The organism is Phocaeicola plebeius DSM 17135 (assembly GCF_000187895.1).
Classification (GTDB): Bacteria; Bacteroidota; Bacteroidia; order Bacteroidales; family Bacteroidaceae; genus Phocaeicola; species Phocaeicola plebeius.
Window position 1 is genome coordinate 1 of record NZ_DS990131.1, and the last position, 57,671, is coordinate 57,671.

Annotated in this window: 42 protein-coding genes and 1 rRNA gene (1 of these 43 running past the window's edge); 11 read left to right on the forward strand and 32 right to left on the reverse strand. The window is 43.3% G+C overall.

What is annotated here, in order from left to right; all coding sequences use genetic code 11:
- The 8 genes from BACPLE_RS11260 to BACPLE_RS11295 all read right to left on the reverse strand — a co-directional run.
- A 16S ribosomal RNA gene (locus BACPLE_RS11260) occupies positions 1-911 on the reverse strand; the annotation flags it as partial.
- A 1,086-nt stretch (positions 912-1,997) separates the two neighbouring features.
- Positions 1,998-2,525 (reverse strand): lipid-binding protein, encoded by a 528-nt coding sequence (locus BACPLE_RS11265; protein ID WP_007561978.1) that lies wholly within the window; start codon positions 2,523-2,525, stop codon positions 1,998-2,000.
- A gap of 30 nt (positions 2,526-2,555) precedes the next feature.
- Positions 2,556-4,106 (reverse strand): SusD/RagB family nutrient-binding outer membrane lipoprotein, encoded by a 1,551-nt coding sequence (locus tag BACPLE_RS11270; RefSeq protein WP_007561980.1) that lies wholly within the window; start codon positions 4,104-4,106, stop codon positions 2,556-2,558.
- Between the two features lie 20 nt (positions 4,107-4,126).
- Positions 4,127-7,282: a SusC/RagA family TonB-linked outer membrane protein gene (locus BACPLE_RS11275; protein WP_007561982.1), complete on the reverse strand. Its 3,156-nt coding sequence runs from the start codon at positions 7,280-7,282 to the stop codon at positions 4,127-4,129.
- 419 nt (positions 7,283-7,701) lie between these two features.
- The gene (locus BACPLE_RS11280; protein WP_007561984.1) at positions 7,702-8,970 is read right to left on the reverse strand and encodes an adenylosuccinate synthase; all 1,269 of its coding nucleotides are present in this window, start codon (positions 8,968-8,970) and stop codon (positions 7,702-7,704) included.
- Positions 8,971-8,999: 29 nt separating this feature from the next.
- The gene (locus tag BACPLE_RS11285) at positions 9,000-9,458 is read right to left on the reverse strand and encodes a Fur family transcriptional regulator (RefSeq protein WP_007561986.1); all 459 of its coding nucleotides are present in this window, start codon (positions 9,456-9,458) and stop codon (positions 9,000-9,002) included.
- 53 nt (positions 9,459-9,511) lie between these two features.
- Positions 9,512-10,180: a DNA alkylation repair protein gene (locus BACPLE_RS11290; protein WP_007561988.1), complete on the reverse strand. Its 669-nt coding sequence runs from the start codon at positions 10,178-10,180 to the stop codon at positions 9,512-9,514.
- Positions 10,181-10,182: 2 nt separating this feature from the next.
- Entirely contained in the window at positions 10,183-12,150 is a 1,968-nt protein-coding gene (locus BACPLE_RS11295) for a dipeptidyl-peptidase 3 family protein (RefSeq protein WP_007561990.1), read from the reverse strand.
- A gap of 187 nt (positions 12,151-12,337) precedes the next feature.
- On the opposite strand from BACPLE_RS11295, the gene recQ reads away from it, so the two are divergent.
- Positions 12,338-14,161, forward strand: coding sequence for a DNA helicase RecQ (gene recQ / locus BACPLE_RS11300; RefSeq protein ID WP_040313043.1), 1,824 nt, complete (start codon positions 12,338-12,340; stop codon positions 14,159-14,161).
- Here recQ and BACPLE_RS11305 read toward each other — a convergent pair.
- From BACPLE_RS11305 to BACPLE_RS11330, 6 genes are all read right to left on the reverse strand, one after another.
- Positions 14,158-15,822, reverse strand: coding sequence for a M64 family metallopeptidase (locus BACPLE_RS11305; RefSeq protein WP_007561994.1), 1,665 nt, complete (start codon positions 15,820-15,822; stop codon positions 14,158-14,160). The two genes, recQ and BACPLE_RS11305, sit on opposite strands and share 4 nt — an antisense overlap.
- Before the next feature lie 152 nt (positions 15,823-15,974).
- Positions 15,975-17,210: a sodium ion-translocating decarboxylase subunit beta gene (locus tag BACPLE_RS11310; protein ID WP_007561996.1), complete on the reverse strand. Its 1,236-nt coding sequence runs from the start codon at positions 17,208-17,210 to the stop codon at positions 15,975-15,977.
- On the reverse strand, positions 17,210-19,069 hold the full coding sequence (locus tag BACPLE_RS11315) for a biotin/lipoyl-containing protein (RefSeq protein ID WP_007561997.1): 1,860 nt from the start codon (positions 19,067-19,069) through the stop codon (positions 17,210-17,212). Before BACPLE_RS11315 ends, BACPLE_RS11310 begins: the two co-directional genes overlap by 1 nt.
- Before the next feature lie 29 nt (positions 19,070-19,098).
- Positions 19,099-19,356 (reverse strand): OadG family protein, encoded by a 258-nt coding sequence (locus BACPLE_RS11320; protein WP_007561999.1) that lies wholly within the window; start codon positions 19,354-19,356, stop codon positions 19,099-19,101.
- Positions 19,357-19,500: 144 nt separating this feature from the next.
- A complete protein-coding gene (locus tag BACPLE_RS11325) occupies positions 19,501-20,004 on the reverse strand; it encodes a nitroreductase family protein (RefSeq protein WP_040313080.1) in 504 nt (167 codons plus the stop codon).
- 11 nt (positions 20,005-20,015) lie between these two features.
- Positions 20,016-20,678 carry a DUF2490 domain-containing protein gene (locus tag BACPLE_RS11330; RefSeq protein WP_007562004.1) on the reverse strand — a complete coding sequence of 221 codons (663 nt, stop codon included), beginning with the start codon at positions 20,676-20,678 and terminating at the stop codon, positions 20,016-20,018.
- 268 nt (positions 20,679-20,946) lie between these two features.
- Between BACPLE_RS11330 and BACPLE_RS11335 the strand changes: the two genes are divergently transcribed.
- Positions 20,947-22,584 carry a M64 family metallopeptidase gene (locus BACPLE_RS11335; RefSeq protein ID WP_007562008.1) on the forward strand — a complete coding sequence of 546 codons (1,638 nt, stop codon included), beginning with the start codon at positions 20,947-20,949 and terminating at the stop codon, positions 22,582-22,584.
- A 297-nt stretch (positions 22,585-22,881) separates the two neighbouring features.
- On the opposite strand, the gene BACPLE_RS11340 is transcribed toward BACPLE_RS11335, so the two are convergent.
- Complete coding sequence (locus tag BACPLE_RS11340; protein ID WP_007562010.1) at positions 22,882-24,561, reverse strand: putative transporter; 1,680 nt, start codon at positions 24,559-24,561, stop codon at positions 22,882-22,884.
- Positions 24,562-24,852: 291 nt separating this feature from the next.
- On the opposite strand from BACPLE_RS11340, the gene mutA reads away from it, so the two are divergent.
- The 3 genes from mutA to BACPLE_RS11355 all read left to right on the forward strand — a co-directional run bounded on the left by mutA (position 24,853) and on the right by BACPLE_RS11355 (position 29,782).
- Entirely contained in the window at positions 24,853-26,763 is a 1,911-nt protein-coding gene (gene mutA / locus BACPLE_RS11345) for a methylmalonyl-CoA mutase small subunit (RefSeq protein WP_007562011.1), read from the forward strand.
- A gap of 8 nt (positions 26,764-26,771) precedes the next feature.
- Positions 26,772-28,925 carry a methylmalonyl-CoA mutase gene (gene scpA, locus BACPLE_RS11350; RefSeq protein WP_007562014.1) on the forward strand — a complete coding sequence of 718 codons (2,154 nt, stop codon included), beginning with the start codon at positions 26,772-26,774 and terminating at the stop codon, positions 28,923-28,925.
- 188 nt (positions 28,926-29,113) lie between these two features.
- Complete coding sequence (locus tag BACPLE_RS11355; RefSeq protein ID WP_148374577.1) at positions 29,114-29,782, forward strand: porin family protein; 669 nt, start codon at positions 29,114-29,116, stop codon at positions 29,780-29,782.
- Between the two features lie 93 nt (positions 29,783-29,875).
- Here the strand turns inward: BACPLE_RS11355 and BACPLE_RS11360 are convergent, their stop codons facing one another.
- The 4 genes from BACPLE_RS11360 to BACPLE_RS11375 all read right to left on the reverse strand — a co-directional run bounded on the left by BACPLE_RS11360 (position 29,876) and on the right by BACPLE_RS11375 (position 34,446).
- A complete protein-coding gene (locus BACPLE_RS11360; protein ID WP_007562017.1) occupies positions 29,876-31,129 on the reverse strand; it encodes an ABC transporter permease in 1,254 nt (417 codons plus the stop codon).
- A gap of 18 nt (positions 31,130-31,147) precedes the next feature.
- Positions 31,148-32,065: an ABC transporter ATP-binding protein gene (locus BACPLE_RS11365; protein WP_007562019.1), complete on the reverse strand. Its 918-nt coding sequence runs from the start codon at positions 32,063-32,065 to the stop codon at positions 31,148-31,150.
- A 353-nt stretch (positions 32,066-32,418) separates the two neighbouring features.
- Entirely contained in the window at positions 32,419-33,705 is a 1,287-nt protein-coding gene (locus tag BACPLE_RS11370) for an NCS2 family permease (protein WP_081458128.1), read from the reverse strand.
- 36 nt (positions 33,706-33,741) lie between these two features.
- Positions 33,742-34,446 carry a nucleoside-specific channel-forming Tsx family protein gene (locus BACPLE_RS11375; protein WP_007562024.1) on the reverse strand — a complete coding sequence of 235 codons (705 nt, stop codon included), beginning with the start codon at positions 34,444-34,446 and terminating at the stop codon, positions 33,742-33,744.
- Positions 34,447-34,561: 115 nt separating this feature from the next.
- Between BACPLE_RS11375 and BACPLE_RS11380 the strand changes: the two genes are divergently transcribed.
- Positions 34,562-36,652 carry an alpha-L-fucosidase gene (locus BACPLE_RS11380; RefSeq protein ID WP_007562027.1) on the forward strand — a complete coding sequence of 697 codons (2,091 nt, stop codon included), beginning with the start codon at positions 34,562-34,564 and terminating at the stop codon, positions 36,650-36,652.
- A gap of 13 nt (positions 36,653-36,665) precedes the next feature.
- Here BACPLE_RS11380 and metF read toward each other — a convergent pair whose 3' ends face one another.
- Together metF and BACPLE_RS11390 are read right to left on the reverse strand one after the other, a co-directional pair.
- Positions 36,666-37,619, reverse strand: a complete 954-nt coding sequence (metF, locus tag BACPLE_RS11385; protein WP_007562029.1) for a methylenetetrahydrofolate reductase [NAD(P)H] — start codon at positions 37,617-37,619, stop codon at positions 36,666-36,668.
- A 175-nt stretch (positions 37,620-37,794) separates the two neighbouring features.
- Positions 37,795-38,259: an Lrp/AsnC family transcriptional regulator gene (locus BACPLE_RS11390; protein ID WP_007562030.1), complete on the reverse strand. Its 465-nt coding sequence runs from the start codon at positions 38,257-38,259 to the stop codon at positions 37,795-37,797.
- A 169-nt stretch (positions 38,260-38,428) separates the two neighbouring features.
- Between BACPLE_RS11390 and BACPLE_RS11395 the strand changes: the two genes are divergently transcribed.
- Complete coding sequence (locus BACPLE_RS11395; protein ID WP_007562033.1) at positions 38,429-39,715, forward strand: O-acetylhomoserine aminocarboxypropyltransferase/cysteine synthase family protein; 1,287 nt, start codon at positions 38,429-38,431, stop codon at positions 39,713-39,715.
- Between the two features lie 73 nt (positions 39,716-39,788).
- Here the strand turns inward: BACPLE_RS11395 and BACPLE_RS11400 are convergent, their stop codons facing one another.
- Positions 39,789-40,199 carry a PaaI family thioesterase gene (locus tag BACPLE_RS11400; protein ID WP_007562035.1) on the reverse strand — a complete coding sequence of 137 codons (411 nt, stop codon included), beginning with the start codon at positions 40,197-40,199 and terminating at the stop codon, positions 39,789-39,791.
- A gap of 5 nt (positions 40,200-40,204) precedes the next feature.
- On the reverse strand, positions 40,205-41,257 hold the full coding sequence (locus BACPLE_RS11405; RefSeq protein ID WP_007562037.1) for a DUF2027 domain-containing protein: 1,053 nt from the start codon (positions 41,255-41,257) through the stop codon (positions 40,205-40,207).
- A 151-nt stretch (positions 41,258-41,408) separates the two neighbouring features.
- Between BACPLE_RS11405 and BACPLE_RS11410 the strand changes: the two genes are divergently transcribed.
- Entirely contained in the window at positions 41,409-42,626 is a 1,218-nt protein-coding gene (locus BACPLE_RS11410; protein WP_040313045.1) for an S-adenosylmethionine:tRNA ribosyltransferase-isomerase, read from the forward strand.
- Between the two features lie 18 nt (positions 42,627-42,644).
- On the forward strand, positions 42,645-43,148 hold the full coding sequence (locus tag BACPLE_RS11415; RefSeq protein WP_007562041.1) for an NUDIX hydrolase: 504 nt from the start codon (positions 42,645-42,647) through the stop codon (positions 43,146-43,148).
- A gap of 189 nt (positions 43,149-43,337) precedes the next feature.
- Here BACPLE_RS11415 and BACPLE_RS11420 read toward each other — a convergent pair whose 3' ends face one another.
- The 3 genes from BACPLE_RS11420 to BACPLE_RS11430 form a co-directional block, all read right to left on the reverse strand.
- On the reverse strand, positions 43,338-43,805 hold the full coding sequence (locus BACPLE_RS11420; RefSeq protein ID WP_007562043.1) for a nucleoside deaminase: 468 nt from the start codon (positions 43,803-43,805) through the stop codon (positions 43,338-43,340).
- A gap of 180 nt (positions 43,806-43,985) precedes the next feature.
- Positions 43,986-45,623: a chaperonin GroEL gene (groL, locus tag BACPLE_RS11425; protein WP_007562045.1), complete on the reverse strand. Its 1,638-nt coding sequence runs from the start codon at positions 45,621-45,623 to the stop codon at positions 43,986-43,988.
- A 42-nt stretch (positions 45,624-45,665) separates the two neighbouring features.
- Entirely contained in the window at positions 45,666-45,938 is a 273-nt protein-coding gene (locus tag BACPLE_RS11430) for a co-chaperone GroES (RefSeq protein ID WP_007562047.1), read from the reverse strand.
- 230 nt (positions 45,939-46,168) lie between these two features.
- Here BACPLE_RS11430 and BACPLE_RS11435 point away from each other — a divergent pair, with 230 nt between their 5' ends.
- Positions 46,169-48,313 carry a polysaccharide lyase 8 family protein gene (locus BACPLE_RS11435; protein ID WP_040313047.1) on the forward strand — a complete coding sequence of 715 codons (2,145 nt, stop codon included), beginning with the start codon at positions 46,169-46,171 and terminating at the stop codon, positions 48,311-48,313.
- A 66-nt stretch (positions 48,314-48,379) separates the two neighbouring features.
- Here the strand turns inward: BACPLE_RS11435 and BACPLE_RS11440 are convergent, their stop codons facing one another.
- The 4 genes from BACPLE_RS11440 to BACPLE_RS11455 all read right to left on the reverse strand — a co-directional run bounded on the left by BACPLE_RS11440 (position 48,380) and on the right by BACPLE_RS11455 (position 53,732).
- On the reverse strand, positions 48,380-49,789 hold the full coding sequence (locus BACPLE_RS11440) for a DNA recombination protein RmuC (RefSeq protein WP_007562050.1): 1,410 nt from the start codon (positions 49,787-49,789) through the stop codon (positions 48,380-48,382).
- Positions 49,790-49,918: 129 nt separating this feature from the next.
- The gene (gene hisS / locus BACPLE_RS11445; protein ID WP_007562052.1) at positions 49,919-51,283 is read right to left on the reverse strand and encodes a histidine--tRNA ligase; all 1,365 of its coding nucleotides are present in this window, start codon (positions 51,281-51,283) and stop codon (positions 49,919-49,921) included.
- Between the two features lie 82 nt (positions 51,284-51,365).
- The gene (locus BACPLE_RS11450; protein WP_007562054.1) at positions 51,366-52,043 is read right to left on the reverse strand and encodes a zinc metallopeptidase; all 678 of its coding nucleotides are present in this window, start codon (positions 52,041-52,043) and stop codon (positions 51,366-51,368) included.
- Positions 52,044-52,103: 60 nt separating this feature from the next.
- Entirely contained in the window at positions 52,104-53,732 is a 1,629-nt protein-coding gene (locus BACPLE_RS11455) for an alpha-galactosidase (RefSeq protein ID WP_007562056.1), read from the reverse strand.
- A gap of 96 nt (positions 53,733-53,828) precedes the next feature.
- On the opposite strand from BACPLE_RS11455, the gene BACPLE_RS11460 reads away from it, so the two are divergent.
- Positions 53,829-55,988 (forward strand): DNA topoisomerase 3, encoded by a 2,160-nt coding sequence (locus BACPLE_RS11460; protein WP_040313084.1) that lies wholly within the window; start codon positions 53,829-53,831, stop codon positions 55,986-55,988.
- Between the two features lie 92 nt (positions 55,989-56,080).
- Here BACPLE_RS11460 and BACPLE_RS11465 read toward each other — a convergent pair whose 3' ends face one another.
- Positions 56,081-57,232 (reverse strand): acyltransferase family protein, encoded by a 1,152-nt coding sequence (locus tag BACPLE_RS11465; RefSeq protein ID WP_007562060.1) that lies wholly within the window; start codon positions 57,230-57,232, stop codon positions 56,081-56,083.
- 91 nt (positions 57,233-57,323) lie between these two features.
- Positions 57,324-57,671: the 3' portion of a Crp/Fnr family transcriptional regulator gene (locus BACPLE_RS11470; RefSeq protein ID WP_007562062.1), read on the reverse strand. The gene runs 219 nt beyond the window's last position; only the last 348 of its 567 coding nucleotides appear in the window; its start codon lies beyond the right edge, outside the window; the stop codon is at positions 57,324-57,326.

Sequence of the window (57,671 nt, forward strand, 5' to 3'; positions counted from 1 at the left end):
TCAATTCCTTGAGTTCACCGTTGCCGGCGTACTCCCCAGCTGGATACTTAAACGCTTCGTTAAGCGCTGACTGTATTCGCACAGCGAGTATCATCGTTTACTGTGTGGACTACAGGTATCTAATCCTGTTTGATAGCCCACACTTTCGAGCATGAACGTCAGTTACGGCTTAGTGTGCTGCCTTCGCAATCGGAGTTCTTCGTGATATCTAAGCATTTCACCGCTACACCACGAATTCCGCACACCTCAACCGCACTCAAGGACGCCAGTATCAACTGCAATTTTAAGGTTGAGCCCCAAACTTTCACAGCTGACTTAACGACCCGTCTGCGCTCCCTTTAAACCCAATAAATCCGGATAACGCTCGCATCCTCCGTATTACCGCGGCTGCTGGCACGGAGTTAGCCGATGCTTATTCATAAGGTACATACAAGCTCCCACACGTGGGAGGTTTTATTCCCTTATAAAAGAAGTTTACAATCCGTAGGACCTTCATCCTTCACGCTACTTGGCTGGTTCAGACTCTCGTCCATTGACCAATATTCCTCACTGCTGCCTCCCGTAGGAGTTTGGACCGTGTCTCAGTTCCAATGTGGGGGACCTTCCTCTCAGAACCCCTATCCATCGTAGGCTAGGTGGGCCGTTACCCCGCCTACTACCTAATGGAACGCATCCCCATCGTACACCGATAAATCTTTAATGATGCTATCATGCAATCTCATCATACCATCAGGTATTAATCTTTCTTTCGAAAGGCTATCCCTGAGTGTACGGAAGGTTGGATACGCGTTACTCACCCGTGCGCCGGTCGCCGGCAATTGAAGCAAGCTTCAATCCCGCTGCCCCTCGACTTGCATGTGTTAAGCCTGTAGCTAGCGTTCATCCTGAGCCAGGATCAAACTCTTCATTGTAAAATATTTTTACTACCCTTTCGGGTATGTTTTATCTCTGTTCAGGAAACCGATTTTTTTCATTTTCCTTGTTTCCAAGGGTTATTGACGGTTGTCTTCCGTTCATCCCATATATACATTATATAAAGGACTACTTCTTGTACTACATCCTAGTCTGTTTATCTAAAGTCTTTCAAAGAACTATCTTTTCTCAAGCTCCCGTTTCAGCGGGAAAGCGTTTGCAAAGGTAAGGCGTTTTTTCGTAACCTCCAAATTTTTTCGAAAGTTTTTTTGAAAAAATTTTTCAGAAGGTTTTCAGAAGGCGTGCGGCTTATCCTTTCTCGCTCCCTTGCACATCCGCAAGGTAAGATACTCGGTGCAGCATCCGGCACTCTCTTCCATAGCCTCAGCTTTACTCAGTCTGTCATCTTCAGCGGCTCTCCCTCTCGAAAGCGGTTGCAAAGGTACAGACTTTTTCCATTTCTGCAACTCTTATGGCACACTTTTTTGAAATATTTTTTCAGGGTTTTATCTAACTCGCTGATTTACTTTATGCTATAAAGCATGTTTTTTACTTATGAGAGAAATTGTGTGTAAAATTCATTACATTATATAATTCGTGCGTGCGTGTATGCGTGCGCGTGTAAGGAGAAACGGACTATTCTAATGGTAAGGTAGGATTTCTGACACATATTCAGCCTTAAAAAACACAAGTACGTTCCGGAAAGAACGTAAGTGCATTTGAATTGAAACGCAAGTGTATTCTGATCAAAACGTAAAGGAGTTTGAAAGCAAACGCAAGCGCGTTTTTAGAAACAAAAAAATACAAGGAATTCCATACGGAAAAGGGCATAAAAAAAGGAGTTCCGCTGAACTCCAACCTTTGTTAACCTTAAATCTAATACTATGAAAAACACAGTACAAAAGTATTTATTTTATTTGAAACAGCAAAACGTAAGGCCTAAAAAGAATGCTTTACAACATACATTAACCACCAGGGCGAAATATTCAAAGCAGTTAACAGAATTCATAAAATAAAAAAAGAGGCCGCTCATCACTGAGAAGCCCCTTCAAAATGCAAATTAAAAGAGAGACATTAAAACATCCTTAATCCTCTGTCCATCCGGTATAACGATACCCTTCAACGGTATAAGTAACACCTGGATCAACTGTGGTAGTATAAGTGAATGATATTTTATCACATACTGTCCCAGAAGGAGCCGTAGCTCCATTTAACTCTAACTTACCATCGGTCAGCGTAAAAGTTTCATCTGAAGAAGCTACATTCCCTGCCAGATTCATAATGTCCGTACCAGAAAAAGACAATTCAGGTACATTGCATGAAATCTTACCATTGATAAAATAGCTTTTTGCCGCATCGCCAGGAGTATTAGCTGAATTATATGCCCCAATACGAATCCAACATTTATCCGTATCATAATCACTTGTATTGGCTAAAAAGCAATCCACGTGTTCAGCCACAACTGCTCCATTTCTCGATACAGATACCGTATACTGTCCTCCTAATGGATGAATCGGTGTATACTCAATATCATAACTCAAATCTTCCGAATTACAAGCTGTCAAAATCCACAAACAAGACAGCAACATATAGATATATCTTAACTTTTTCATAAAACAATTCTAATCAAAAACATTAATCATTTACTTTCCTCTCTCTACCTGCCACCACATTGGTTCTTCCAAATTCTTCGTTACAGGTGCATTAGGATTATACTGTGAAGAACGTGAAGGTATCAATAAGCGACGAGGAAAATCAGTTGGCTGTAAAACGGAAGACCCCGGTGCCACCAATGTTCCCAATTCATAACCTGGGGTAAGTTCACGCTGCAAAGCCACATCTGAAACACGCACGGTAGCTGCACTACTAATAGCCGGAATACCTGTACGGTTGCGGTCAAATACACCGTCCAGTGCGTTAGCATGTGCATAAGAAATCCATTTCTGCGTCATAATACATTTCATCATCGTTTCTTCAGAAGTTTCATCAAATGCATAAGCTCCACCTGCTGCAATAAACTCTTCTCCTTTACCTGCTGTAGATTCCCAACGGTCAAAAGCAGCCTTTACTCCATTATCGTATTTCTCTTTCGCAGCAGAGGCATTTCCCAAACGTGCATAAGCCTCAGCCTCCAAGAAAAAGATTTCAGCCTTATTCATTAAATATACAGGATCATCATAAGCCTGAGTATATGCAGACGATTCAACCAAAGCTATCGTACTGGTCTGAGGCTTACTTCCGCAAGGAAGCCCTTCATATATATCTGAATTCTCACCTTCGCCATTCGAAGCCGCAGTCACTTCATAAAGATTAGCAATACGCGGGTCATCATAATGCAACAAGTATTCAACCAAAGTATGGCAAGCACGAATATTAACCTTTGTATTTAACTGACGAATATTATATTCATACAAAGGATTTCCCTTATCTGTGGCATCTTCAAATTTTGTAAAAGCACAATCGTCTTCTAAAAAATCGTTTTCATCCAACAAAGCTTGTATAGCCTGCTTATTTGCATCAAAATCACGTACCAGAACTTTCAGCTTCAAGTTTTTGGCAAATTTTCTCCACTTCTCTATATCACCCTCCAAAAACATATCATAAGTATCAATGTATGAACTTGATTTCTCTGCTGCCTGAGGGCATTTATCTATAGCTTCTTGAAGCAATGACAAGATTCCCGGATAAACGACTGTACGTCCATCATCATAATGAGGATAAGGATATTTTTCCTGGTCCAAAGCTTCTGTAAAAGGTATATCCTCATACAAATCAGCCAACATGTGATAATTATAGGCTGTCAACACCTTAGCAATCACCCAATAATCCCATGCTTCTTCTTGCTCAGCCATGGAAAGCACGTCTTTCAAATCAGGCAACGTATTGGTGTATGCATTCGTAAAGAAGCCATTATACGATGTAACAGTTAAACTATAATTACACAATGTGTTATACTGGTTAGTTGTATTTCCTTGTGTAGTAAACTGCAACCACATATTTCCCATCAAATCACCGTAAAGTCCCAGCTGAGAAATAGTAGAAGCACAAGCAGACGGCAGCAATGCCGACATAGTAGTAGTAACCGGGTAGTTAGGATTATCGTTCACATCAAGGTAATCTTTACAAGACGTCAACGAAGTGCCAGCTATCAGTAAGGCAAATAAACTGGAATATAATAATTTATATCTTTTCATAAAACAATATTCTTTAATGATTAAAATACGACTTTCACATTCACACCAATATTACGTGTAGAGCTTGTACCGGTAGTTTCACCGAATTCAGACAACAAGTCATTACCCAAGTTAGACACTTCAGGGTCCACATAATTATTTTCCTTCGGAGTGAACAGAAGCAAATTACGTCCTACTAAAGCCAGAGAAACCTGCTGGAACGGTGTCTTTGCCAACATGGATTTCGGAAACGAATATGAAAGTGAAACTTCACGCAGTCTGAAATAATCTTTAGGAATAATAAAGTGACGACGTACTTCCGGACTATAGGAATAATTTCCTAATGCATTATACATTTCATCTGCACGAACAGGAATATTATTTTCCACATATTGGCCATTTACCACTTTTACAGAATGCGGATAAATAAACGAATTACGTTCATTAAATACCGTTTGTGTAGAGTTTCCGTTGAAGTGAGAGATATATGAAGTATTTGACAACATATATCCACCTTTTCTCCAATCAGCAGATGCACTAAGCGTAAATCCCTTCCACTTCAATGTGGTATTAAATCCCATATTAAACTTAGCTTCTGAACTACCTACATATTCATACTCTGTATTACTGTCAGAAAGATAACCGTTATTGTTCACGATATTATAACCATAATAAGGGCTATTTTCATCCATCACTTTATTTGCTGCCGGAATACGGAACATACCTACCGGCTCACCTACCTTCAATACATAGTACACGCCACGCCAGTTTGTATAAGAATATTCATCTGTTCCTTCCCACAACTCTTTGACTTCACTCATGTTTTTTGTGAATGTAAAGCCTAAATCCCATGTCCAGTCCTTAGTACGTACCGGTGTCAAGTTCACCATTAATTCCACACCCTGATTCTGAATCTTACCAATATTTTTCGTTTCATACGAATAGGCTGTTTCCGGAGCCAATGAAGCAGAAATAATCTGATCTTTTGTCATACGATTATAGTAAGAAGCATCCACTGTTAACCGGTTTCCAAAAAAACTTCCAGAAAGTCCAAACTCATATTCAGTTGTCATCTCCGGTTTCAGACTGCTACTCGGCAAAGTATTATTCGAAGTCATACCCATCACACCTCCGATAGGCATAGAAGTATAATAGCCATTAATATCCTTAAAATTAGCAATCTGATACCAAGACGTAGTCTTATACACATTTGCATCATTACCTGTTTGTCCAAGAGCTGCACGCACTTTCAAAAAGTCTACCTGATGTTCTTTTAAAGAAGGCAACATTTCCGTAATCAAGAATGAAACATTGGCACCTCCATAGAAAAAACTGTTATTTCCAGCCGGAAGAGTAGAAGACCAGTCATTACGCCCTGACAAATTCAAAAACATCATGTCCTTGTATCCCAATTCAGCTTGTGCAAACGCACCAATCAGACGGCGCAATTCTTTATATGTCACAGAAACAGCCGAAGAAGATGTATTGTACAAGCTATACCAGTCAGCAACAGCCAAACCATCTACATATCCTCCACTATATCCATACGAACGCTGGTTCAAGTTCCATCCGGCTACTGCATTAATAGAAAAATCACGAATCTTATAATCAGCGTTCAATAAAGCAGTAGCATCTATCTGACTACGGTTATAACGATATTCAGAATAATAACCTAATGACTCCGTAGCTCCACCAAGCTGACTGTAAGAGCCATTAGAGAAAGTAGTTTTAGGCTCCTGTGAGTTTGTACGGTTGTTAGAGAAGTCACCACCCAAACGTCCTGTCGCCTTCAAGCCTTTCATGATTTCATAGCTCATTTCAACACGGCCATATACACGGTCATCCTGATAGTTACTTCTATAATTGTCAATCATGTAATATGGATTGGTTGCATAGAAGGTATAATAGTTATCCAAATTATAACGCTCATCGTTATAATCCTTCATCTGACTATAATCCACATCTACAGCATGCTGCAACAGTTCCATATACATATCATTACTACGACTGATATCCTTACGTACATAGTTCATGGTCATATCCAATGAGAACTTATTGATATTCATATAACCACGCAATGAAAATGTATTTCTGGAGAATTGGTCACCATTATTAGGCAAGATACCATTTGAGGACAGATTTCCGTATGAAGCTACCACTCCCACTTTATCATTACCATAACGGATGCTTACGTTATTATTCTTTTCAAAACCTGTCTGATAAAAGTTTCTCAAATTATGTTCTACGTAAGAAAATGGTTTTGTCATGGGAGTTTCCAACTGGTCTGATCCCCATTCATGTATGGTACCATCCAAGCGAGGTCCCCACGAACCGTTTTCACTTCTATTCCAGCTTCCCCATCCTTGTCCAAACAAATCCTGAGTCTGCATTACACGCAATACTTTTGAAGCTGTAAAAGAGCCATCGTATGTCACGGTTAACTTTTCTACCCCAGCTTTTTTCGTTGTAATCATAACTACTCCATTCGCTGCACGAGAACCGTACAATGCCGTAGCAGAAGCTCCCTTCAAAATAGTTACAGATTCTACATCTTCTGAATTAATGTCATTGGCAGCATTACCAAAGTCTGTAGTAGAGCTGTCGTCTGTAGGACTTCCACGGAAAGTTGAGTTATCAATAGGTACTCCATCTACAATGTACAATGGAGAGTTATTATTCAATGAAGATATACCACGAATCAACACTTTCTGAGAAGTACCCGTGTTTCCTGCAGATGAAATTTGCACACCTGCTACTTTTCCACTTAAACCTCCCATTACAGAACCAGATTTACCCGCATCTATATCTTCCGACTTCATTGTAGTCGCTGCATATCCTAAGGTTTTCTCACTACGCTTCATACCCAATGCCGTAACTACAACTTCGTCCAATACCTCTGCATCACTTTTCAGAACTACATGCATAGGCGTGTTTTTTATCGCCACCTCCTTGCTTTTCATTCCCACAAATGAAACAATCAAGGTCTTACTGTCAGCTTTCACCCCTGAAATCATAAAATTACCATCCACATCCGTAATGGTTCCTTGGGTAGTACCCTTTACCAATACTGAAGCCCCGACAATGGGCAATCCGTCTTCTTCGGAAGTTACCACACCTTTTACAGTTACTCCTTGCGACCATGCTACACCTGTCCATACAAACAGCAGGGCCAGCATCAATGTTAGTTTTCTTTTCATAAATCCCTCCTTTGATTAAACATAAAAATAAATCTCATTCAGTTGATAATACTTCATAAATACATATTAAAACCTATTAACAACATCGCAAAGATATATATTTCTTCAAATAAACAACAAAATATCACCGAAAAATAGAATCAAAAATCAAAAAGACATAATATAATCGAATATCAATTCATTTTTAATTCATAATATTAAAGAAATATGAAACATTCAATCAGGAATAAAAATCAAACCGTAAGAAAAATACGACAAATAAATTTAAATAATCCACAAACAAACACATACAAAGAACAAACAGAATGATTAATCCAACAAGAATAGTATGAAAGAATTGTCAAATCAAAATTTAACAGAATGAAAATAAAAAAGCCGCCCCAAAGGGACGGCTTTCAAAATATTATGTCAACAAAAAATTAGTCGATATAGCGTTCAATTGTCTGTGCACGGTCAGGACCTACAGACACAATCTTTATCGGAGTACCCAATTGTTCTTCCAAGAATGTGATATATGCATTGAATTCTTCCGGGAATTCATCTTCACTCGTCATCTTCGTCATATCTGTTTTCCAACCTGGAAGTTCAGCATATACAGGTTCTACCCCTTCTGTAATATCATACGGGAAATAGTCAATTTCTTCTCCGTTTACTTTATATGCAACACAAGCCTTGATTGTATCAAATCCATCCAGCACGTCGCTCTTCATCAGAATCAACTGAGTTACTCCATTAACCATAATCGCATAACGCAAAGCAACCAAGTCAACCCATCCACAACGGCGTTCACGTCCTGTTACCGCTCCATACTCATGACCTAAATCACGAATAGTCTTGCCTGTTTCATCAAAAAGTTCTGTAGGGAACGGACCTGAACCTACACGTGTGCAATATGCTTTCATAATACCGTACACTTCACCAATCTTGTTAGGGCCTAATCCCAATCCTGTGCAAGCACCCGCGCAAATAGTGTTAGATGAAGTCACAAAAGGATAAGAACCGAAATCCACATCAAGCATAGTTCCCTGAGCACCTTCGCAAAGTACTGACTTACCTTCATTCAGCAAACGATTGATTTCATGCTCGCTGTCTACCAAATGGAACTGACGGAGATATTCGATACCTTCCATCCATTGCTTTTCCAGTTCAGTAATGTCATATTCATAATTAAGGCTCTTAAGAATAGCCTCATGACGAGCTTTGGCAGCTGCATATTTTTCTTCAAAGTTATGCAGAATATCGCCTACACGCAATCCATTACGGCTCACCTTGTCCGTATAAGTCGGGCCAATACCTTTTCCGGTGGTTCCTACTTTCGAATCTCCCTTGGCTGCTTCGTATGCTGCATCCAAAATACGATGAGTAGGAAGAATCAGATGAGCTTTCTTAGAGATGTGCAAACGTTCTTTCAACGGATGTCCGCTTGCTTCCAACGCTTCAGCCTCAGCCTTAAACAAAGAAGGATCAAGTACCACTCCATTACCAATGATGTTCACTTTATCACCCTGGAATATTCCAGAAGGGATAGAACGAAGCACATATTTCTGACCTTCAAATTCAAGAGTATGTCCGGCATTCGGGCCTCCTTGAAAACGAGCAACCACATCGTAACGGGGAGTCAACACATCGACTACTTTACCTTTTCCTTCGTCGCCCCACTGTAAACCTAACAAAACATCTACTTTCATGATTCTTTATGTTTTATATATTCCTTATACTACTTCTTTTTCCGCTTAGCCGCCATACATTTACTACACAAACCATAAATATAAAGAGAATAATGTGAAGCATAAAATCCCTTTAATTTTGTCTGTGCAATAGCCTGCTTTAAGTTGTCGTCTTCAAACTCCGACACCTTTCCACAACAGGTACAAATCATGTGATGGTGGGTTTCATTATTATATGATCGTTCATACTGGGAAGTGTTGCCAAACTGATGCTTGATGACCAGTCCTGCATCGATAAGCAGAATAATGGTATTGTACAGAGTAGCCCGGCTGACCCGGAACTTTTCCTTCTCCGCCATATAGCTGTACAACTCATCAACATCAAAATGTCCTTTAATGGAATAGATAGTATCAAGTATAGCATACCGTTCAGGCGTCTTCCGATGCCCGTTCTTCTGCAAATACTCTGTAAGAATTTGTTTGACTGTATCTTTTATATTCTCTTCCATCCCAATAATCGTTCAGCGGTCAAAGTTATATTTTTTTGAGTAATTTAGAAAGATTACAAGCCATATTCTATCTCATTTTTTATTTCTTCTGCCACCATTTTGATTTCCGGCTTAGAAGATTTCAATAAATTCCCTAACATACGAAGTACGGTACGAGAATTTGCCTTCGACTGTAAAGCAAACTTACATATAGCCTTAGCCGCTACTTGACGCATTTCAGTTCCTCCTTCCAGTACGGTAAAAGCCTGATCCAGGAATTCAGCTTCTGCTCTTTCATTCAGCGTCCATCCCTTCATTAGCAAACGAGTCATCAACAGATATCCGCACAATTGAAAATATTCCCGTTCATCGGCTATCCATGGAAAAACCACTTCCGAAGCGTATGGCAAACGTTGGAACAAATTCATTACCGTATATTCTGCCAATTCAGGATAACGCATGTCTTCTATCCATATTTCAGCGATTTCCCGACAAAAACCCTCAACAGGCTGAAGTAATCCGGCCATAATCTTACATTCGCGGATGTTCTCTTTCCACAAAGCCTGTGCCAGCTCATGATTACACGGATAATCTGCCGCTATTTCTTTAATACGGGGATATTCAATACCAAAGTTCAGTTTATAATCAATACCTTTTTCACGCATACTTTGGGAAACCATTCCATTCATAAACAAGCGGAATTTCGACTTTATTTCCCTGATTGTATCCTGTATTTCTGCCATAATCAAATAGTCAAATTAGAATAATCACGACCATAACGAAGCATCTGTTCTGTATAGCCTTCTGTATAATCAAGTTTTACATCCACAATCTGTCCCTCGGTATCATATTGAGGACAATATACCGGATTGACAAATCCCTTGTAAGGCGCCAGATGGAGTGAACGGTAACGGCTCAAGATTTCCTCATGAAGTTCTGCATCCAGTTTCACTGCATACTTTTCGACAAGAGCACGTGCAGCTTCATAGTCTCCCTCACTCTTTATACGTTGAATCTCACTCAACAACACGGCAAAAAGTCCGCGAAGCTGAAGATAATCATTTATTTTCACATAAGTTTTTCCATCTTTCTTCACCAGTTCCACAATATTCATTGATTTGCCATTTTCCAAAGCCCAGCGAGCAATCAATTGGCGGTTACGCATGTGAGCTTCTTCCAAATCACAGCCCGGTTCTATGCGTACCATCTGCGTAAGAAGTCCGTTCATCATATAAGCATAATATTCAGCCTTGTAAGCTTCCTCATCAGGAGTTAATCCTAGTTCCACCAGCTTTTCATCAGGCAAATAATACAAGCCAAACAAATCTGCTCGTGCCTCTTCTATCGTAGAGCCATACGCTTTCAAGGCATCCGGATCAACTCCTGGAAGCAGTTTTCCTGATCCATGTCCTACACACTCATGCAAGTCCGTATGAAGGTCACCCGTGATGTCAGCATATTTTTCCAGCAAATCTTTTTCTTCCTGGCTGTACACAAATTCTTCACGGAAACCATTTCCTTTTGCAGCCTTATTGTAAGCATCTGTAAGATTTCCGATAGTCACAGATTTTGACCCATGCAGACTGCGAATCCAGTTTGAATTGGGCAAATTAATTCCTATCGCCGAACTCGGATACAAATCTCCCCCTAACATGGCAGCTGTAATCACTTTGGCTGAAACGCCACGTACTACTCCCTTTTTAAATGCAAGAGATACTGGAGAGTGATCTTCAAACCATTGCGCATGCTGACTGATAACTTCCGTTCGGTGAGTAGCTTCTTCATCTTTAAAATTCACAATTGATTCCCAACTTGCTTTCATTCCTAACGGGTCACCATAACTTTCAATAAAGCCATTGACAAAATCAACTTTAGACTCCGTATCTTTCAACCAGGCAATGGAGTAAGTGTCAAATGTTTTCAAATCACCCGTACGGTAAAAATCAATCAACAAACGGATTACTTCACACTGAGCTTCATTTTCAGCCACTGACTTGGCTTTTTCCAGCCAATAAATAATCTTTTCAATCGCTTCTCCATACATGCCATCCACCTTCCAGACTTCTTCTTGTATGACTCCGTCCTTTTGCACCAGACGACTGTTCATTCCATACATAACAGGATGTGGACCACTTGCCAATTTCTGAATCATGTAAAACTTCTCAGCCTCATCCTGAGTTACCCCTTCATAGTAATTGGCTGCAGAAGTTATCACCAGGTCCTCTCCATCTGCCTGATTCACACGTTTGGGCATAACTTTAGGATCAAAGATTACAGGAAACAATTTGTCACACATATCCTGAACTGATTCACCATCCTTCAGGGGAAGACCAGCCACATCTACTTGTGCTATGCACTCACGCAAAAACTCCGGCGAAAAAGCAGGCACGAACTTATCACATGCATAATGATGATATATGCCACTGGAGAACCAAACGCGCTTCAAATAAACTTCCAGCCCCTGAAAATCCGAACTATTACGGTCACCTGAATAGGATACATAAACCGCTTCCAGCAATTTACGAATCTGCAAATTATACTTTCCGTTTTGGTCAAAAAGAATATCTCTTCCTTCCAATGCTGCCTGTGAAAGGAAATAAATCAACTTTTTCTGTTTTAAAGATAACTTTTCAAAACCATCCACACGATAACGTAACAGTTGCAAATCAGCAAACTGTTCCACTATATAATTAAAACTTTCTGATGTACTCATCTTAATTCATTTTTAAACGTCATTAGAACATAATTATACAAAAATCGTAGAAGTTTTTTGATTTCGCAACAATAACCCTGAAAACTTTATCAAAAAACCTTATATTCGCACAAGAATACGATAAAACGGCAACTTTTTATTTTTTTATATATCTTTGTGCACAAAATTTAAAAACATGAGAGAACAAATGCTGAAAACACTCAAATCTTATTTTGGGTATACTTCTTTTCGTCCACTACAGGAAAAAATCATTTCTACAATTCTTCAAAAGAAAGATGCATTAGTACTGATGCCGACAGGAGGAGGAAAATCCATGTGTTATCAGCTACCGGCTCTTTTGATGGAGGGAACCACCGTTGTCGTTTCCCCATTAATTTCTCTCATGAAAGACCAAGTGGAATCTCTACAGGCTAATGGTATCGTAGCTCGTGCATTAAATAGCACAAATGACGACGCCACCAACGCCCAGCTTTACTTTGAATGCCTACAAGGAAGGGTAAAACTACTGTATATATCTCCCGAAAGACTGATGTCGGAAATGAATTATCTGTTACGCGACATCAATATATCCCTGTTTGCCATTGACGAAGCCCATTGTATTTCTCATTGGGGACATGACTTTCGTCCTGAATATACACAACTGAAAGCTATACGACAATATTTTCCCAATGTCCCAGTAGTAGCCCTGACTGCAACCGCCGACAAGATTACTCGAGAGGATATTATACGGCAACTGGAAATGCGCAACCCTGAAATCTTTATTTCTTCTTTTGACCGTCCCAATTTAAGTCTGGAAGTAAAAAGAGGATATCAACAGAAGGAAAAAATCAAAGCCATTGTCAAATTCCTGCGCAGACACCGTAATGAAAGTGGAATTATCTATTGCATGAGCCGAAATGGAACTGAAAAAGTGGCTCAATTACTTGAGAAGGAAGGATTCGATGTCGCAGCTTATCATGCAGGAATGTCAAACGAACAGCGGGAAATTACACAAGATGATTTCATTAATGATCGTGTGCAGATTATCTGCGCGACCATTGCATTCGGTATGGGAATTGACAAGTCTAATGTCCGATGGGTCATCCATTATAACCTGCCTAAGAGTATAGAGAATTTTTATCAGGAAATCGGCCGAGCAGGACGCGACGGACTTCCTAGCGAAACCCTTCTCTTTTACTCTTTTGGCGACATTATTCTGTTATCAAGGTTTGCGGCTGAAAGTAACCAGCAAGGAATCAACCTGGAAAAGTTGAACCGCATGCAACAATACGCAGAATCCGACATTTGCCGACGGAGAATTCTTCTAAACTATTTCGGAGAAACCATGGATCATGACTGTGGAAACTGCGATGTATGCAAGAATCCTCCTGAACGCTTCGATGGTACCATCATTGTGCAAAAAGCATTAAGTGCCATTGCCCGTGCCGACCAGCAAATCGGTACCCGCACTTTAATTGACATCCTGAAAGGATATGCCAGTCAGGAAATCATGGAAAAAGGATATGACAAACTGAAAACCTACGGAGCAGGCAGGGATGTGCCTGGCAAAGACTGGCAAGATTACTTGCTCCAGATGTTAAATTTAGGATATTTTGAAATCGCTTATAACGAGAGCAATCATTTAAAAATTACAGAAGCCGGAAGAAAAGTATTGTTCGGAAAAGAACGCGCACCACTGGTAGTCATTAAAAGAGAAGAAGGCTATGGAAAGAAAGGCTATACCAAAGAAAACAAAACAGCTTCTCCTGTACCTTTATTCACTCCTACCGTATTTGAAGATGAAGATGAAGGCTTGTTTGAAGCACTTCGTCAGCTCCGTAAAAAACTGGCCGACCAGCTGGCCATTCCAGCTTACATTGTACTATCCGACAAAACCCTGCATCTGCTTGCCCTGAAGAAGCCCAGCAACATTGAGGCATTTGGTGAGATTAGCGGAATTGGAGAATTCAAAAAAGAGAAATACGGAAAGGATTTTCTGGCCGTCATCAACGAATATCTAGGCAGAAACTAACGGAAACGCTGCCCGCTTACCCATACCGGACGTGCAAATGGATAGCCAACGGATGTAACACGTGTATAATTTGCCATAGGTATCATTTCAGGAAGATGAGCTATATCAAATGCCACAAAGTCTTCGTATGTCACCTCTTCTACAGCCGTTCCTATTTTCATCACCTTTTCATAAAGTGATTTACGGGAAGGCGCATTAAAAGCACACGTATTTGAGTTCATCATACTATCTTCGGAAGGGCGATAAATTCCTTCAGAATAAGTACAAGCCCCTTCATAAACACCTAAATGCTCATTCTGATAATGAGAGTCCGTTAAAAAAGGAGCCCAAAGAACAGTATCTGCCGATGCGGTAAAATCCACATTCTGCGCCCATCCGTTCGCTTGCATGATGCGTATCCGCTGCATTTCCAATGTAGTAACACTTCCTTTTTCCGGATATACATATTCATCTTCCAGTTTTCCAAAACCATGTCCAATCGCTTCATGTACCAATACTTGCCGGAAATATTCACTCTCCAAACTTTCAATAACCGGACAATAAGCAATGGCAAACTCTATAAACTTACCATTTCCATCCTGATATCCGAAATAAGTGGTACCCGCATAAGCAGAAGTATTTAACACCACTACTGCCAAGCTGTTTTTCCTTTTTTCTTCTTTTAATACCTTTCCCACATACACTTGTACAGAAGCATCATCACCTGTAATCGTTGTACTATTTCCACCTGTCAGCTTACAACTGAAGGCCGTCTTATATCCCATGCCAAAATCATTATTTTCAGATACCGCATTAATCATATACACGTCAAAATATTCTCTCAGAGATTTCACGGGTTCTTCAGTAAACAGATTCTCCATAGTTTTTTCCATAACGCTCCGATAAGTTCCATTAGCCAATTCCTGGTCCACGAAACCATCCCCCATCAACACAATTGAAATACCATCCCCTTTAGTATGCTGCTGCAAAGTATCTATTTTACCGTCTGCTGAGTAATCAACTGACTCAAGCACTTGTCCTCCTAGCTGAGATATTTTAACCGTAGCTAGTTCTTTCTGCACTCCATCTTCTTCTTTAATAAAAAGTAAATAGGCCGACCGTGACATTCCTCCCCTATTAGGAGCAGCATTCAATGTCACCTCTTGTGTTTCAGCCGTTGCTGAACGAGAAGAACTTTCTTGCCTCAACCAGCTTCCTGGCTCCGAAGATGTATATACTTTCAGTTTTTCCGCTTCTACATTCGTCTCGAAACGGATAGTAAACATACCTCCATCGACATCCACAAGATACTCATCTTTTTCGGGAAGCACATAATCACCAATCTCTTGGAAAACGGATATTTCGCAAACTTCATCTCCCGAACTTAACTTTACTTTTGCTTCTCGTAACTTATTTGTATTGTTCTCAAAAATAGCTGTAACTTTTACTTGTCCTTCCCCAGCTTCACCCGATAAGGGAGACAAACTTAACCACACCGCATCTGTCGTAACATTCCATGTACCAAAACTTGTAAATGAAATAATAGCCTCGTCCCCTACTACCGACTGCAGGGTTACACTTTCTGTCACATTTTCAAAAGAAGTCACTTCCATCTCTTTATGGCAAGAGACTAACAACATCAGAAAAACGAAACTAAGGTTAAACAATATAGTTTTTTTCATACAGTATAATTAAGTCATTCAAAAGTTTTCAAACGGGTAGACCTCCTGAAAAATTCTTACAAAAACAAGACAGGATTACAAAGAGATTTCCATCCTGCAAATTGACAGTTATCTCTTTGTAATCCTGTCCAAAGAAGCTAAATCACGTTTACTTATCCAAGAAATGAAATCAGTACACCAGCTGCCACAGCCGATCCGATTACACCTGAAATATTACTTGCCATGCAGTATTGCAATACATGGTTCTTCGGGTCATATTTCAAAGCGATTTCATTGGCTACACGGCTGGCCATCGGTACAGCACTAAGACCGGTTGCTCCAATCAACGGATTAATTTTCTTTTTCGTAAACAGATTGAATATCTTCACGAAGAAAATACCACCTGAGATTGAAAGTGCAAAAGCTAAGAAACCACCTATTACGATACCGATAGTCGTCCAGTTCAGGAAAGCATCGGTAGTCATGGTTGCACCAACTGAAATACCCAGGAAAATAGTAGCCGCATTCATAATGCTGTTAGATGCGGCATCAAACAAGCGAGAAGTATTGCTACCGATTTCCTTCACCAAGTTACCGAACATCAGCATACCAATCAAAGGCACTGCACTTGGCACGAACAAGGCCACGATGGTAGTACATGCAATCGGGAAAATAATTTTCAAAACACGCAGATTCTTGATTTCCGTTTTTGAAGGGTATTTCTTTTCCTGTTCCTTCATGTTGATGGACAGCTCTTTCTTTGTACACCACAAACGTACGACGAGCGGCACGATAACCGGTACCAACGCCATATAAGAATAGGCTGCAATGGCAATCGGACCTAATAAATGCGGAGCCAGCTTGATAGTAGTGAAGATAGCTGTCGGACCGTCGGCACCTCCGATGATACCCAAAGAAGCAGCTTCCTTGGGAGTAAAGCCCATCAAAATAGATACCAGCAATACGGCAAAGATACCCAGCTGAGCAGCCGCACCGAAAATAGACAGACGAAGATTACGCAGCATCGGACCAAAATCGGTCAGTGCACCTACTCCCATGAATATAATCGGCGGAAGGAATCCCGTCTTAATCAACATATAATAAATGAAGTTCATCAGCCCCAGTTCATGCGCAATTTCATGAAGCGGCATTTCCCAGATGTTCTTCATCACACCGTTCACCATGACCATTCCGTTTTCATCGGCCTGCACTACCCCCATATCACCACCCGGGAAGTTGGCCAGCAACACTCCGAAAGCGATGGGTACCAGCAGCAACGGTTCATACTGTTTCTTGATACCCAGATAGAGCAAGACGAAAGCAATGGCATACATGATGAGAAACCGCGGGTCAGCAGCAATGTTGCTGAAAGCGGTCATATCATATAATCTTTCTAATATCTCTTCCATTACAAAATCTTCATTAATACATCATCTTCTGATACGGAGTCACCGGAATTTGCACAGATAGCAGTGATGGTTCCACTAAACTCAGCACGGATAGCATTGTAAGTCTTCATGGCCTCTACGTAGCAAATCACATCTCCCTTGTTCACCTTGTCACCCACTTTCACAGGAGTTTCCTGCGCACTCTTCGTCAGGAAGAACTTACCTTCCAGCGGAGAAAGCACTTCTTTTCCTTCACCAGCCGGAGCCTGAGCAGCCGGAGCAGCTTCAGCAGGCTGATTCTGTGCAGAAAGTTTAGAAGGATTGACATCGCCAAAGGCTACAGTTACACGATAAGCCTGACCGTTTACGTCTACTGTCAAGACTTTGGTCTGGTCATTGGCCATGTGTACCTCTTCCTTAGCTTCACGGCGTTTCTTCACATCTTCCAGGAAGTCAGCTTTTGCCTTTCCGCTCTTATAGGCTTCATACTGAGCCGGATGCATAGCATATTCAAAGAGTTCTTCATCATCCTGTCCAGTTTCCCATTTCTTTTCCCACATCATCTGACGGTATTTTTCCAACTGATCAGGATAGTTGTCCTGCGGATTACCTGTAAAGAACTTACGGCCTTCACGTTCTGCTTTTTCCACAATTTCAGGCGCCAGTTCACCCGGCAACTGTCCGGCTTTGCCCAAAATCATGTCCCAAATATCGTCGGCAATCATACCCCAACGTTCCTTACCTTTTTCCAGCTGGATAACATTCATCATAGCCAGGTTCTTCACATACTGGCTGAACGGAGTTACCAGACACGGATAACCTACACGCGGCCATACATATGCTACCTCATCGAACAACTTGATCAACAATTCATCTTGTGTCATAAACGGCAAATTGCGTTTTGCCTTGTACTTGTTGATAGATTCCAGATTGGTATCCAAATCGGCCATCAAACTTCCCATCATACCACCCGGAAGTCCCGGTCCAATCAGCAAAGAGTTCATCAGACGGTTTCTCGGACTGATATATAATCCCAAGAAATCATCCATAAATTCCTGAATCAAAGAACGTACTTTCATATAGGCCTGCATATTGATTTCAGGCACCTTGAAGCCAGCGTCTTTCAACATGGCCTGTACACTGATTACATCTGCATGTCCGGTACCCCATGACAACGGGTCCATACCTACATCCACATAATCACATCCGGCTTTGCACACTTCCAGAATAGAAGCCATATTGAAGCCTGGACCTGCATGAGAGTGATACTGAATCGTAATATCTTTGATTTTCTTGATACCTGCCACCAGCTTACCCAGGAATACCGGACGACCAATACCCGCCATATCCTTGATACAGATTTCATCACATCCTGCATCAATCAGCTTCTTGGCCATATCCAGATAATACTCTACGGTATGAATCGGAGAATAAGTGATGCAAAGACAGCACTGAGAAATCATGCCGGCATCATGTGCATAACCGATGGAAGGAATAATATTGCGTACATCGTTCAATCCACAGAATGTACGGGTAATGTCTGTACCCTGAGCCTTCTTTACTTTATAGAACAACTTACGTACGTCGGCCGGTACCGGACTCATTCGCAAACCGTTCAGCGCACGGTCGAGCATGTGTGTCTGAATTCCAGCTTCATGAAAAGGCTTCGTCCACTCACGGACAGCCTTGTTCGGATTTTCACCAAACAACAGGTTAACTTGTTCAAAACCTCCCCCGTTTGTTTCTACACGGGCAAAACACCCCATTTCGATAATGGCTGGGGCCACCTTCACCAACTGGTCTACTCGCGGTACGTATTTTCCGGCACTCTGCCACATATCACGAAAAACCAAACTAAATTTGACTTCTTTCTGTTCCATGACTAATACATGCGTGTTTTTCTAACAGATTACTGCAATTTTTCTACTTTTATTACCTGACCTTTTCCGGCTGTCAATATATCCACAGCTGCCTTAATGGCATCCATTGCACCTGCATCGGTAGATGCACCTGTAGCAGCCACCTTCTTTTTGGGCGCTTCTTCAGGAGCAACTTTATTTACAATGGAAATCAGAAGCTGGCTTAACCAGATAACAATGAGCAGAATTACAAAGACTGTGACCATTCCGACCACCATCAGCAATAATCCTAATTCAATGTTTTCCATTTTTCAACTAATTAGAATATACATAAAAGACGCTCCCTGAAAAGCGATTCAGAGAGCGTCCCAAAAGTAGGAAATTCCATAAAGAACTACTACTAAAACTAGTTAAATATTTGATATTTTATTTATGTTATCCCGTTATTACTATCAAAATAATATCTCATCCAACGATTTGCGTTTCTTAGCTGACACTTCTTGTGCTTTGGCGTAACCCACAGGAATCAGCACTACCGGTTCCATAAAATCAGGCAGGTTAAGTACTTCCCGACACAGAGATACATCAAAATTACACACCCAGCAAGTGCCTAATCCTTGTTCCGTAGCAGCCAGACAAAGATGCTCTACAGCAATGGCCACATCAATATCTGCATGGTCTTTTCCGTCTGATTTACGGTGCCAGGATTCCTCATGATTCGCACAAGCTACTATCATACAAGGTACATTTTCTATCCACTCTCTTGGATAAGCCTTTTTCAGCTGTGACAGCCTGTCCGCATCCGTTATCACCGCAAATTTCCAGGGCTGAAAATTTACTGCTGAAGGAGCCAGACGTACACATTCCATGATGTAATCCAATTTTTCTTTTTCCACCGCACGGTTTTCATAATTCCGAACGGAGTGACGCATCTTTACTAATTCTAAAAAACTCATATTTTCTTCCATTACAATTTTATCTCCAAATTAAGTCCTAAAATATTCAGGCAACGCTTCACGTCATATTGGCGACAATAATATACATCCAAAGCCGTTTTCCGGGAAAGAGGGCAACGCACCCCCGAACGATAACGGACACGCGGCAGCGAAAAGAAAGCCTCGTCGCCTAGCGGCTGAAACGTTTCCACAAAAAAATAAGGATATGCTATCCAGTTTTCAGGTTCATAAGCCGCTCTCAAACGCGAACGTAATTGCACCTCATTTGCTCCGCCAATAAATGTGTGTTGCAAAAGTTCCCGCCAGCCAAGCTTTATATTTCGTTTGGCCCCTGAAACAATAAAACCGGCTTGATAGCGATGTCCAACTTTCCATCCCGCAGTTCCACGGTCACGGTATTGTATTTCGTAATATCCTTTTAGTTGCATGAGGGGTAACACACGGTAATTCAGTCCGACATTCAAACGTCCCCGTTCCATTTCTTTTAAGCCATTTTGTGTCCGAGTTTGAAATGTTCCCCTAAACTTCACACGGGGATTAAGCAGCCAGTCTACCCGTACTCCCGTCCATGTAGCAAACTCACTATCCGTCATGGCATATCCCGGCAACGAGGGAATACACATCCCCCATACAATCAGCAGTAACACCCTTAATTTATGCAATATTTGTTTCATAAAACTCTATCCGGATAAATTGACAATGCAAGATATCAAGAAAATCCTGAATTTGCAAATGCAGAAGATGGTACATAACCATTTCAGCGTTGTCTGTCGCAAAATAATTCAATCCAACTATCCTTCATCAACTATTTTCCTTTTTAGTACAGAAATAGTTTAATACTTTAATCAATGAATTCGTAGTTTTTTCTTGCCAATTCGTAGATTTCGTTTGTTATTTAATACAAGAAAAAGCATTTTTGTGCACATCCATCATTTTACAGACATGAAACAAAGTATATTATTATTTCTTCTTATCCTCTTGATATCCGGGTGTTCCGAAAAGGAAATTGACCCCAGTTTCTCTTTGCAAGAAGAAACAAGTTCAATTACCTTAGCCTCTGCGGCTAATTCCCAAACAGTAATCAGCTTTACCAGTACGCGAGAATGGGAAGCAAATACATCCAGTGAATGGCTTTTGATTTCTCCTACTTCGGGGGAAGCCGGCACTTATCAACTGGCCTTGACAGCCTCCAGTAAAAATGACAGCAAAGACTCCCGTACAGCCATAGTAAATCTAGTTTCCGCAGGTCTCACCCAATCCCTTACCGTCACGCAATCGGCCGCAGACTACGTAGAACTGGAACAGACGACTTATTATACTGAGGCGCAAGGAGGTTCACTACAAGTCAAGTTTACCACCAACCTCAGTGGGGACAAACTTGTTATTTATAGTACAGCCAACTGGCTTACACAACCGGCTGATAGTCGTACAGAGCAAGGCTATGTAGTCAATTTGACTGCTTTACCCAACGAAGATGAAAGGGAACGAACGGCCAATCTTTATTTTTGTAAAATAAACGGTCTGGAAGAGGAATTACTGAATAGTGTCACTATCATACAGGAAGGTACCAATACAAGCACATCGACTGATTATTCTGCCGACAAAACGGTACGTATTCTTCAACGTGCCACAGAAGGAAACGGACTCCCCATTGTATTGATGGGAGATGGCTTTCTGGACACTGAAATAGAAGACGGAACATACGATGAAGTCATGAATAAAGCCATGGAAAACCTGTTTACAGAAGAACCTCTGAAGTCTCTCCGGAATTACTTTAACATATATTCCGTAACGGCAGTTTCTCGCAGCAACAGATTCGATGGTTATAACACCGCCTTTGGATGTCAAATGGCAGGAGGAATGAGCACCCTTATAACCGGAAATGATGAAAATGTAATAGATTATATACAATGTATAGAAAATATTGATTTATACGAAACACTGGCAGTAGTCGTACTTAATTCTCCCTCGTACGCCGGAACTACATATTTCGGGTATTACAACGAAAATAACCAGGTAACCGAACTGGCCATAGCTTATTGCCCTATCATCTACGATCTGGAAAATGAAAGTTTCAGACAAGTACTGGTACACGAAGCAGTAGGTCACGGATTCGCTAAACTGGAAGATGAATACAGTTATGAGGAAAACGGAAAAATTCCTTCCTCAGAAATCAGTAGTGTAAAAATGCTGCAAAGCTATGGATGGGCACAAAATGTGGATTTCACTCAGGATGAAAATACCATCCTGTGGTCTTCCTTCCTGAAAGACAGCCGCTATACCTCTGAAAGTATCGGTATTTATGAAGGAGCTTGCACGTATATGAGTGGCGTATATCGCCCTACTGAAGACAGCATGATGAATACCAATACCTGCGGATTTAACGCGCCATCACGTAAAGCCATCTACGATATGGTTATGAAAAGAGGAGAAAATCGGGAAACATCCTATGAAGAATTTACGGTATTTGACAAACAGAATCCTTCTGAGAGCCAAACCTTCAGCCGTAATTCAGCCTCTACCAGCAGTAGCCGTCAGTTTGCACGACCACATTTTGTCGGCAAGTCTGTCCACAAGTAAAACTTAAAAACTTCAATAGGTAAATAGAAAAATCCTTTAAAATACACTATGTCTCTGCAAGCTGAAACGTAAGTTTCTCTATCGGAAGCCCAACATTCTCCCCTAGAAAAACCTACGTTTCACGAATGAAAGACATAAAAAACAACTCAATGAAGCAATAATCATGCAAGGACATCTTAATAAAAGGACCTGTTATAAAAAACCTGTTATAAAAACCTGAAGTAATTTACTTCAAACAAAACGCCCTGAGTCTGTGACAGATACAGGGCGTTGCTTTTTTATTTTCCGTTTATATTTTTATCCAGCCATCAGCAAGACAAGCAGCTGTGCTGTCAGGATACGCAAAAACATGGTCAACGGATAAACGGTTGAGTAACCTACAGCCGGCGCATCGTTTCCTGCAATCTGATTGGCGTATGCCAAAGCAGGAGGGTCTGTATTACTACCGGCAATCAAACCCATCAACGTGAAATAGTTCACCCGGTGATGCCAGCGAGCAATAATACCGGTAATAATCAACGGTATGAAAGTAATCAGGAAACCGAGACCCACATACAACACGCCATCACCTTCTACTACCATCTGCACAAAGTTCTCGCCGGCCTTGATTCCTACACTCGCCAAGAAGAGTACCAGTCCCACTTCACGAAGCATCAGATTGGCACTCATGGTGGTGTAAGTTACCAGCTTCACTTTATGTCCGAAACGTCCAATCAGAATAGAGATAATCAGCGGACCACCAGCCAGACCTAATTTGACCGGAGTCGGCATGCCCGGAATAGCAATAGGCAAACTTCCGAAAAGGATACCGCAAAGAATGCCGACAAAAATAGTTACAATGTTCGGATGGTCCAGACGACGCAACTGGTTACCCAGCAAGTTAGCCACACGTTCGATGGCATCCTGCGGACCTACTACCATCACACGGTCGCCCACCTGCAAGCGAAGCTGACGAGCGGCAAACAAGTCCATACCCGAACGGTTGACACGTGTCACGTTAACTCCATACATACTGCTGAAATGAAGTTCTCCCAGCGTCTTTCCGTTGATATTCGGCTGTGTCACCAAAATACGGCGAGACACCATCGGTTTGTCCTGCTGGTTAGTGGCATCCCAATCCTGTTCGATTTTCGGACCAATGAAGGCCATGATAGCTTCTGAATCATCTTCTGCACAAACCAGGAACATACGATCCCCCAGGCGAAGCACTGTATTGGCATTCGGTGTAATCATATGGCCGTCCTGAATAATACGCGTACATACAAAGTCACGTGCCAGGAAGTTCTGCACCTGCGACAAGGTCTTGCCGCTCAGCGCCTCATTCTGCACTTTCAGCGAGATAGTATAAGGCTTCATGTGCGGATTGGCTTCTTCCTCTTTCTGAATCTCATCACTATCACGCTGCACATCTACCCGGCAGATATAGCGGATAATAATCATGGAAAGAATAATACCCATCACCCCCAACGGATAAGCACAGGCATATCCCATGGCAATTTCAGGTCCCTGATAGTGCAACTGTTGCAAAGCTTCATTCGCCGCACCAAGCCCCGGAGTATTGGTAACCGCTCCACACAGGATACCCACCATCATCGGAATGTCTACTCTGCCTTGCAAAGCAAAGTACAGAATCAATGCTACGGCAATATTCAGGAACACAATTCCCACTGCCAGCAGGTTTAATGTAATACCTCCCCGTTTAAAAGAAGAAAAGAATGAAGGACCGACCTGAAGTCCGATACAGAAGACAAAAAGAATCAGTCCGAAATCTTGCACGAAAGAAAGGATGGCAGGATTTCCAGTAAAACCGAAGTGTCCAGCCAAGATTCCTACGAACAAGACGAATGTAACTCCCAGCGATATGCCGAAGAATTTAATTTTTCCCAACAGTACCCCCGCCGCAATTACAAAGGCATACAATGCCACTATATGCGCTATCGAGTTGGGATTCGTCAATAAATCTTGTAGCCAGTTCATAGATATTAAATTTGTTTATTCAGGGGGCAAATGTAACCAATTAAAAATAATAGGGCAAACTTTTCTTTCTTTTTTCATTCCAACCTTCTCTATGATGTGTTCCGTACACTCTTTTCCTGTCCAAAAGCTCTCAGCGCCCTCTACGCACGTTTAATGTTTTTAGCTTTCTATAGCTATAAAAAAGGGGTAATGTGGAATAAACAAGCGGAAAATTTGTATATTTGCCCATGCAGGCTACAACCTGTGTGATAATTTTAAATCTGAATATCAACCCAAAAACACTAATTCACTATGGCAGATAGTAAAGAAAAACTCTTTTCAGATTTTTCGCCCGTGTCCACACAAGAATGGATGGACAAGATTACGGTAGATTTGAAAGGAGCCGATTTTGAGAAGAAGTTGGTATGGAGAACCAACGAAGGTTTCAAGGTGAAACCATTCTACCGTCAGGAAGATTTGGAAGGATTGAAAACCACAGAGGGACTTCCCGGACAATATCCCTACATCAGAGGCATCAAGAAAGACGACAACACCTGGTTTATCCGTCAGGACATTACCGTAAACGATGCTACTGAAGCCAACGCCAAAGCCCTTGATATATTAAATAAAGGTGTAGACTCACTCGGATTCCATATCAAAGCCAAAGAACTCAATGCAGAATACCTCGATACTTTGCTGAAAGACATCTGCTGCGAATGTGTGGAACTGAACTTCTCTACCTGCCAGCGTCATACGCTGCAACTGGCACAACTGCTGGTAGCCTATTTCCAGAAAAAAGGATATGCACCTGAAAAGCTGAAAGGCTCACTCAACTTCGACCCTATCAGCAAAATGATGCAAAAAGGAAAAGACGTAAGCGCTGTCATTGCCACGGGTAAGGAACTGGTGGAAACACTGGCCGCATACCCGCATTTCCGTTGCATTGCCGTGAACTCTGTACAGTTGAACAACGCCGGAGCCTACATTTATCAGGAATTAGGATATGCACTGGCATGGGGAAATGAATACCTCAACCAGTTGGTAGAAGCAGGCGTTCCAGCCGCACTGGCTGCCAAGAAAATCAAATTTAACTTTGGCATCAGCTCTAACTACTTTATGGAAATCGCCAAATTCCGTGCCGCACGTATGCTATGGGCTGACATCGTAAAACAATACGCACCGAAATGCCCTCGTACGGACTGCAAGAATACAGGAGCCGACGGCACTTGCTACTGTGCCTGCAAGATGGTGGCCCATGCAGAGACATCCAATTTCAACCTTACTTTGTTTGATGCACACGTGAATTTGCTCCGTACGCAAACTGAGGCCATGAGTGCCGCCATTGCCGGAGTCAACTCCATCACGGTATCTCCATTCGACAAAACTTATCAGACACCAGACGATTTCTCTGAAAGAATTGCCCGCAACCAGCAGTTGCTGTTGAAAGAAGAATCACACCTGAACCGTATCGTTGATCCGGCTGCAGGTTCTTATTATATTGAAAATCTGACTGTAGCCATTGCCAAACAGGCTTGGGACCTCTTCCTTTCTGTTGAAGAAGCAGGAGGTATGTTGCAGGCTGTCAAGGCAGGAAGCATTCAGGAAGCTGTAAACCAAAGCAACAAAGCCCGTCATGAAGCGGTTTCCAAACGTAAAGAAATCCTGTTGGGAACCAACCAGTATCCGAATTTCAATGAACTGGCAGGAGACAAACGTCCGCTGGATGGATGCAAGAAATGCGGTTGCGGTGGAGAAGCACACGAAGAAGAAGGCACTCTGGCCAAACTGGAAACCGCACGTGCAGCCAGCGAATTTGAAGCTCTTCGTCTGGAAACTGAAAATTCAGGAAAACGTCCGAAAGCTTTCATGCTGACCATCGGTAACCTGGCCATGCGTCAGGCTCGTGCACAGTTCTCATGCAACTTCCTGGCTTGTGCAGGCTATCAGGTAATTGACAACTTAGGATTTGCCAGCGTAGAAGAAGGAATTGAAGCTGCCATGAAAGCACAGGCAGACATCGTGGTAATCTGCTCCAGCGATGATGAATATGCAGAATATGCTATCCCGACCTTCAAGGCACTCAACGGACGCGCTATGTTTATCGTAGCCGGCGCTCCAGCCTGCATGGAAGAACTGAAGGCTGCCGGCATCGAAAACTTCATTCATGTACGTTGCAACGTACTGGAAACCTTACGCGAATACAACAGCAAACTCTTATCCTGAATTGAATTATGAGACAGAATTTCAAACAAATCGATATATTTGCCGGTTTCCATCCGCAGAATGGCATGGAATGGCAGAAAGAAAATGGCATTACCGCCAACTGGAAAACGCCTGAACAGATTCAGGTGAAACCTGTATACACCAAAGAAGACCTGGAGGGTATGGAACACTTGAACTACGCAGCCGGTATTCCTCCTTATCTCCGTGGCCCGTACTCTATGATGTACACCTTCCGCCCGTGGACCATCCGTCAGTATGCCGGATTCTCTACCGCAGAAGAGTCCAACGCATTCTACCGTCGTAACCTGGCTTCCGGTCAGAAAGGATTGTCAGTAGCTTTCGACCTTCCGACACACCGTGGATACGACCCTGACCATCCGCGTGTAGTGGGCGACGTAGGTAAAGCCGGTGTATCTATCTGTTCACTGGAAAACATGAAAGTACTTTTCGACGGTATTCCTTTGAACAAGATGTCTGTTTCCATGACTATGAACGGTGCGGTACTTCCTGTCATGGCATTCTACATCAATGCTGGACTGGAACAGGGTGCCAAACTGGAAGAAATGGCCGGAACCATCCAGAACGATATTCTAAAGGAGTTCATGGTGCGTAACACCTATATTTATCCGCCTGCCTTCTCCATGAAGATTATTTCTGATATCTTCGAATATACTTCTCAGAAGATGCCGAAATTCAACTCTATCTCTATTTCGGGATACCACATGCAGGAAGCGGGAGCCACTGCCGACATTGAACTGGCTTATACACTGGCCGACGGATTGGAGTACCTCCGTGCGGGAGTGGCTGCCGGCATTGACATTGACGCTTTTGCTCCGCGTCTGTCGTTCTTCTGGGCCATCGGTATGAACCACTTCATGGAAATAGCCAAGATGCGTGCCGCACGTATGCTGTGGGCTAAGATTGTAAAACAGTTCAATCCGAAGAACCCGAAATCACTGGCACTGCGTACACACTCACAGACTTCCGGATGGTCACTGACTGAACAGGATCCGTTCAACAACGTAGGACGTACCTGTATTGAAGCCATGGCTGCCGCATTGGGACATACGCAGTCACTGCATACCAACGCATTGGACGAAGCTATTGCCCTTCCGACCGACTTCTCGGCACGTATTGCACGTAATACTCAGATTTATATTCAGGAAGAAACGCAGATTTGTAAAAATGTAGACCCGTGGGGCGGTTCTTACTACGTAGAAGCGTTGACCAACGAACTGGCTCACAAGGCTTGGGAACACATTCAGGAAATCGAAAAACTGGGCGGTATGGCCAAAGCCATCGAAACCGGTATTCCGAAAATGCGTATCGAAGAAGCTGCTGCACGTACTCAGGCTCGTATCGACTCGGGTGAGCAGACTATCGTGGGTACAAACAAATATCGTCTGGAAAAAGAAGACCCGATTGATATTCTGGAAGTGGACAACACTGCTGTACGTCAGGAACAGATTGAGAACCTGCGCCGTCTGAAAGAAGGCCGTAACCAGGCTGAAGTGAACAAGGCATTGGACGCTATTACGGAATGCGTACGCACTGGCAAGGGTAACTTGCTGGAACTGGCCGTAGAAGCCGCTCGCGTACGTGCCACATTGGGAGAAATATCTGACGCCTGCGAAAAAGTCGTAGGACGTTATAAAGCAATTATCAGAACAATATCAGGCGTGTATTCATCAGAAAGTAAAAAGGATGCAGATTTCGCACGGGCTTGCGAACTGACCGAAGAATTTGCGAAGAAAGAAGGCCGTCGTCCGCGTGTCATGATTGCCAAGATGGGACAGGACGGACACGACCGTGGTGCCAAGGTAGTAGCTACCGGATTTGCGGACTGTGGTTTCGACGTAGATATGGGACCGTTGTTCCAGACTCCGGAAGAAGCCGCTCGCGAAGCTGTAGAAAACGACGTTCATGCAGTGGGAGTTTCTTCATTGGCTGCCGGACACAAGACCTTGATTCCGCAAATCATTGCCGAATTGAAACGTCTGGGTCGCGAAGATATTCTGGTCTTTGCAGGTGGCGTCATCCCGGCACAAGACTACGATTTCTTGTATAAAGCCGGTGTAATGGCTATCTTTGGTCCGGGTACTTCCGTGGCTAAATCAGCTTGCCAGGTAATGGAACTGTTGTTAGAAGCAGAAGAGGAATAAAAAATAATTTCCATAAAAAAGTAAGTCCCGGACTTTATGTTCGGGACTACTTTTTTATACACAACTACGCCCTATACTACTATCAAAAACGTTCTCTCCAAAAGATTTGATAAGTTAAATATCCATATCGGAAAATAGAGTGTTATTTTTTTGTATATTTGTGAATAAACCTTACCAACCTTGTAATCATGAGAACAATCGCCATTTTATTGTGTCTTTTATTTTGCCTGCCCACGCGTGCAAAGAAAATGGATGAGAACAATCAAATTCCTCAAAAAGACATTTCTATCCGTTTTAATTTCGGTATAGCCTCTGCCAATCAAGAAGGAACAGGAGAATCTTTATGGTACAGCAATCCTAAAAAAAGTAGTCGCGGATTTCAATATGGTATAGATTTTTTGAGACATCACAAATATATAGGTTATGGGCTTGCCTTTAAACACTATATGCATGGACTCTCATTTTCGGAAAGTGCACAAAATTCATCCTTACATGAAAATATCCAAATCTTTTATCTTGCTCCACAATTCTCGTCTGTTCATGAGGCGCAACTATTAAAAGGAATGATTAGCTACCTCGATTTAGGCATTGGATACGCGCATTATTTAAACAAAGGTACCATAAACAAAGACCAAAAATATTCAGTTCCTAAATCAGGACTTGGTATGAACTCAAACATAGGTGTAGAGTATAAATTCCACACACATTTAGGTGTGAAAATATCAATCTCTGTAGAATATTATATATTCAAGCACCTCGATGAAAAGATTGAAATCCCAAGCAAGATGTTCGAAAAACGTTCCAAACTGGGAATTTTTATGACCAGCCCCCAATTATCTCTCATCTATCATTTATAATTGAAACAAAAAACATAAAAATGGCAGGTGTAAAAGATTAAAGTTTCCTTTCGCACCTGCCATTTCTATTTTAAAAGATTCAACAGAATACTTTTACTTATACGTAATCCAGCGAATCATTTCCTTGAAAGAAGGTTTCTTTCCATACATCAGAATACCTACCCGATAAATCTTTCCGGCTATCCAAATCATGCCGAAAGCGGCAGCATACAAAAGAACGACTGACAGCATCGTTTCCCACACCGGTACATCGAAAGGCAGACGCACCATCATGACAATAGGTGAAGTAAACGGAATCATGGAACACCAGATAGCCAACGGTCCGTCGGGGTTATCAGAGCTATAGATACCTGCATAGAGGGCAAAAATCAACAGAAGAACAATCGGCATCATAAACTGCTGAGAATCTTCCTGTCCGTTGATGGCCGCACCGATAGCCGCAAATATGGAAGCATACACCAGGTATCCTCCGATAAAATTCAAGATAAAGAGTCCCCCCATCTTGGCCAGATTCAATCCCTGAAGAGTAGCCAGCAAGCCGGATGCTCCTCCCATCAGTTCTGGCGAACTACCGGAAATTCCACCGGCTACGGCCAACAATACCACAATCAGCACCACCCAGATAGCCAGCTGTGCCACACCGACCAGTCCGATACCGATAATTTTTCCAATCATTAACTGAAAGGGCTTCACAGAGGAAACGATGACTTCTACAATACGGTTGGTCTTTTCTTCCATCACACTTTGCATCACCATACCTCCGTATGACATCACAAACATGTAAATCAGCAAAGTCAATACCATACCGGCTGCCATAGCTGCTCCTGCGTTGGACTCACTCTCGCTCCCGTCTTCTCCCCATTTTACCGTACGGATATTCAACTTACGGTTCATATCCTGCATGATGGAAGGCAGCTGCGGAATATCATAACGCAACAACTTGTCCTGACGCACCTGCTCGTCAAGTGTTTCACTTACCAGCCGCGAAAGACTGTTGGGTACTTCTTTCCGCGAATAAATCGTTACGGCCTCCGGATGTTCAGCCAGGTCGGCCTTGATTTCGACCACGGCATCAAACTGTGTGGAGTCACTTCGAAAAGAAGCTTCCATCTGGGGAACTCCCACAAAATGCCAGGATTCATCGTCTTTAAACTGAGGAAGGTATTTCATGGTGGCATCAATGACGGCCACCTGTTTCTGGTCTCCGCCCTTGACCGTAGACAACCACAACGGGACAAAAATAAGTGCCGCAAAAATGAACGGCATCAATATGGTAAGCAGGATAAACGACTTTTTGCTTACCCGGTTTATGAATTCACGCTGAATAATAATCCATGTCTTGTTCATAGCTGAAAGATTTTTTGATTAGATTTTCCCCTCTACCGTACGGATAAAGATATCGTTCATGGAAGGGATACATTCGGTAAACTTGCAGATTTCGCCCTGCGCACCTACAAGTGACAATAACTCAGAATTGGAAATGGAAGTGAGCTTCCGCAGTTTATAGTTTACCGTCTGCTCATCCTGCACCTCACTGCTGACAATTTCAAAGGCATCCGAATTCTGCAACGGTTTCGAAGACTGCATCGTCAACTCGTACTGATTGCTTTTATAACGTGAACGAATGTCCGTTACTGCTCCCTGCAACACCACCTTTGAATGATTGATCAGTGCAATATGGTCGCAGATTTCTTCCACAGAAGCCATGTTGTGCGTGGAGAAGATAATGGTATGTCCTTCGTCTTTCAATTTCAGGATTTCTCTTTTCAGCAGTTCTGCGTTTACCGGATCGAAGCCTGAAAACGGTTCGTCGAAAATCAGCAGGCGGGGACGATGCAACACGGTAATGACAAACTGCACCTTCTGTTGCATACCTTTGGAAAGTTCCTCCAGCTTCTTGTTCCACCAAGGCATGATTTCGAAGCGTTCAAACCAGTCGGTTAGTCTTTTCTTAGCCTCCTGACGGCTTAATCCTTTCAACTGTGCCAGATAGATGGCCTGTTCGCCCACCTTCATTTTTTTATAAAGTCCACGTTCTTCGGGAAGATAGCCAATGGAATAAATATCTTCCGGACGTGAGAGCCGTCCGTCAAACCACACCTCACCGGCATCGGGAGCTGTAATACGGTTGATAATACGAATCAATGTGGTCTTTCCTGCCCCATTGGGTCCCAGCAAACCAAATACCTGTCCTTCGGGCACCGTGATGCTTACTCCATCCAGCGCCGTATGGTTGGCATAACGTTTTATGACCTGTCGTGTTTCCAAAAAAGAATCATTCATGTCGTTACTTATTAAAAATTGAACATTTAAAAGATATAAGTTTCACAAAGTTATCAATTTCATTCAAAGTAAAGAAAATTGTTCCAATTTTCTGCATAAAAAGCAGGAAAGAAAAACGTAAAGACGTTTCACTTGAAACACAAGTGCATTTGAAGTAAAACACAAGGACGTTTGATTCTAAACGCAAGTACATTTGGGATGGAACGTAAGGGCATTTTGAAAGACAAGGAAAAACAGCCCTTCAGGGAGGGAAAATCTGTCAAGCAAGTGCATGGAAACGACATAAAAAAACGGAAATGCCCGCAGTGATCGCTAAGGCATTTCCGCAACAATTTCCAATATAATACAAAAGCTTACAGGAAGAACTTAAAGACAAAGATAAAGGCCAGAATATACATGGCCGGTGTAAGCTTCTTGGTATGTCCGCACAACAGATTAATCAAGACGTAACTGATCATTCCCAACACAATTCCATCGGAAATGCTGTAAGCCAGAGGCATGAAAATGATACAGATAAACGCCGGGATAGCTTCTGAATAGTCCATAAAATCTACTTTCTTCACAGAAGACATCATCATCAGACCTACCAGAATCAATACGGGAGCCGTAGCTGCACCCGGTACTGCCAAAAAGAACGGAGCCAAAAACAATGACAGAAGGAAGCACACTGCCGTAACAAAGGAAGTCAGTCCACTACGTCCGCCTTCACCCACTCCAGAAGCACTTTCCACGAAAGTGGTAATAGTACTGGTACCCAGCATGGCACCGGCTGTTGTTCCGATGGCATCCACTAAGAAGGCTTGCTTCAGGTGAGGAATCTTTCCATCTTTAGTCACCATTCCGGCCTTTGTAGTCACTCCAACCAACGTACCGATGGTATCAAACATATCTACAAACAGGAAAGTAAACACTACAATCACCATTTCCTTTGTAAAGATATGCTCCCACTGGAACTGGAAGAAAATGGGTTCGATAGAAGGAGGAGTGCTCAACACGCCATCCAGATGTGTCAATCCCATAGGAATACCGATGACGGTCGTCAGCAAGATTCCTATCAGCAAGGCTCCACGGACTTTCTTCACCAACAAGATGGAAGTAACCAAAAGGCCGATGATGCCCAGCAAGGCCGAACCGGAAGTAATATCCCCCAATGAAATCAAAGTCGCATCGTTATTCACAATGATACCGGCATTCTGCAAACCGATAAACGCAATGAACAAGCCGATACCTGCGCCAATAGCATTGCGAAGGCTCAAAGGCAGCGCATCTACAATTTTCTCACGCAAATTGGTTACCGTCAGCAGAATGAATATGATTCCTTCCAAAAGTACAGCCGTCAGAGCAAACTGCCAGGTATAACCCAGCGTAAGACAAACGGTATAGGCAAAAAACGCATTCAATCCCATGCCCGGTGCCAATCCGAAAGGCAATTTGGCATAAAAGGCCATCAACAGTGTAGCAAAAGCCGAAGCGATGACTGTCGTCGTGAAAAGCGCTCCCTTATCCATACCTGTAGCTGCCAGAATGTTGGGATTGACAGCCAAAATATAGGCCATGGTCAGAAAGGTCGTGATTCCGGCCAAGATTTCCGTACGAATGCGCGTCTCACGAGGGTTAAAACCGAATAATTTTTCCAGCATTTTCATTTTATAATCGCTTTAAATGATTCAACCGGTTTAGAAAGACCACTTCATGGCCAGCGTCGGGATGAAATAGAATCCGTTACGATCGGCAAAATCCGTACTCAATTCCCATTCTGTACCTACACTCAGGTTCAAGTCTTTGTTTACATGCTTGAACTTATTCAGGTTTACCCAGAACTGCGGTTCGCTGATGAATACAAAGTCATGGTTATTTCCATCTACATCCGTATGTTTTTCACGCCAGAAATCCGCAAATCCGCTGAAAGTAAATTTTTCTTTGCAGAAATTCAGGGTCCATGTACCTGTCAACTGAAAGTTATGCGGTTTCTCATTCTTCTGAATATATTTATACAGAACCTGTACGCCGAATACCTTGGAAAAATCACTGCTGTTCCATGAGTAGGTAGCACCTCCCAGGAAGGCATTGTTGATATAATTCAAACCTCCGTTGTATTCTACATGTGCAGAAACAGGAGCCTTCCAGAATTTCAGTTCACGGCTGATTTCCCAATAAGCAGATGACACTCCTTTGTCTGTATAATCCATATCGACAAAGAAATAAGTGCTACCCCACTTGTCTGCCTTGAACATCTCGACCGTTGTAGTCACCCATGGACGTTCGTCCAATGACTTATACAAGGCACGACCAAGGTCATAATGCAACTGAATGTTCTGAGCCATCACTTTTCCTGCGCATACAGAAAGAAGAATAAACGCAAAAAGAAATAATTTTTTCATTTTAATTTAACGTACTTTTAATGGTTTTTAAAATCGGCTGCAAAATTACATAAAAAAGCGGTATAAAAACAAAGAACTCGTTATCTTTGCTCTTAAAGAGCATAAATAAGAAGCCATGAAAAAACTGTTAATCATTCTATTGATGTGTGTGATAGGCCTGGGAGCAAAAGGCCAGGTATCTCAAGAAGCCTTCCGCCAATGGCACGGAGACAAATATTCCATGTTTATCCACTTCGGACTTTACTCACAATTAGGCGGGGTATGGCAGGGTAAACAGGTGCAGAATGGATACAGTGAACAGATTCAGGCTTTTGCCCCAATTTCCAAGAAAGACTACGAAAAAATTGCCGGCCAGTTTAATCCGACACAGTTTAATGCTGATTCCATTGCCGTACTGGCAAAAAAGGCGGGAATGCATTCCATTATCCTGACTAGCAAACATCATGACGGCTTCTGCCTGTTCAAAACGGCTACTACTTCCTTCAACTCATACGATGCAACTCCATGCAAACGGGATTTCGTGAAAGAAATGTCGGAAGCTGCCCGCCGTCATGGACTGCGCTTCGGACTGTACTATTCGCTTATCGACTGGCACTATCCGTATGCATCGCCCATGTCTCCCCATAACGCTGACTTTATTACAGAAGCACATCATGCTTTTTCAAAAGCCCAACTGAAGGAACTCCTTACCAATTATGGAAAGATTTCCGAACTCTGGTTTGATATGGGAGCAAACACCCCGGCACAAAGTAAGGAATTGTATGAACTCGTACACCAATACCAGCCCGACTGCATGGTGAGCGGACGCCTGGGCAACGACCAGTATGATTTCTGCGTAATGGCCGACAATGACTATCCGGACAAAACCCTTCATGCTCCCTGGCAGAGTGCCGCATCCATGTTCGATGAGACTTGGGGATACAGAGCATGGCAGGACCGCGGATGTATAGAAAATAAAGTACGTGAAAAGACACGAAGCCTGATTAATGTGGTTTCCAGAGGAGGAAACTACCTGCTGAACATCGGTCCGAAAGGAAACGGAGCGGTAGTCGACTTTGAAAAAGAAGTGCTGGAGCAGATGGGCGACTGGCTTTCCCGCTATGGCTACGCTGTATATCAGACAGAGGCTTCTCCTTTCCAGGAAGAGTTTACATGGGGAGAAGTGACACGCAAAGACAATCACCTGTACTTATTTCTCTCTGGGAAATATCCGGCAGATGGAAAAATTACCCTGCAAATGCCCGGCTATCTTCTGCAGAAAGGAGACGGGAAAATGGCTACTTACCTGCAATATGGCGACGAGGTAGTATTGACTGTACCGGCCTCAGCCTACAAGGACAAACAAATACACGTATTGACTCTTTCCTTCGATAAAAAGATTGAACCGTTCCCTGGAAAGACCATTAGAAATGCCATACTTACTCCGCGTAATGCTACACCGCAATACAGCTATTCCTGCTTTGACTACTATACGAATTACCGTAGCATTACGGGCTACAGTTGGAATTTCGAACAACTTCTGTTGAAACAACTGGAGATTATCTATACTTCACAGGAAGCAGGAAGAGAAATAGACCTTATATTGGATGGAAAGACTTACTCCGTGACACTGGATAAAGGAAAGGAGATAAAAGAAACGGCTTCTTCAGGTACCACCTGGGGAGATACCTACGTATGTGGCCCCGGCAACGGAGTGTTCCACTCAGCAGAGAAACTGGATGCAGACTTACAGCATGCGCCTGTTTCAGGTAAATCATGGACCAAAACAGATAAAGACAGTGACAAGGTTTCCTGCCCGATTCTATCCAGCTATTATGTGATGCGAGAAATAGACTCTCCACGTTCACAGCATATTCTGGCGGAAATTGGCGCTGGAAATGGAATGGAAGTCTACCTGAACGGAAAACTCATAGCCAAGCATCTGAACCCGTATCGCACGAAGTTCCGCACGGAAAAAGTGATTCTTCCACTGAAGAAAGGAAAGAATCAGGTAATCCTTCGCAGTTATAACCGTTTTGAAGACGAAGCGGCTTATCTGTTGCGTCCTGCCGAGGAACAGAAAGCCTACCGTCAGGATTTCATCATACCGGATGCGGTAAACGGAAAAGAGCATAGCCTCACTATAAAACCACACAATCCCTCTTCCCCGCACACAGATGCTGAATTATTCAACCTGCGTATCCGGTTAAGAAGGATTGCGATGTAAACAGTCAAAGAGGTTAATATACCTCTTTGGCTACCTTATATACACTGTCGGATGCCATGAATGTGTAAAAGTGCAGGCCCGGAACTCCGTGTGCCAGCAAATCCTTACACTGTGCCTTGCACCATTCCACTCCTACAGCTTTCACTTCTTCGTCCGTCGTACATTTACGAAGTTCTGAAGCAAAGGCTTCAGGAATGTCTGTGCGGAACACTTTAGGCAATACGTTCAACTGATTCTTAAATACCACAGGCTTGATTCCCGGAATAATGGGTACCTCAATACCTTCCTGACGGCAACGTTCTACGAAAGCATAGTATTTCTCGTTGTCGAAAAACATCTGTGTCACCACATAATCGGCCCCGTTACGTACCTTTTCTTTCAAGTAGAACAGGTCGGACTCCATATTGGGAGCTTCTTCATGCTTTTCCGGATAACAAGCCATACCATAAGAGAAAGGTGTTTCAATTCCTTCTATCTTGGAGCCATCCAGTCCAATGCCCTGATTAAAACGGTTCACTTGTTCCTGCAAATCGGTGGCATGCTCATGGTACAGACATAAATCTTTTTCTGCAATGTCCAACGGCTTGGAATCTCCTCTCAACAACAACAAGTTATTAATGCCTAAGAAATTCAAGTCGAGCAAAGCATATTCCGTTTCCTCCTTCGTAAATCCCTTACAGATGATATGAGGCACCGCCTGAATGCCATACTTGTTCTGAATAGCAGCTGCAATAGCTACCGTTCCGGGGCGCTTACGTACCGTAGTCTTCTTCAGGTTTCCATCGGGCTGCGGCAAATACACTATCTCACTGTGATGTGAAGTGATGTTGATGTATTTGGGGTCAAACTCTCTCAACTTATCAATGATATGATATACTTTTTGTATACTGTTTCCCTTTAACGGTGGCAAAATCTCAAAGGAAAACACGGGTTCCTTACTATTCTTTATCAAATCTATTACTTTCATAGTGCATTTGTATAATTTGTCGGCAAAGATACAAGCAAAAGTGCTATCCACCAACAATCGGAAGATATTTAGAAAAAACGGACTGTTTTTCCCATTAAAGACGGATAGAATTAGAATAATATTCTACGTTTTATTCTGTTTATGGAATAAATACACAGGAAATGATTTCCCATTCCTATATGTGCAGTCCATAGTCATGCTTCACTTCATCCATGACAAACATACTTTCCAGCGAACCCAAACTATCAATTGTTCCCAGCACATTAATAATAAACTCCTGGTAATATTTCATGTTCGGAGCATGGATCTTCAGCAGATAATCGTAACTGCCGGAAATGTTGTAGCACTCCGTCACTTCCGGAATGTTCTGAATGATACGGGTGAACTCCATGGCTATGTCTTTATTCATCCGGCGCAATTTGACATTGCAGAATACCACAAATCCCTGATTCAGTTTATCGGCATCCAGCACAGCAATGTACTTCTTGATGTATCCTTCCCTCTCCAACCTTTTCAACCGCTCAAACACAGGAGTAGACGACAAGCTGACCTGTGCCGCCAGCTCTTTAGTGGTCAACCGGGCATTCTCCTGCAACGTACGGAGAATCTGCAAATCCACTTTATCCAGTTTTTCTGTCATAAGAATATTATTCTATTATGAATTGTTTTACGACAGCAAATCTACAAGTTTTTTCTTTCAAACCAGCATTATATAGAACAATTCTCCATATTTTCATCAAATATTGGACGATATAACCATACAAACTACTTTTGCAGTATCATTTAATCACTTTTACACACTTACGACTATGGATAAAACTAAGCTACACTTCGAAACCCTTCAGTTACATGTGGGACAAGAAAATCCCGATCCGGCGACCGATGCACGAGCAGTCCCCATCTATCAGACGACTTCGTACGTCTTTCATGACTCGGCCCATGCGGCCGCCCGCTTCAGTCTAGAAGACAGCGGAAATATCTATGGCCGACTGACCAATCCCACCCAAAGTGTACTGGAACAGCGAGTAGCTGCATTGGAAGGAGGAGTAGCTGCCCTGGCCGTAGCCTCCGGAGCGGCCGCCATCAGTTATGCATTTGAAAATATCACGCGCACCGGTGACCATATTGTATCGGCCCGTACCATTTATGGAGGAACTTACAACCTGCTGGCACATACTTTCCCCAGCCGTGGGATACACACCACTTTTGTAGACGCAGAAGAACCGGCAAACGTGGAACAGGCCATCCAGCCTAATACCAAGGCGATATTCATTGAAGGTTTAGGAAATCCGAACTGCACGCTTGTCGACATCGCCCGCATTGCAGAAATAGCTCACTGTCATCAGATTCCTTTACTGATTGACAACACATTTGCCACTCCTTATCTGCTGCGCCCCATTGAACATGGTGCCGACATCGTTATACATTCTGCCACAAAGTTTATCGGAGGACACGGCACATCATTAGGAGGTATCATTGTGGATTCCGGCAAATTCGACTGGAAAGCTTCCGGTAAATTCCCCCAACTGACAAGCCCCGACCCATGTTACCACGGACTTTGCTTTGCCGATGTGGCAGGTCCTGCGGCCTATATCACCCGAATACGTGCCATTCTGTTACGCGATACCGGAGCCGCCATCAGTCCGTTCAATGCCTTCCTCCTTCTGCAAGGACTGGAAACCCTCTCGCTCAGAGTGGAACGCCACGTAGAGAATGCGCTGAAGGTAGTAGACTTCCTGCAGCACCATCCTAAAGTGAAGAAGGTCAACCATCCGTCCCTTCCTGAGCACACTTCCCCGGCCCTTTATCAGAAATATTTCCCCAAAGGAGCCGGCTCTATCTTTACGTTTGAAATCCAGGGCGGACGCACGGAAGCGCACCGCTTCATCGACCACCTAGAGATATTCTCCCTGCTGGCCAATGTAGCTGATGTCAAATCGCTGGTCATCCACCCGGCCAGTACGACACACTCCCAGCTCAACGACCAGGAACTGGCAGAACAAGGCATCACACAGTCTACCATCCGTCTTTCCATCGGTACCGAGCACATTGAAGATTTGCTTGCCGACCTGAGTCAGGCCCTTGAACAAATCTAACAAAAAAACAAACGGAGAATGCCCATTCAGTAACAAGTATTCTCCGTTTGACATATTCTTTTATACGGCAAATTTATTCCAGTTCGTCGATATTCAATTCTTCGCTTTTTCGGTATCCGGAACTGGTCAGTACCGCAATCAACTGTTGTTGCTCATCCACCAGACGCACTTCAATGAAAGGTACCCTTCCATGATTGAACGTCTCAGTAGCCTCCGCATATACATAGCCCTCACTGATCGCACGCAGAAAAGTAATATTGGCATTCAGTGACAAAGTCAGACGTCCACGGCTATTGGCCACAGCGGCAAATGCCAAATCGGCCAATGTAAACAATGCACCTCCCTGACAAACTCCTCCGGCGTTCAGATGCTTTTCAGTCACCTTCATCCGGGCTTTGGCATATCCCGGACTGATTTCCAGTAATTCCACTCCTGCTTCAGCCGCAAAACGGTCGGCCGCCAGCATTTCTTTTAACGTTCCCATATCTTTTAATGAATTGTAACCATTGTAGCCCCGAAACCATATTCACGGAAAGAAGCATCCTGCCATTGATAAGTCTTGTATTTGCGTTTCAACTCATCCAAAATAGCCCGACGCAATACACCGTCTCCCTTGCCATGGATAAACACAATCCGCTGCCCTTTCTTCTGCTTGTATTCCTCCAATGTCTTGCGGAACACATCCAGCTGATAATTTAGCATTTCGGCATTTCCCATACCGGTAGTGTCATCCAGCAGTTCATGGATATGCAGGTCAACCTCCACAATTTCATTCTTCACCACGTGCAGCTTTTTCTGCAACTTTGCCGGTACGTCCTGCACGTTCTTCTGCAACAATGCATTCTTGATGTCATCGGCCGAAACATATACCTGCTTTACCGTTTCATCATCCTTGACAATCTCATAAATCAAGGCCGGTTCCTCAAAAAAGTCGGAAGACTGGAAAGTATGCAACTTGTAGAACTTCACCGTATCAATGCGCAACTCCTGATTCACCGCCTGTTTCAGTAAGAAGGTACGGTCATCTTTGTAAGCCAGAAGCTGTACGGCCACACGCTCCATACCGTTCAATGCACTCTTTTCAAACTCTTCCAGATGCATCTTCATGTTCGGTTTCACCGTTCCCCGGCTGCGTAAAGTCCAGCTCTTACCTTCTGCCGAAAGATACAAATAATCAATAAAATAGTTACTGTCATTCACCAGATAGGCATCAAACGCAGTAGAGGATATGGATTTTACATCCTGCGGCACGTAGGCCAGAAATACATTCAGTACATCATTTCCACGGATTTCAGGTGCCCGATAAGTTATCGGCTTTTCCTCTTCCTCCTCTTCTTCTTCAACTTCCGGTGCAGAAGGCTTAGCTGTAGATTTCAACGGGATGTTATAATCGTCGGTCTGTATCACCACACACTCCCTAATCAGCATAGGAATTTCAAAACCATCTTCTCCTTCCACCAAGGCAATGTCCTTTCCTTGAAATCCCCGGACAATGCCACCGCCTACTTCACTCAGGAAGCGTACTTTATCTCCTATTTTCATAATCTGTCTTCAATTTATTACACTCACAAATGTAACGACTTTCCACGGAATATGGAAATTATTCAGCAGTCTGCAAAAGGAAGTCCACGAAAAAATTATTATGTTAGGAGGATTCTGCTATTTGTTGTACTTTTGCAAAAAAATAAACGACATGGAAGAAACAAAACATATAAAGATTAGCGACTACAACTATCCGCTACCGGATGAACGCATCGCTAAATTTCCGCTGCCAGTCCGCGACCAGTCCAAGCTGCTGGTGTATCAGCACGGACAAATCAGTGAAACACATTTCACCTCCCTTCCTGACTACCTGGAGCCCGGTACCCTCATGATTTTCAACAACACGAAAGTCATTCAGGCACGTCTGCACTTCCGCAAGGAAACCGGCGCACTGATTGAGATTTTCTGTCTGGAGCCCATCAAGCCCAACGACTATGTACTCAACTTCCAGCAAACCCAGCATGCTGCCTGGCTCTGCATGATTGGCAACCTGAAGAAATGGAAAGAAGGGCCTCTGCACAAGGAAATGACAGTCAAAGGCAAAACCCTGACACTGACTGCCACCCGCGGAGAATGTCACGGCACCAGCCACTGGATTGATTTCACCTGGGACAATCCGGAAGTAACCTTTGCCGACATTCTGGAATTCTTTGGTGAGCTGCCCATTCCTCCCTACCTGAACAGAGAGACACAAGAAAGCGACAAGGAAACTTACCAGACCGTCTACTCGAAGATAAAAGGTTCCGTAGCCGCCCCTACAGCTGGTCTGCATTTCACGGAACGCGTATTAAACGCTCTCAAAGAAAAAGGAGTGGATTTGGAAGAAGTCACCCTACACGTTGGAGCCGGCACTTTCAAACCGGTGAAAAGCGAAGAAATAGAAGGCCACGAAATGCATACGGAATACATTTCCGTAAACCGTGGAACCATAGAGAAACTCTTAGCACATGGAGGTGAAGCCGTGGCAGTAGGAACCACTTCTGTCCGTACACTGGAGAGTCTTTACTACATCGGTGTCACTTTGTCACAGCACCCCGATGCCAGCCAGCAGGAACTGCACGTACAGCAATGGCAACCCTACGAAACTCATCCGGAATTAAGTACCACAGAAGCCCTGCAACAGATACTCGACTACATGAACCGGAACCAGCTCGATGCACTGCACACCAGTACACAGATTATCATTGCACCGGGATACAATTACCATATCGTCAAGAAAATGGTCACCAACTTCCACCAGCCGCAAAGCACCCTGTTGTTACTGGTCTCTGCTTTTGTGAAAGGAAACTGGCGTCCCATCTACGATTACGCGCTGGCGCATGATTTCCGCTTCCTAAGCTACGGAGATTCATCTTTACTCATCCCTTAACCCCAAACAGAAGAGACAATGACAGACAATAGCGAAGAAATGTTTCCCATCGTAGACGAAGAAGGAAACATCACAGGTGCGGCTACCCGAGGAGAATGCCACAACGGCAGCAAACTACTGCATCCGGTGGTTCACTTGCATGTATTCAACAGCAAAGGAGAATTGTATCTGCAAAAACGTCCGGAATGGAAAGACATCCAACCGGGGAAATGGGATACCTCCGTAGGAGGACATGTAGACTTGGGAGAAAGCGTGGAAATGGCACTGAAACGGGAAGCCGGAGAGGAACTCGGCATTTCCGATTTTACTTCTCAGCTGCTGACACATTATGTATTTGAATCAGACCGGGAAAAAGAACTGGTATTTTCGCACAAGACCGTATTCGACAGTCCCATCTCTCCCAGTGAAGAACTGGCAGGAGGACGTTTCTGGCCACTGGATGAAATCCGGCAAAATTTAGGGAAAAACGTTTTCACGCCCAATTTTGAACGAGAATTCACTACAGTTCTAAATCAGAAATAACAAAAATACAAGTAATCAGAAAACGTTACTCACTTTTCTGAAAAACATTCTCATACCTATTAGGTTTCCCCTAAGAAAAACATAAGTTTCCCACAGCGAAACCCTACGTTTCCGATATGAAAAACGTACGGTTCCGCCGTGGGAAACATAAAAAATATAAAGACATTACAGCCTTATTATCCAATCATTTTAGTATTCCACCTTATCCGTTTTTTCAGTCCAGTCCTGAAAAGCCCGAATAGCTTCTTCCGGCAACAAAACTTCTGAGGGCAGACGTCTTTCCGCCGGTTTCAAATCCAGTTCCTCATAAATAAAGGCATCGTCAAAGCCGATAGCTGCCGCATCGTGCTTGTTATTTCCATAATACATACGGTCCAGATGTGCCCAATAGATTGCACCTAAGCACATGGGACATGGCTCACAAGAAGTATATATCTCACAACCGCTCAAGTCGAATGTACCCAGTTTCTTAGCTGCCGCACGGATGGCACTTACTTCTGCATGGGCAGTCGGGTCGCAATCCGGCGTCACACGGTTCACTCCCGTAGCTACAATCTCACCGTCCTTTGCAATGACAGCACCAAAAGGACCGCCACCCTCAGCTACATTCTTCACTGACAACTCAATAGCCTTACGCATCAATTCTTCTTTCGTCATACCATATTATTTTTAGTAATTCGTAAAAAACTTGATGAAAATACACAAAACAATAGAATAATCCAAACTTTTTGAATCACCTCACGAAAGCTATATATAAATTTTGCAGATTCTTTATCAAAAAAAAAATCCCAGCCGGAAATTCCGACTGGGATTTACTTTATATCTGAAAGGGGAAGATTACATCATACCGCCCATGCCACCCATTCCTGGAGCAGCCATCGGCATTTCAGGTTTTTCTTCCTTCTTTTCTACAATGACACATTCTGTAGTCAGGAACATACCTGCGATAGAAGCGGCATTTTCCAATGCTACACGAGTAACCTTTGCAGGATCAACTACACCGGCAGCATGCAAGTGTTCGTATACATCTGTACGGGCATTGTAACCAAAGTCACCTTTACCTTCACGTACTTTCTGTACTACAACCGCACCTTCCTTACCAGCGTTAGCTACAATCTGACGAAGCGGTTCTTCGATGGCACGCTTGATGATTTCGATACCTGTAGTTTCATCTGCATTGTCACCTTTCAAGCCTTCCAATGCATCGATGGCACGGATGTAAGTTACACCACCACCCGGTACGATACCTTCTTCGATAGCGGCACGAGTTGCACACAAGGCATCATCTACACGGTCTTTCTTTTCTTTCATTTCCACTTCGCTGGCAGCACCTACGTAAAGAACTGCTACACCACCTGACAATTTAGCCAGACGTTCCTGCAATTTTTCTTTATCGTAATCAGAAGTAGAGTTCTTGATTTCAGCCTTAATCTGGTTGATACGTTCCTGAATCAATTCTTTCTGACCTGCACCGTTTACGATAGTAGTGTTTTCCTTAGAAACAGTTACTTTGTCGCAAGTACCCAACATTTCGAGTGTAGCCTGTTCCAGTTTCAAACCTTTTTCTTCGCTGATAACTACACCACCAGTCAATACGGCAATATCTTCCAACATAGCCTTACGACGGTCACCGAAGCCCGGAGCCTTCACAGCACAAATCTTCAACTGACCACGCAGACGGTTAACTACCAAAGTAGTCAACGCTTCGCTGTCTACATCTTCTGCGATAACCAACAAAGGACGTCCGCTCTGTACAGCCGGTTCCAAGATAGGCAAGAAATCTTTCAAGTTAGAAATCTTCTTATCGTAAATCAGGATATACGGATGTTCCATCACGCACTCCATCTTTTCAGTATCAGTTACAAAGTAAGCAGACAAGTAACCACGGTCAAACTGCATACCTTCTACCACGCCGATTGTAGTATCTGTACCCTTAGCTTCTTCGATAGTAATAACACCGTCTTTAGAAACCTTGCGCATTGCATCCGCAATCAACTTACCGATAACCGGATCATTGTTTGCAGAAATTGTAGCAACCTGTTCAATCTTGTCGTAGTTATCACCTACAGTTTCAGACTGAGCCTTGATAGATTCCACAACTTTTGCCACAGCCTTGTCAATACCACGTTTCAAATCCATCGGATTTGCACCGGCAGTTACGTTCTTCAAACCAACACCTACGATTGATTGAGCCAATACAGTAGCAGTAGTTGTACCATCACCCGCATCATCACCCGTCTTAGAAGCAACTGATTTTACCAGCTGAGCACCTGTATTCTGGAACGGATCGCTCAATTCCACTTCTTTTGCTACAGTTACACCATCCTTTGTAATGTGAGGAGCACCGAATTTCTTTTCGATGATTACATTACGGCCTTTCGGACCCAGTGTTACTTTCACTGCATTAGCCAGTTCGTCTACACCTTTTTTCAACTGATCGCGAGCGTCAATGTTGAAGAGAATATCTTTTGCCATAGTGAATTTCCTTTCTAATCTTAAATTCGTTAATTACCTAAATTATCCCAAAACTGCCAGTACATCGCTCTGACGCATCATCAAATACTTCACACCTTCGTATTCGATTTCAGTACCAGAATATTTACCATACAATACAGTATCACCTACTTTCAAGACCATTTCTTCGTCTTTAGTGCCATGGCCTACTGCCACTACTTCACCCTGCAACGGTTTTTCTTTCGCTGTGTCAGGAATAATGATACCACCGATTGTTTTTTCTTCTGCAGGAGCCGGAAGAATCAGGACTCTGTCTGCTAATGGTTTAATGTTCATAATGCTATAATTTAGTTTATATTTTATCGTTTATCAAATGCGTTAAAGCACCTATCTTTCTGCGAAAAGCGTGCCAAAGCAAAAGACTGACATTCTGACATAAGCAACCTGACAGTCCTGGCCATTATACTGACAAATCTGACACCCGACCTTACACGTAACAAAATCCATTATTGGAGATATTTCGAAAAATAACTATCTTTACCACCTGAACCTAACATAATAAATATATGAACAGACCTTTAAAAACGCTTACTTTAGCCACTGCACTTTCCTGCACAATGGCTACGGGATGGGCTTCTATTTTCACACAAGCACCCGACCAACGAAACAATGACTACGAAATGTTTATGGAAAAAATCCGCAATACGACTATTAAAAACCCTTCCATAGACAAAAATCTAGCCTTGTTTCAAGAAAACGGTTCATTTAGTGACATTGATTATGATGATACTCAAATGACCAACTGGACTCCTATCAAACACATAGAACGTTTGTCCGATTTCGGCTATGCATATACCAACGAAAAAAACAAATACTATCAGAACGAAGATTTATACCAGAAAATCGTCAAAGGATTGGAATACTGGTATGATGTAGATTCCGAAAGTGATAACTGGTGGCACAATCAGATTTCTGAGCCACAGAAACTCGGTGTACTGCTCATTCAAATGCGTATCGGGAAAAAACAGATTCCTCAAGAACTGGAAACAAAAATACTGAAACGGATTCAGGAAACAGGTGGAGACCCGGCTAAATGGACAGGTGCCAATCGTACGGATATTGCTTTGCATTGGATTTATCGTTCTTGCCTGACACAGAATGAAGCTGATCTGAAAACGGCTATCGACAACGTTTTCAATCCGGTGGTATATACCACAGAAGAAGGCTTCCAACATGACAACAGTTATTTCCAGCACGGAGAACAATTGTACATTGGAGGTTATGGAGATGAGATACTCAAAGGTGTCACTCAAGTGGCTTCCTATGCATTAGGAACGCAGTACCAACTTGATAAAGAGAAAGTAGAGCTGCTCAGCAAATTCATGCGTGAAACTTATTATCGTGCCGTACGTGGTCAGAACATGTCATTCGATGTAGTAGGACGAAGTGTCAGCCGACCGGGATTGCTGAACAAACGAACCACTGCCACTTACGCCAAACGGATGATAGATATCGATCCAACTCATGCCGATGAATACAAGGCCATTATCGCACGTCTGAATCGAAAGCAGCCAGCCGACTATCAGGTAACTGCTTCACATACCCATTATTTCCGTGGTGACTACTCATTGCATGTGCGCCCTCAGTATAACTTTGACGTACGTTTGGCTTCTACACGCACTAAGAAATGTGAATACGGCAACAAAGAAAACCTGAAAACCTATTTCATGTCCGACGGATGTACCAATATTACGCAAACTGGAGATGAATACTTTAACATCTTCCCGGTATGGAACTGGTGCCATATTCCGGGTACAACTGCTCCTCAGCTGGAAAAAGTACCAATGGACCCGAAAGCATGGGGTGTGTTAGGAACTTCCACATACGCAGGAGGAGTTTCCGACAGCATTTATGGAGCTACAGCATACGCCTATATGGACACCAATCCTGAAGTAAACACCGGAGCCAAGAAAAGCTGGTACTTCTTCGATAACGAAGTAGTATGCCTGGGAGCTGGAATTCAATCTACATCTACTTATCCTGTACACACCACAGTCAACCAGTGCTTCTTGAAAGGCGGCATCCTGGTAGACAAAGGAGATAAAGAAGAAACCCTGGCAAACGGAAGCCATACTCTACAAGCTCCGCAATGGGTATTGCATGACAAAATCGGTTATTTCTTCCCACAGAAAGAAGAAGTGTTCCTGACAGCCCAGACACAGAGCGGACGCTGGTATGACATCAACACCAGCAAGTCGAAAAAAGAAGAAAAGATGGATGTCTTCACATTGGGTATCAACCACGGTGTGGGTCCGAAAGACGGCTCATACGCTTACATTGTAGTGCCAGGCAAAACTTCTGCACAAGAGATGAAGGCCTATCAGAAAAAAAATGCCATTGAAATACTGTCGAACAATCCGAAAATTCAGGCTGTTCGAAATACTAAACTGAATGTCTGGATGGTGACTTTCTTCGAAGCTGGTACTTTCAAACATAAAGAATTGAGTGTTACCGTAGACAAGCCATGCGTATTGATGGTAAAAGACATCAACGCTAAATCGGTCAATCTGCATATTGCCGACCCGGGACAAACTCAGTCGCCCATTCAAGTGGAACTGAAAATCGGTAAGAAGAAACAAGTTCTCACAGCCGACTTCAGCCAAACAGGCATTTATGCAGGAGCTACCAAGCAATACACTGTAAAACTTTAATCTCAATGTGAGACAAAAAAGAAGCTCCATGGCACACCCAGCTCAAGGCCATGGAGCTTCTTCTTTTTATTGTTCTTCCGACTCTGAAAACAAATCTCTTGCAGGAGTCACCGGCGTAATACTTTTGTCGACTTCCTGCCGGATACGGGAGGAGAACTTCTTTTTCGAAGTGATGCCCAATTCCGTCAGCATATCCGCCTGACGAATCAGGTTGCCCTTCCCCTGCGAAAGCTGCCCCAACGCATTCTTGTAAGCCGTGGAAGCTGCCTGCAAAGAATCTCCAATCTTTTCGAAAGTCTCGGTAAACCCTACCAGTTTTTCATAAAGCACCGTTCCTCGCTTGATGATGTCCTGAATATTTTTCACCTGATACTCCCGCTTCCATAAATCCAAGGCCAATCGAAGCGCTGCAATCAGGTTGGTCGGACTAATCAACACGACCTTCTTCTGATAAGCATAATTCCAGATGTCCGGATCGGCCTGCAAGGCCAACAGATAAGCCGGTTCATTGGGCACAAACATCATCACAAAATCCAACGAAGACACATTGTAGCTGGAATAATCCTTCCGGCTCAACTCATCAATGTGAGCTTTCACAGAAGCTAAGTGTGCTTTCAAGTACTGTTCGCGTTGCACGGCATCCTCACAAGCTACATAGCTCGCATATGCCGTAAGCGATACTTTAGAGTCAATAATTACCTGACGGTTATCCGGATATACAACTAACACATCAGGCTGCATCCGCTGTCCCAATTCATTTTTGAGCGGTTCACCATGTTCATCTTTTAAAAATTCCTGACGGAAATATTCTTCTCCTTCTCTCAGACCGGAATTTTCCAAGATAGTCTCCAATATCATTTCACCCCAGTTTCCCTGCATCTTGGAATCTCCTTTCAAAGCGCGGGTCAGGTTATTGGCATCGTCGCTAATCTGCTTGTTCAGCTGCATCAGTTCCTTGATACGGTCTTCCAAAGAAAAACGCTGCTTGGACTCTTTATCGTACACCTCTTCCACCTGATGCTTGAATTCTTTCAAATTCTCTCCGAAAGGTTTCAACAGGTTACTCAAGGTTTCCGAACTAAGCCGGTTAAATGCCTCTGTCTTCTGCTGGAAAATCCGGTTGGCCATGTTCTCGAACTCCGTATTCAGTTGCTTCCGTAACTTCTCCACTTCCTCTTTCTGGTTCTCCAGACGCTCTTCCAAGTTACGACGTTCTGCCTGTGAAGTAGCCAGTGCCCGGCCTATCTCTGCCCATTTCCCTGAAAGTTCATCCAGCTGTCCACGCAACCTCTCTGTTTCCTTCCGATACTGCTCTGTCAGCAATTCAGTACGTTCTTTTTCCGCCTTCAGCAAATCCTGGGCATGCTGCTGGTTCATCTGTAACTCCGACCGCAAAGAAACCGACTTCCTCGCAGCCCACAAATAGCCCAGCAATCCTCCGACTACCACGCCAACAACCAAATATACAATATCCATATCCTCTATAAATTTTCGAAACGCCTATAAAAAACACAGGTTTCACGAAACAGAAGTCCGAAGTATCTGCCTCTTCTGCCTTCTTCCGTGAAACCCGTGTTCTTTTTATTTATAATTAATCGCTCACGCTTATCCGTTGATGGCAGCTACCAGTTCGTCCGGAGTAACCAGCGACTGTTCGCCACTCGTCATATTCTTCAGCATGACTTTTCCTTCTTTCATTTCATTTTCACCCACAATAGCTACAAACGGTACCATCTTTGCATTGGCATAGCTCATCTGTTTCTTCATTTTGGCAGCATCCGGGTAGATTTCTGCACGAATACCAGCCGCACGTACCTGTGCCAATACCGGCAATACATACGCAGCCTCAGCTTCGCCAAAGTTGACAAACAGCAACTGTGTACCATTCACCGCTTCTTTCGGATACAAATCCAACTGGTTCAGTACGTCGTAAATACGGTCAGCACCGAACGAGATACCCACTCCCGACATACCTTCCATACCGAACACACCGGTCAGGTTATCGTAACGACCACCTCCACTGATACTACCAATCTGTACATCCAGCGCCTTCACTTCAAAGATAGCACCCGTATAATAGTTCAGTCCGCGAGCCAGTGTCAGATCCAGTTCCACTTCCGACTGAATACCCAGTCCGGCTATTGTCTTCAGGATAAATTCACTTTCTTCTACCCCCTTCAAGCCTGTCTCACTGGCAGCCAGCACATTCTTCAACGTAGCTATTTTTTCTTCGTTCGAACCGCTCAACAGAATAATCGGCTGCAACTTATCGATGGCTTCCTGCGGAATACCTTTTGATGCCAGTTCCGCATTTACATTGTCCAAACCAATTTTATCCAGCTTGTCGATAGCTACTGTAATATCTACAATCTTGTCGGCTTCTCCGATAATTTCTGCAATACCTGTCAGAATCTTACGGTTATTAATCTTGATGGAAACACGGATACCGAATTTCTGGAACACGGCATCAATCATCTGCACCAGTTCCACCTCATTCAGCAGAGAGTTACTGCCCACCACGTCGGCATCACATTGATAGAATTCACGATAACGTCCCTTCTGCGGACGGTCGGCACGCCATACCGGCTGAATCTGGAAACGCTTAAACGGGAAAGTGATTTCATCACGGTGCATTACCACGTAACGCGCAAAAGGAACTGTCAGGTCATATCGCAAACCTTTTTCACAGAATTTGCTGGCCAATTTTGCTGCATTGCGGCTCAACAGTTCTTCATCTGTCAGTCCAGAAAAATAGTCACCTGAATTCTGAATCTTGAAAAGCAGCTTATCGCCTTCCTCCCCGTACTTACCCATCAAGGTAGACAGGTTTTCCATAGAAGGAGTTTCTATCTGCTGAAAGCCGTAGCGATAGAATACCTCACGAATGGTGTTGAATATATAGTTACGTTTCGCCATTTCTACCGGCGAAAAGTCTCTTGTTCCTTTAGGTATACTTGGTTTTGTTGCCATAATGAATCAGTCTTTAAATTAACGGAGCAAAAATACGAATAAAATTTCTACCTTCCACATACAAAACGAAAGGATTTCATGCTTACTCGCGACGATTCATATAAATCGTTACGTAGTAAATCAGCGTAGCCAGTGAACCCAAGGCAGCTACTACATACGTATAGGCAGCCGACTTCAAGGCATCCGTAGCCTGCTGATGATTAAACGCATTGGTAATTCCAGCACTACTCAACCATACCAACGCCCGACGGCTTGCATCAATTTCTACCGGAAGGGTAATAAAACTGAACAACGTGGTCATGGCAAACAGACAGATACCGATAAGCAGCAGCTGAGGAAAAGAGTTGACCATCAGAATACCAGCTAACAACACCCAAGATACGATGGAAGAAGAAAACTGTACCACCGGAACCAAAGCCGAACGCATACGTAAAGGCGCATACCCTCGCGCATGCTGTACCGCATGCCCACACTCGTGAGCCGCTACAGCTGCCGCAGCCACACTTGTACTACCGTAGACCCCTTCACTCAAATTTACCGTCTTGTTCATCGGGTTATAATGGTCGGTCAACATTCCCGATGTACTGGTCACCGTCACGTCGTAAATACCGTTATCACGCAGCATCTTTTCTGCCACTTCCCTTCCTGTCATGCCATTGGTCAACGGCATCTGGGAATATTTTTCAAATTTACTCTTCAGGTTTGCCTGAACCAGGTAACTGATAATCGCAATACCTATAAATACAATCCAAATCAACATATTCTTTCTATTTTAATATTATATCTTAATACCCTGCAAAAACCTTGCCAAAAAATTATGTCAGTTTACACGCTCCAATGTAAAGCAATCAATGTCAGGTGTCCATGTCAGGCGGCTTGACATTCTAACCACATTGTATCCCGGTTTCAACTCTACCGGAACCTCTATTGTAGCTACAGTTTCTGAATCTTTCTTCAGGTTATCTACTACGACACGATTACCATTTATCTCTACTTCCAATATCCGGTCATTAATCTCACGGTCTTTCTTGCCTGTAGGAACGTATGCAATGTGCATCAGATACTTTCCCCCTCGCTTACTATACACTTCTTTCCATTCAGCATAATTGTCACGAGAACCTCCTAAATTACTCACAACCATACCCCCTGAAGCTCCATCGTAGGGTTTATACCCCACAACACGTTCACGTTTAGCCAAATCATCAAACAGATTCAAATACGCCTGCTCTGCCTCATAGCGAACCGGTTCCAGGCGTTGTTCACCTTCCACACGGAGAATCTTTACCCCATGAGCCGGCACTTCATATTTCAATTCCAACTTTACAGATTTTTCATTACGCCTGCGAATCAAATCACGCACCTTCACCGTTCCTCCCAATTCTAAATCCATACAAGGTACAATAAAAGTGCACGGTTTATCTGAAGGATTATACAATGCTACCGCACGCACCTTCCCACGTTTCTGTTCTATATCTTTTACAAGTACATACCCATCTCCCGCATGCTGCACTACATAAGCTTGCAGCCCCAAAGGATCTTGATTTAATGCTATCAACTCTGGATTCTTCAATAACTCCAGCGAAGCTTCCGGTATACGAGTCAGGTCACATCCGATGAGCAACGGTGAACTCATGATACACCACATGCCAAAATGAACTTCTTCTTCCTCCGGATTTAACCCCCGCCCTATCTCCAGCATATCCATATCATTGTAATGCCCTTCACCCGCATAAGCTGAGAGATAAAGATTCTTATAAATAATAGAACGTACGGATTCCCACTTCGGAGATATATCCGGACTGATTCTCCACGAACGTGCCAAATCTTTCACCCAAGTACCCGGATAAGCCCACCGACAGATATTCACTGATATATTTCGCGGACACACCTCCCGAATCGCTTCTACAATCTCTGTATATCGTTTTCTTTCATCCAAATCCAATTGCAAAGCTCCGCAATAATCTATCTTTATAAAATCAAATCCCCATTTATTAAAGTATAAGTCAGCATCCTGCCGTTCAAAGCCATACAATCCTACCCCTACTCCATTTCGGTCATTATCCCAGATAGAACCGCACGTATTGCTTCCGGCATCCGAATAAATACCGGCTTTTAATCCTTTCGAATGAATATAATCCGCCACAGGTTTGATTCCGTTGGGAAAACGTTGGTCATGCGTGTGTAGCAATCCTTCTTTATCGCGATAGCCGAAAAATCCATCATCAATATTTACATAAGAATAACCGGCAGCCTGCAATCCCTGTTCAACCATCGCATCAGCTTGCTTACAAATCAACGCTTCATTTATATTCACCCGATAAGTGTTCCACGAACTCCACCCCATTAAAGGAGGCTCCACGGCATCTAAAGACCGTTCCTCTGCATGCAACACTCCCCATCCTCCTAAGGCAATAATAAAAAAGTAACATTTACATAAATAGTTTTTCATGGTATGAATCTTTTCATTGTGGTGACCAAAGATAAAGATTTTATTTTTCTATTCAGGCAACTTTACGTAATTTTGCTCCGTATTGAAAGAAAGACCATGATAGTTTGCATAGCCGAAAAACCCAGCGTGGCACGCGACATTGCCGATGTACTGGGAGTCAAAAACCGAAAAGAAGGATACATTGAAGGAAACGGATACCAGGTAACCTGGACATTCGGTCATCTGTGTACCCTGAAGGAACCGCACGAATATACTCCCTCGTGGAAAAGCTGGAGTCTGAGCAGCCTGCCCATGATTCCTCCCCGCTTCGGAATCAAGCTGATAAACGACAGCGGAATTGAAAAGCAGTTTCACATCATCGAAAAACTGATGCAGGAAGCTGAAATGATTATCAACTGCGGGGATGCCGGCCAGGAAGGAGAACTCATTCAGCGGTGGGTAATGCAAAAGGCCGGTGCCAAATGCCCGGTCAAACGACTCTGGATTTCCTCACTGACGGAAGAAGCTATACGCGACGGATTTGCCAATCTGAAGGACCAGGCAGAGTTCCAGCCGCTCTACGAAGCCGGACTAAGCCGTGCCATCGGGGACTGGACTTTGGGCATGAATGCCACCCGATTATACACCTTGAAATACGGGCAGAACAAGCAGGTACTTTCCATCGGACGAGTACAGACTCCGACTCTGGCCCTGATTGTAAAAAGACAGCAGGAAATCGAACACTTCGTACCCAAGCAATACTGGGAACTGAAAACGGTCTACCGCGATACGGTGTTCTCGGCCATCGTACGAAAGAGCGATGAGGAACTGGCTGAAGAAGCTGAAAAGGAAAAAGAGAACCCTTCGACCAAGAAGAAAACACAACCCGATACCAACCGGGGCATTCCGCAGATTACCGACGAACAGACCGGAAAGGAGTTACTGGAACGCATCCGGAATGTAGACTTTACCGTCACCGAAGTCAGTTCCAAGAAAGGTACGGAGGCGCCTCCTCGCCTGTTCGACCTGACTTCTTTACAGGTAGAATGTAATAAAAAATTCAGCTACTCGGCCGACATGACCTTGCAGCTCATTCAGTCATTATATGAAAAGAAGGTGGCTACCTATCCGCGTGTGGATACCACTTTCCTGAGTGACGACATTTATCCCAAGTGCCCTAAAATTCTGGAAGGATTGAAAGACTATGCCGTTTACACGACTGCATTAAGCGGAAAACCATTGATTAAATCGAAAAAAGTATTCGATAACAGCAAGGTGACCGACCACCATGCCATCATCCCCACTGGGGTACAACCGCAGGGCCTCAGCGACATGGAAAAACGGGTGTTCGACCTGATTGCCCGCCGTTTCATCGCCGTGTTCTATCCCGACTGTAAGTTTTCTACCACCACCGTCATCGGTGAAGCAGACCAGATAGAGTTCAAAGTAACCGGAAAGCAGATTCTGGAACCCGGCTGGCGCGTAATCTTTGCCAAGGACGTTCCGGAGGAAGGGAAAGAAAATGAGGAAGAAAGCGTATTACCTGCTTTCACCAAAGGAGAAAGCGGTCCGCATAGCCCGATGCTCAATGAGAAATGGACACAACCACCTCGTCCCTACACCGAAGCCACCTTACTGCGTGCCATGGAAACCGCCGGAAAGCTAGTGGATAACGATGAACTGCGGGATGCCCTGAAAGAAAACGGCATTGGTCGCCCTTCTACCCGTGCAGCCATTATCGAGACCTTGTTCAAACGGCATTACATCCGCAAGGAACGCAAAAATCTGATTGCTACGCCTACCGGGGTGGAGCTGATTCAGTTGATTCACGAAGAATTGCTGAAATCGGCCGAACTGACCGGTATCTGGGAAAAGAAATTGCGCGAAATCGAGCGAAAAAGTTACGATGCGGGTACCTTCTTAGCTGAATTGAAGCAGATGGTCACCGAAATAGTTTACAGCGTACTGCGTGACAACAGCAACCGCCGTGTGACCGTTACGACTGATGACAGCCCTAAAATCCCGCTGAAAAAAGCAGCTGCCCCTAAAAACGGTGAAGAAGAGCCCAAGAAAAAAGCGGCTTCCCGCAAGCCACGGGCCAGCAAGAAAGCAGCCACTCCCGAAGCACCTAAGGAAGACAACCTACCTGCCGATGACAGTATCCTAGGAAAAGCCTGTCCCGTATGCGGCACGGGCATCATTATCAAGGGAAAGACGGCCTACGGATGCTCTCAGTGGAAAAACGGATGTAAATTCCGCAAGCCTTTTAAAGCGTAATTATAATGCATCACAAAATCTCCCCAAATGTCCGATACAAAAATTCAGACATTTGGGGAGATTGATTGTATATCATTTAGAATTATTCATCCTCATTTCACAAACTTACTCCCAAGCCACCTTCTCACGGGTTCATCATAGAGCTTCAAGCACAAGTATGCCAATGCAATACTTCCGAAATATACGACAGCGGCCACCGGCCAGGTGCCTTCCAACGTATATAACTGTTTCTCGATAAGCCATGAATAGAATACATACATAATAGGATAGTGAATGGCATAAAGCGGATAAGATATATCTCCCAGGAACTTACAGATAGCGGTCGACTGCTTGTCTGTTGTCTTGCCGGATGCCCCCATACACACCAATAGAGGAAATACCACCGCAATACATATCATCTCGAACACACCATTCAAACATACAGGTGACTTACCTTCGATATAAGGCACACAAAAAAGTCCCAACAGGATAATGCTGCAAATCCAGAATGCGCCTCGAATCTTGAACGGACGGAAATTTCTTGAAATCAGCATACCTAACGTGAAAGGAAACAGCATTCTCAGCATGCCTCCCCAGAAGTTCAGTCCGTCGAGCGTCCAGCCCACTCCTATCATGCCATAACCTACCACATCAAACAAAGCAAACCAGGAAAGTCCTAAACCGAGCAGTATGACCAATACTGTCAGTGCCTTATTACTTAAACGATGAATGAAAAGAGCGTAAAGTATATTACCTATATATTCAAAGAACAATGACCAGCTCGGTCCGTTCAAGGAAAACATCTCTCCGTTCCCGCGTACGTCATACCCCGCTCCCGGATAAGCTGGAATAAAGCACATCGCAAGCAAAAGTGCCAACATGACCGCAGAAGTAGCTACATGCGTACCATCCCATTTCACTCCTCCCTGCACAAAAAAAGCGATACAGCCGATTATTGCCCCCATAATGATCATCGGATGGAGTCGGATAAGTCTCCGCTTAAAGAAGCCTTTTAATGTCATGTTCTTCTTCCACCGGTCATCATATGCATATCCGATGACAAAACCTGAAAGTATAAAGAAGAAATCCACGGCCAGATAACCATGATTAATGACAGTAATGAGGGTACCTCCTCCGGCAAAAGAAAAACCTTCGAAAATGTGATAGAACACCACAAGCAGTGCAGCCACCCCTCTCAACCCGTCAAGAAGTTCATAATGCGGTTTCGTATCTGCAAAAGCTGAAGATGGGATTCGATGATTCATATTGGGATAAATTAAACTGATTAGGATTTATAATTCATATATTGCGCAAAGATAGGGAATCTCATCCATTAAAAATTTGTCCTAAATCAAATTACAATCTTTTGCTTCGCAACCTGCTGAGAGTAGAAAGGGTGATTCCTAAATAGGATGCAATGTATTTCAGATTTACCTTTTTGCATATTTCCGGAAATTGTTTCTGAAATTCTTCATAACGCTCTTTTGCCGGTAATGACAACCTCTCTTTATGGCTCCTGTGCAACCGTCTGTATTCATTCTGATGTATAATTCTCCCCCAGTTGCATAACTCCAAGTTGGTTTCCATAAGATTTTTGAGGTCACTTATATTGATTCTGTAGGCTTCCACTTCTTCCAGCGTTTCCACATATTCTTCGCTTTTTTTGTTGTAATATAATTCATCCATGCTGAAAACAATACATCC

What these genes read in the sequence shown, in the direction of transcription:
- mutA (WP_007562011.1), top strand. Translation starts at nt 24,853, where the DNA reads ATGGCAGATAGTAAAGAAAAACTCTTTTCAGATTTTTCGCCCGTGTCC.
- BACPLE_RS11315 (WP_007561997.1), bottom strand. Translation starts at nt 19,069, where the DNA reads ATGGAACAGAAAGAAGTCAAATTTAGTTTGGTTTTTCGTGATATGTGG.
- BACPLE_RS11355 (WP_148374577.1), top strand. Translation starts at nt 29,114, where the DNA reads ATGAGAACAATCGCCATTTTATTGTGTCTTTTATTTTGCCTGCCCACG.
- BACPLE_RS11305 (WP_007561994.1), bottom strand. Translation starts at nt 15,822, where the DNA reads ATGAAAAAAACTATATTGTTTAACCTTAGTTTCGTTTTTCTGATGTTG.
- BACPLE_RS11390 (WP_007562030.1), bottom strand. Translation starts at nt 38,259, where the DNA reads ATGACAGAAAAACTGGATAAAGTGGATTTGCAGATTCTCCGTACGTTG.
- BACPLE_RS11360 (WP_007562017.1), bottom strand. Translation starts at nt 31,129, where the DNA reads ATGAACAAGACATGGATTATTATTCAGCGTGAATTCATAAACCGGGTA.
- BACPLE_RS11455 (WP_007562056.1), bottom strand. Translation starts at nt 53,732, where the DNA reads ATGAAAAACTATTTATGTAAATGTTACTTTTTTATTATTGCCTTAGGA.
- BACPLE_RS11450 (WP_007562054.1), bottom strand. Translation starts at nt 52,043, where the DNA reads ATGTTGATTTGGATTGTATTTATAGGTATTGCGATTATCAGTTACCTG.
- BACPLE_RS11435 (WP_040313047.1), top strand. Translation starts at nt 46,169, where the DNA reads ATGAACAGACCTTTAAAAACGCTTACTTTAGCCACTGCACTTTCCTGC.
- BACPLE_RS11280 (WP_007561984.1), bottom strand. Translation starts at nt 8,970, where the DNA reads ATGAAAGTAGATGTTTTGTTAGGTTTACAGTGGGGCGACGAAGGAAAA.
- BACPLE_RS11310 (WP_007561996.1), bottom strand. Translation starts at nt 17,210, where the DNA reads ATGGAAGAGATATTAGAAAGATTATATGATATGACCGCTTTCAGCAAC.
- BACPLE_RS11465 (WP_007562060.1), bottom strand. Translation starts at nt 57,232, where the DNA reads ATGAATCATCGAATCCCATCTTCAGCTTTTGCAGATACGAAACCGCAT.
- BACPLE_RS11430 (WP_007562047.1), bottom strand. Translation starts at nt 45,938, where the DNA reads ATGAACATTAAACCATTAGCAGACAGAGTCCTGATTCTTCCGGCTCCT.
- BACPLE_RS11440 (WP_007562050.1), bottom strand. Translation starts at nt 49,789, where the DNA reads ATGGATATTGTATATTTGGTTGTTGGCGTGGTAGTCGGAGGATTGCTG.
- scpA (WP_007562014.1), top strand. Translation starts at nt 26,772, where the DNA reads ATGAGACAGAATTTCAAACAAATCGATATATTTGCCGGTTTCCATCCG.
- BACPLE_RS11320 (WP_007561999.1), bottom strand. Translation starts at nt 19,356, where the DNA reads ATGGAAAACATTGAATTAGGATTATTGCTGATGGTGGTCGGAATGGTC.
- BACPLE_RS11460 (WP_040313084.1), top strand. Translation starts at nt 53,829, where the DNA reads ATGATAGTTTGCATAGCCGAAAAACCCAGCGTGGCACGCGACATTGCC.
- BACPLE_RS11270 (WP_007561980.1), bottom strand. Translation starts at nt 4,106, where the DNA reads ATGAAAAGATATAAATTATTATATTCCAGTTTATTTGCCTTACTGATA.
- BACPLE_RS11395 (WP_007562033.1), top strand. Translation starts at nt 38,429, where the DNA reads ATGGATAAAACTAAGCTACACTTCGAAACCCTTCAGTTACATGTGGGA.
- BACPLE_RS11370 (WP_081458128.1), bottom strand. Translation starts at nt 33,705, where the DNA reads ATGCTGGAAAAATTATTCGGTTTTAACCCTCGTGAGACGCGCATTCGT.
- BACPLE_RS11405 (WP_007562037.1), bottom strand. Translation starts at nt 41,257, where the DNA reads ATGAAAATAGGAGATAAAGTACGCTTCCTGAGTGAAGTAGGCGGTGGC.
- groL (WP_007562045.1), bottom strand. Translation starts at nt 45,623, where the DNA reads ATGGCAAAAGATATTCTCTTCAACATTGACGCTCGCGATCAGTTGAAA.
- BACPLE_RS11295 (WP_007561990.1), bottom strand. Translation starts at nt 12,150, where the DNA reads ATGAGTACATCAGAAAGTTTTAATTATATAGTGGAACAGTTTGCTGAT.
- BACPLE_RS11340 (WP_007562010.1), bottom strand. Translation starts at nt 24,561, where the DNA reads ATGAACTGGCTACAAGATTTATTGACGAATCCCAACTCGATAGCGCAT.
- BACPLE_RS11400 (WP_007562035.1), bottom strand. Translation starts at nt 40,199, where the DNA reads ATGGGAACGTTAAAAGAAATGCTGGCGGCCGACCGTTTTGCGGCTGAA.
- BACPLE_RS11365 (WP_007562019.1), bottom strand. Translation starts at nt 32,065, where the DNA reads ATGAATGATTCTTTTTTGGAAACACGACAGGTCATAAAACGTTATGCC.
- recQ (WP_040313043.1), top strand. Translation starts at nt 12,338, where the DNA reads ATGCTGAAAACACTCAAATCTTATTTTGGGTATACTTCTTTTCGTCCA.
- hisS (WP_007562052.1), bottom strand. Translation starts at nt 51,283, where the DNA reads ATGGCAACAAAACCAAGTATACCTAAAGGAACAAGAGACTTTTCGCCG.
- BACPLE_RS11335 (WP_007562008.1), top strand. Translation starts at nt 20,947, where the DNA reads ATGAAACAAAGTATATTATTATTTCTTCTTATCCTCTTGATATCCGGG.
- BACPLE_RS11330 (WP_007562004.1), bottom strand. Translation starts at nt 20,678, where the DNA reads ATGAAACAAATATTGCATAAATTAAGGGTGTTACTGCTGATTGTATGG.
- BACPLE_RS11375 (WP_007562024.1), bottom strand. Translation starts at nt 34,446, where the DNA reads ATGAAAAAATTATTTCTTTTTGCGTTTATTCTTCTTTCTGTATGCGCA.
- BACPLE_RS11410 (WP_040313045.1), top strand. Translation starts at nt 41,409, where the DNA reads ATGGAAGAAACAAAACATATAAAGATTAGCGACTACAACTATCCGCTA.
- BACPLE_RS11265 (WP_007561978.1), bottom strand. Translation starts at nt 2,525, where the DNA reads ATGAAAAAGTTAAGATATATCTATATGTTGCTGTCTTGTTTGTGGATT.
- BACPLE_RS11415 (WP_007562041.1), top strand. Translation starts at nt 42,645, where the DNA reads ATGACAGACAATAGCGAAGAAATGTTTCCCATCGTAGACGAAGAAGGA.
- BACPLE_RS11290 (WP_007561988.1), bottom strand. Translation starts at nt 10,180, where the DNA reads ATGGCAGAAATACAGGATACAATCAGGGAAATAAAGTCGAAATTCCGC.
- BACPLE_RS11380 (WP_007562027.1), top strand. Translation starts at nt 34,562, where the DNA reads ATGAAAAAACTGTTAATCATTCTATTGATGTGTGTGATAGGCCTGGGA.
- BACPLE_RS11275 (WP_007561982.1), bottom strand. Translation starts at nt 7,282, where the DNA reads ATGAAAAGAAAACTAACATTGATGCTGGCCCTGCTGTTTGTATGGACA.
- BACPLE_RS11325 (WP_040313080.1), bottom strand. Translation starts at nt 20,004, where the DNA reads ATGAGTTTTTTAGAATTAGTAAAGATGCGTCACTCCGTTCGGAATTAT.
- metF (WP_007562029.1), bottom strand. Translation starts at nt 37,619, where the DNA reads ATGAAAGTAATAGATTTGATAAAGAATAGTAAGGAACCCGTGTTTTCC.
- BACPLE_RS11420 (WP_007562043.1), bottom strand. Translation starts at nt 43,805, where the DNA reads ATGACGAAAGAAGAATTGATGCGTAAGGCTATTGAGTTGTCAGTGAAG.
- BACPLE_RS11285 (WP_007561986.1), bottom strand. Translation starts at nt 9,458, where the DNA reads ATGGAAGAGAATATAAAAGATACAGTCAAACAAATTCTTACAGAGTAT.